Annotated in this window: 51 protein-coding genes, 4 tRNA genes and 1 riboswitch (2 of these 56 only partly in view); of the genes, 22 read left to right on the top strand and 33 right to left on the bottom strand. The window is 62.5% G+C overall.

The window, feature by feature from the left end; translation table 11 throughout:
- The 4 genes in view from ACVDHI_RS13490 to ACVDHI_RS13475 are tightly spaced (at most 29 nt apart) and all read left to right on the top strand, a layout consistent with a single transcriptional unit that may run on beyond the window.
- On the top strand, window positions 1–898 hold the 3' portion of the coding sequence (locus ACVDHI_RS13490) for an ABC transporter ATP-binding protein (RefSeq protein ID WP_109111763.1). The gene continues 116 nt to the left of window position 1, outside the view; 898 of the gene's 1,014 nt are visible here — the last part of the coding sequence; its start codon lies off the left edge, out of view; its stop codon occupies window positions 896–898.
- Window positions 895–1,863, top strand: coding sequence for an ABC transporter permease (locus tag ACVDHI_RS13485; RefSeq protein ID WP_447212169.1), 969 nt, complete (start codon window positions 895–897; stop codon window positions 1,861–1,863). Before ACVDHI_RS13490 ends, ACVDHI_RS13485 begins: the two co-directional genes overlap by 4 nt.
- Window positions 1,864–1,870: 7 nt before the next feature.
- Window positions 1,871–2,686 carry an ABC transporter permease gene (locus ACVDHI_RS13480; RefSeq protein WP_019840685.1) on the top strand — a complete coding sequence of 272 codons (816 nt, stop codon included), beginning with the start codon at window positions 1,871–1,873 and terminating at the stop codon, window positions 2,684–2,686.
- A 29-nt stretch (window positions 2,687–2,715) separates the two neighbouring features.
- On the top strand, window positions 2,716–4,146 hold the full coding sequence (locus ACVDHI_RS13475) for a gamma-aminobutyraldehyde dehydrogenase (protein WP_223377358.1): 1,431 nt from the start codon (window positions 2,716–2,718) through the stop codon (window positions 4,144–4,146).
- Window positions 4,147–4,268: 122 nt separating this feature from the next.
- Here ACVDHI_RS13475 and cyoE read toward each other — a convergent pair whose 3' ends face one another.
- Genes cyoE through ACVDHI_RS13455 form a run of 4 tightly spaced genes read right to left on the bottom strand, consistent with a single transcriptional unit; the run spans window position 4,269 to window position 7,385 of the window.
- Window positions 4,269–5,174: a heme o synthase gene (cyoE, locus tag ACVDHI_RS13470; protein WP_324021780.1), complete on the bottom strand. Its 906-nt coding sequence runs from the start codon at window positions 5,172–5,174 to the stop codon at window positions 4,269–4,271.
- Window positions 5,171–6,181: a COX15/CtaA family protein gene (locus ACVDHI_RS13465; RefSeq protein WP_201894604.1), complete on the bottom strand. Its 1,011-nt coding sequence runs from the start codon at window positions 6,179–6,181 to the stop codon at window positions 5,171–5,173. Before ACVDHI_RS13465 ends, cyoE begins: the two co-directional genes overlap by 4 nt.
- A gap of 59 nt (window positions 6,182–6,240) precedes the next feature.
- Window positions 6,241–6,723: a hypothetical protein gene (locus ACVDHI_RS13460; protein ID WP_182935203.1), complete on the bottom strand. Its 483-nt coding sequence runs from the start codon at window positions 6,721–6,723 to the stop codon at window positions 6,241–6,243.
- The gene (locus ACVDHI_RS13455; protein WP_447212168.1) at window positions 6,720–7,385 is read right to left on the bottom strand and encodes an SURF1 family protein; all 666 of its coding nucleotides are present in this window, start codon (window positions 7,383–7,385) and stop codon (window positions 6,720–6,722) included. The genes ACVDHI_RS13460 and ACVDHI_RS13455 overlap by 4 nt, the downstream gene beginning before the upstream one ends.
- A 78-nt stretch (window positions 7,386–7,463) precedes the next feature.
- Here ACVDHI_RS13455 and ACVDHI_RS13450 point away from each other — a divergent pair, with 78 nt between their 5' ends.
- A complete protein-coding gene (locus ACVDHI_RS13450) occupies window positions 7,464–7,670 on the top strand; it encodes a DUF2909 family protein (RefSeq protein WP_201894603.1) in 207 nt (68 codons plus the stop codon).
- An 8-nt stretch (window positions 7,671–7,678) separates the two neighbouring features.
- Here the strand turns inward: ACVDHI_RS13450 and ACVDHI_RS13445 are convergent, their stop codons facing one another.
- The 6 genes from ACVDHI_RS13445 to ACVDHI_RS13420 all read right to left on the bottom strand — a co-directional run bounded on the left by ACVDHI_RS13445 (window position 7,679) and on the right by ACVDHI_RS13420 (window position 14,616).
- Entirely contained in the window at window positions 7,679–8,560 is an 882-nt protein-coding gene (locus tag ACVDHI_RS13445; protein ID WP_042864889.1) for a cytochrome c oxidase subunit 3, read from the bottom strand.
- 2 nt (window positions 8,561–8,562) lie between these two features.
- Window positions 8,563–9,117 carry a cytochrome c oxidase assembly protein gene (locus tag ACVDHI_RS13440; protein WP_039039711.1) on the bottom strand — a complete coding sequence of 185 codons (555 nt, stop codon included), beginning with the start codon at window positions 9,115–9,117 and terminating at the stop codon, window positions 8,563–8,565.
- Between the two features lie 9 nt (window positions 9,118–9,126).
- Window positions 9,127–10,725 (bottom strand): cytochrome c oxidase subunit I, encoded by a 1,599-nt coding sequence (ctaD, locus tag ACVDHI_RS13435; protein WP_041211746.1) that lies wholly within the window; start codon window positions 10,723–10,725, stop codon window positions 9,127–9,129.
- 9 nt (window positions 10,726–10,734) lie between these two features.
- Window positions 10,735–11,865 (bottom strand): cytochrome c oxidase subunit II, encoded by a 1,131-nt coding sequence (gene coxB, locus ACVDHI_RS13430; RefSeq protein WP_447212167.1) that lies wholly within the window; start codon window positions 11,863–11,865, stop codon window positions 10,735–10,737.
- A gap of 367 nt (window positions 11,866–12,232) precedes the next feature.
- Entirely contained in the window at window positions 12,233–14,305 is a 2,073-nt protein-coding gene (locus ACVDHI_RS13425; RefSeq protein ID WP_447212166.1) for a tRNA(Met) cytidine acetyltransferase TmcA, read from the bottom strand.
- Complete coding sequence (locus tag ACVDHI_RS13420; protein ID WP_041211748.1) at window positions 14,302–14,616, bottom strand: HlyU family transcriptional regulator; 315 nt, start codon at window positions 14,614–14,616, stop codon at window positions 14,302–14,304. Before ACVDHI_RS13420 ends, ACVDHI_RS13425 begins: the two co-directional genes overlap by 4 nt.
- A gap of 138 nt (window positions 14,617–14,754) precedes the next feature.
- On the opposite strand from ACVDHI_RS13420, the gene ACVDHI_RS13415 reads away from it, so the two are divergent.
- The 3 genes from ACVDHI_RS13415 (at window position 14,755) to ACVDHI_RS13405 (ending at window position 16,297) form a co-directional block, all read left to right on the top strand.
- Entirely contained in the window at window positions 14,755–14,961 is a 207-nt protein-coding gene (locus ACVDHI_RS13415) for a bacterioferritin-associated ferredoxin (RefSeq protein ID WP_039039715.1), read from the top strand.
- A gap of 131 nt (window positions 14,962–15,092) precedes the next feature.
- Entirely contained in the window at window positions 15,093–15,572 is a 480-nt protein-coding gene (bfr, locus tag ACVDHI_RS13410) for a bacterioferritin (RefSeq protein ID WP_010675778.1), read from the top strand.
- 266 nt (window positions 15,573–15,838) lie between these two features.
- Window positions 15,839–16,297, top strand: a complete 459-nt coding sequence (locus tag ACVDHI_RS13405; protein ID WP_041211864.1) for a methylglyoxal synthase — start codon at window positions 15,839–15,841, stop codon at window positions 16,295–16,297.
- 64 nt (window positions 16,298–16,361) lie between these two features.
- Here the strand turns inward: ACVDHI_RS13405 and ACVDHI_RS13400 are convergent, their stop codons facing one another.
- Complete coding sequence (locus tag ACVDHI_RS13400; RefSeq protein WP_010675780.1) at window positions 16,362–16,949, bottom strand: superinfection exclusion B family protein; 588 nt, start codon at window positions 16,947–16,949, stop codon at window positions 16,362–16,364.
- 191 nt (window positions 16,950–17,140) lie between these two features.
- Window positions 17,141–17,248, top strand: a riboswitch (yybP-ykoY riboswitch).
- An 88-nt stretch (window positions 17,249–17,336) separates the two neighbouring features.
- Between ACVDHI_RS13400 and ACVDHI_RS13395 the strand changes: the two genes are divergently transcribed.
- On the top strand, window positions 17,337–18,323 hold the full coding sequence (locus ACVDHI_RS13395; protein WP_324051812.1) for a sodium:calcium antiporter: 987 nt from the start codon (window positions 17,337–17,339) through the stop codon (window positions 18,321–18,323).
- 94 nt (window positions 18,324–18,417) lie between these two features.
- Here the strand turns inward: ACVDHI_RS13395 and ansB are convergent, their stop codons facing one another.
- From ansB to ACVDHI_RS13380, 3 genes are all read right to left on the bottom strand, one after another.
- Window positions 18,418–19,476, bottom strand: a complete 1,059-nt coding sequence (gene ansB / locus ACVDHI_RS13390; RefSeq protein WP_048208529.1) for an L-asparaginase 2 — start codon at window positions 19,474–19,476, stop codon at window positions 18,418–18,420.
- 129 nt (window positions 19,477–19,605) lie between these two features.
- Window positions 19,606–19,800, bottom strand: coding sequence for a heavy-metal-associated domain-containing protein (locus ACVDHI_RS13385; RefSeq protein ID WP_042864882.1), 195 nt, complete (start codon window positions 19,798–19,800; stop codon window positions 19,606–19,608).
- 111 nt (window positions 19,801–19,911) lie between these two features.
- Window positions 19,912–20,862 carry an AEC family transporter gene (locus ACVDHI_RS13380; RefSeq protein WP_069651962.1) on the bottom strand — a complete coding sequence of 317 codons (951 nt, stop codon included), beginning with the start codon at window positions 20,860–20,862 and terminating at the stop codon, window positions 19,912–19,914.
- 134 nt (window positions 20,863–20,996) lie between these two features.
- Here ACVDHI_RS13380 and treR point away from each other — a divergent pair, with 134 nt between their 5' ends.
- The 4 genes from treR to ACVDHI_RS13360 all read left to right on the top strand — a co-directional run bounded on the left by treR (window position 20,997) and on the right by ACVDHI_RS13360 (window position 25,934).
- Window positions 20,997–21,944, top strand: coding sequence for a trehalose operon repressor TreR (treR, locus tag ACVDHI_RS13375; protein ID WP_447212165.1), 948 nt, complete (start codon window positions 20,997–20,999; stop codon window positions 21,942–21,944).
- A gap of 186 nt (window positions 21,945–22,130) precedes the next feature.
- Window positions 22,131–23,561, top strand: a complete 1,431-nt coding sequence (gene treB, locus ACVDHI_RS13370) for a PTS trehalose transporter subunit IIBC (protein ID WP_257713649.1) — start codon at window positions 22,131–22,133, stop codon at window positions 23,559–23,561.
- An 88-nt stretch (window positions 23,562–23,649) separates the two neighbouring features.
- Window positions 23,650–25,314 carry an alpha,alpha-phosphotrehalase gene (gene treC, locus ACVDHI_RS13365; RefSeq protein WP_323891817.1) on the top strand — a complete coding sequence of 555 codons (1,665 nt, stop codon included), beginning with the start codon at window positions 23,650–23,652 and terminating at the stop codon, window positions 25,312–25,314.
- Window positions 25,314–25,934 carry a sugar O-acetyltransferase gene (locus tag ACVDHI_RS13360; protein ID WP_029314833.1) on the top strand — a complete coding sequence of 207 codons (621 nt, stop codon included), beginning with the start codon at window positions 25,314–25,316 and terminating at the stop codon, window positions 25,932–25,934. The genes treC and ACVDHI_RS13360 overlap by 1 nt, the downstream gene beginning before the upstream one ends.
- A gap of 87 nt (window positions 25,935–26,021) precedes the next feature.
- Here the strand turns inward: ACVDHI_RS13360 and ACVDHI_RS13355 are convergent, their stop codons facing one another.
- Window positions 26,022–26,480 carry an Lrp/AsnC family transcriptional regulator gene (locus ACVDHI_RS13355; RefSeq protein WP_039039724.1) on the bottom strand — a complete coding sequence of 153 codons (459 nt, stop codon included), beginning with the start codon at window positions 26,478–26,480 and terminating at the stop codon, window positions 26,022–26,024.
- A gap of 96 nt (window positions 26,481–26,576) precedes the next feature.
- On the opposite strand from ACVDHI_RS13355, the gene ACVDHI_RS13350 reads away from it, so the two are divergent.
- Window positions 26,577–27,452 (top strand): EamA family transporter, encoded by an 876-nt coding sequence (locus ACVDHI_RS13350; protein ID WP_124814035.1) that lies wholly within the window; start codon window positions 26,577–26,579, stop codon window positions 27,450–27,452.
- A gap of 50 nt (window positions 27,453–27,502) precedes the next feature.
- On the opposite strand, the gene ACVDHI_RS13345 is transcribed toward ACVDHI_RS13350, so the two are convergent.
- Window positions 27,503–28,996: a histidine-type phosphatase gene (locus tag ACVDHI_RS13345; protein WP_270662556.1), complete on the bottom strand. Its 1,494-nt coding sequence runs from the start codon at window positions 28,994–28,996 to the stop codon at window positions 27,503–27,505.
- A gap of 383 nt (window positions 28,997–29,379) precedes the next feature.
- Here ACVDHI_RS13345 and ACVDHI_RS13340 point away from each other — a divergent pair, with 383 nt between their 5' ends.
- On the top strand, window positions 29,380–29,712 hold the full coding sequence (locus tag ACVDHI_RS13340) for a hypothetical protein (RefSeq protein ID WP_160837519.1): 333 nt from the start codon (window positions 29,380–29,382) through the stop codon (window positions 29,710–29,712).
- 114 nt (window positions 29,713–29,826) lie between these two features.
- Here ACVDHI_RS13340 and ACVDHI_RS13335 read toward each other — a convergent pair whose 3' ends face one another.
- The 7 genes from ACVDHI_RS13335 to plsY form a co-directional block, all read right to left on the bottom strand.
- Entirely contained in the window at window positions 29,827–30,426 is a 600-nt protein-coding gene (locus ACVDHI_RS13335) for a Yip1 family protein (RefSeq protein ID WP_029314835.1), read from the bottom strand.
- 237 nt (window positions 30,427–30,663) lie between these two features.
- Window positions 30,664–32,007: a potassium channel family protein gene (locus tag ACVDHI_RS13330; RefSeq protein ID WP_042015128.1), complete on the bottom strand. Its 1,344-nt coding sequence runs from the start codon at window positions 32,005–32,007 to the stop codon at window positions 30,664–30,666.
- A 266-nt stretch (window positions 32,008–32,273) separates the two neighbouring features.
- A tRNA-Asn gene (locus ACVDHI_RS13325) sits at window positions 32,274–32,349 on the bottom strand.
- Between the two features lie 8 nt (window positions 32,350–32,357).
- Window positions 32,358–32,433: transfer RNA gene (locus tag ACVDHI_RS13320), tRNA-Phe, on the bottom strand.
- A 3-nt stretch (window positions 32,434–32,436) separates the two neighbouring features.
- Window positions 32,437–32,512 (bottom strand) — tRNA-Thr (locus ACVDHI_RS13315).
- Window positions 32,513–32,564: 52 nt separating this feature from the next.
- Window positions 32,565–32,640 (bottom strand) — tRNA-Phe (locus tag ACVDHI_RS13310).
- Window positions 32,641–32,687: 47 nt separating this feature from the next.
- Window positions 32,688–33,350, bottom strand: coding sequence for a glycerol-3-phosphate 1-O-acyltransferase PlsY (plsY, locus tag ACVDHI_RS13305; RefSeq protein ID WP_323944067.1), 663 nt, complete (start codon window positions 33,348–33,350; stop codon window positions 32,688–32,690).
- A 171-nt stretch (window positions 33,351–33,521) separates the two neighbouring features.
- On the opposite strand from plsY, the gene folB reads away from it, so the two are divergent.
- From folB to ACVDHI_RS13290, 3 genes are all read left to right on the top strand, one after another.
- Entirely contained in the window at window positions 33,522–33,893 is a 372-nt protein-coding gene (gene folB, locus ACVDHI_RS13300) for a dihydroneopterin aldolase (RefSeq protein ID WP_113069559.1), read from the top strand.
- The gene (gene folK / locus ACVDHI_RS13295) at window positions 33,893–34,402 is read left to right on the top strand and encodes a 2-amino-4-hydroxy-6-hydroxymethyldihydropteridine diphosphokinase (RefSeq protein WP_128272206.1); all 510 of its coding nucleotides are present in this window, start codon (window positions 33,893–33,895) and stop codon (window positions 34,400–34,402) included. Before folB ends, folK begins: the two co-directional genes overlap by 1 nt.
- A gap of 117 nt (window positions 34,403–34,519) precedes the next feature.
- The gene (locus ACVDHI_RS13290; RefSeq protein ID WP_128272204.1) at window positions 34,520–35,002 is read left to right on the top strand and encodes a YbaK/EbsC family protein; all 483 of its coding nucleotides are present in this window, start codon (window positions 34,520–34,522) and stop codon (window positions 35,000–35,002) included.
- A 9-nt stretch (window positions 35,003–35,011) separates the two neighbouring features.
- Here ACVDHI_RS13290 and mdtD read toward each other — a convergent pair whose 3' ends face one another.
- The 4 genes from mdtD to ACVDHI_RS13270 form a co-directional block, all read right to left on the bottom strand.
- Window positions 35,012–36,400: a multidrug transporter subunit MdtD gene (mdtD, locus tag ACVDHI_RS13285; RefSeq protein WP_010675801.1), complete on the bottom strand. Its 1,389-nt coding sequence runs from the start codon at window positions 36,398–36,400 to the stop codon at window positions 35,012–35,014.
- A 61-nt stretch (window positions 36,401–36,461) separates the two neighbouring features.
- The gene (locus tag ACVDHI_RS13280; RefSeq protein ID WP_164882774.1) at window positions 36,462–37,589 is read right to left on the bottom strand and encodes a CobW family GTP-binding protein; all 1,128 of its coding nucleotides are present in this window, start codon (window positions 37,587–37,589) and stop codon (window positions 36,462–36,464) included.
- A 71-nt stretch (window positions 37,590–37,660) separates the two neighbouring features.
- Complete coding sequence (locus tag ACVDHI_RS13275) at window positions 37,661–39,067, bottom strand: D-arabinono-1,4-lactone oxidase (RefSeq protein ID WP_048208545.1); 1,407 nt, start codon at window positions 39,065–39,067, stop codon at window positions 37,661–37,663.
- A 115-nt stretch (window positions 39,068–39,182) separates the two neighbouring features.
- Window positions 39,183–39,800: a LysE family transporter gene (locus tag ACVDHI_RS13270; RefSeq protein WP_010675804.1), complete on the bottom strand. Its 618-nt coding sequence runs from the start codon at window positions 39,798–39,800 to the stop codon at window positions 39,183–39,185.
- A 76-nt stretch (window positions 39,801–39,876) separates the two neighbouring features.
- Between ACVDHI_RS13270 and ACVDHI_RS13265 the strand changes: the two genes are divergently transcribed.
- Window positions 39,877–40,794: a LysR family transcriptional regulator gene (locus tag ACVDHI_RS13265; protein ID WP_128318053.1), complete on the top strand. Its 918-nt coding sequence runs from the start codon at window positions 39,877–39,879 to the stop codon at window positions 40,792–40,794.
- Here the strand turns inward: ACVDHI_RS13265 and ACVDHI_RS13260 are convergent.
- From ACVDHI_RS13260 to ACVDHI_RS13250, 3 genes are all read right to left on the bottom strand, one after another.
- Window positions 40,791–42,362 (bottom strand): cyclic diguanylate phosphodiesterase, encoded by a 1,572-nt coding sequence (locus tag ACVDHI_RS13260; protein ID WP_323932471.1) that lies wholly within the window; start codon window positions 42,360–42,362, stop codon window positions 40,791–40,793. The two genes, ACVDHI_RS13265 and ACVDHI_RS13260, sit on opposite strands and share 4 nt — an antisense overlap.
- A 231-nt stretch (window positions 42,363–42,593) precedes the next feature.
- Window positions 42,594–45,191 carry a bifunctional aconitate hydratase 2/2-methylisocitrate dehydratase gene (acnB, locus tag ACVDHI_RS13255; RefSeq protein ID WP_324061479.1) on the bottom strand — a complete coding sequence of 866 codons (2,598 nt, stop codon included), beginning with the start codon at window positions 45,189–45,191 and terminating at the stop codon, window positions 42,594–42,596.
- Window positions 45,192–45,420: 229 nt separating this feature from the next.
- Complete coding sequence (locus ACVDHI_RS13250) at window positions 45,421–47,724, bottom strand: patatin-like phospholipase family protein (protein ID WP_202041262.1); 2,304 nt, start codon at window positions 47,722–47,724, stop codon at window positions 45,421–45,423.
- Window positions 47,725–47,997: 273 nt separating this feature from the next.
- Here ACVDHI_RS13250 and ACVDHI_RS13245 point away from each other — a divergent pair, with 273 nt between their 5' ends.
- The 3 genes from ACVDHI_RS13245 to ACVDHI_RS13235 all read left to right on the top strand — a co-directional run bounded on the left by ACVDHI_RS13245 (window position 47,998) and on the right by ACVDHI_RS13235 (window position 52,003).
- A complete protein-coding gene (locus tag ACVDHI_RS13245) occupies window positions 47,998–49,908 on the top strand; it encodes a methyl-accepting chemotaxis protein (protein ID WP_447212164.1) in 1,911 nt (636 codons plus the stop codon).
- Window positions 49,909–50,030: 122 nt separating this feature from the next.
- The gene (locus ACVDHI_RS13240) at window positions 50,031–51,677 is read left to right on the top strand and encodes a methyl-accepting chemotaxis protein (RefSeq protein ID WP_124243695.1); all 1,647 of its coding nucleotides are present in this window, start codon (window positions 50,031–50,033) and stop codon (window positions 51,675–51,677) included.
- 143 nt (window positions 51,678–51,820) lie between these two features.
- Entirely contained in the window at window positions 51,821–52,003 is a 183-nt protein-coding gene (locus ACVDHI_RS13235; protein WP_017779057.1) for a hypothetical protein, read from the top strand.
- Between the two features lie 73 nt (window positions 52,004–52,076).
- Here the strand turns inward: ACVDHI_RS13235 and lpdA are convergent, their stop codons facing one another.
- The 3 genes from lpdA to aceE form a co-directional block, all read right to left on the bottom strand.
- Window positions 52,077–53,504, bottom strand: a complete 1,428-nt coding sequence (gene lpdA, locus ACVDHI_RS13230; RefSeq protein ID WP_010675812.1) for a dihydrolipoyl dehydrogenase — start codon at window positions 53,502–53,504, stop codon at window positions 52,077–52,079.
- A gap of 148 nt (window positions 53,505–53,652) precedes the next feature.
- Entirely contained in the window at window positions 53,653–55,548 is a 1,896-nt protein-coding gene (gene aceF / locus ACVDHI_RS13225) for a pyruvate dehydrogenase complex dihydrolipoyllysine-residue acetyltransferase (RefSeq protein WP_447212163.1), read from the bottom strand.
- Window positions 55,549–55,668: 120 nt separating this feature from the next.
- Window positions 55,669–55,992, bottom strand: the final stretch of a protein-coding gene (gene aceE, locus ACVDHI_RS13220; protein ID WP_039040509.1) for a pyruvate dehydrogenase (acetyl-transferring), homodimeric type. The gene runs 2,337 nt beyond the window's last position; 324 of the gene's 2,661 nt are visible here — the last part of the coding sequence; the start codon falls outside the window, past its right edge; the stop codon is at window positions 55,669–55,671.

Raw genomic sequence — 55,992 nt, 5'->3', positions numbered from 1 at the left:
TTCCGGCAAGACCACCTGCCTGCGGATGATTGCGGGCTTCGAATACCCGAGCGAGGGGGAGATCCGGCTGTTCGGCGAGCCCTGCTCCACCGTGCCCCCCTACGATCGCAACCTCAATACCGTGTTTCAGGACTACGCCCTGTTTCCCAACATGGATGTGCGCGACAACATCGGCTATGGCCTGATGCTCAAGGGCGTCGCCAAGGCGGAGCGTTACCGCAAGGTGGACGAGATGCTGGAGCTGGTGCGCCTGCCCGGCGTCGGCAACCGCAAGCCGGGCCAGCTCTCCGGCGGCCAGCGCCAACGCATCGCCATCGCCCGGGCACTGATCAACCAGCCGCGCATCCTGCTGCTGGACGAACCGCTCGGGGCGCTCGACCTCAAGCTGCGCGAGCAGATGCAGCTCGAACTGAAAGCCTTGCAGCGCCAGCTCGGCATCACCTTCATCTTCGTCACCCACGATCAGCAGGAGGCGCTCTCCATGAGCGACCGGATCTGCATCTTCAATCAGGGCAAGATCGAGCAGATCGCCGCGCCGGATACTGTCTACGACGCCCCCGCCACCCCCTTCGTCGCTCGCTTCGTCGGCACCGTCAACCTGTTCGAGGGGGAGCAGGCCCGCCGTCTGTGCGGCGATGAGCGCCAGATGATGGTGCGCCCGGAGCGGATCCGCCTCGCCGAGGCCGGCACACCGGGCTGGTCCGGGGAAGTGCGCGAGGTGGAGTATCTCGGCCCCTTCGTGCGCTACCGGGTCGATCTCGGCGAGCAGCTCGAGCTTATCGTCAACCACCCCAACGAGGGCCAGGCCCGCCTGCCCCGTGGCGCCCGGGTCAGCCTCAGCTGGCCGGAGCAGGCGATCCATCGCCTGCACACCGCCCCTCAGAGAGCTCAACCATGAGCGCCCCCCACAGTGCGAGCCTTGCCATGAGCCAACCCACTGCCCCCCTCTCCTATCGGCCGCTGCGGCGCCTTTCCACCCTGCTCTACGGGCGGCCGGGTCTGTTGCTGGCCGTCCTGCTCGGGCCGCCGCTGCTCTGGCTTGGCATCATCTATGTCGGCTCCCTGCTGATGCTGCTCTCCAACGCCTTCTTCGGGCTGGACGAGTTCAGCGGCCAGATCCGCCACGAACTGGGGCTGCAGAACTTCGTCGCCCTGCTGCGGGCGGAGAACCTGGACGTGATCCTGCGCACCGTCGGCATGTCGCTGCTAGTGACTCTGGCCTGCGCCCTGCTCGGCTTTCCGGTGGCCTACTACATGGCGCGCTACACCAGCGGCAAGACCCGGGCCCTGTTCTACGTCGGCATCATGCTGCCGCTCTGGTCCAGCTATCTGGTGCGGGTCTACGCCTGGAAGCTGATCCTGGCCAAGGAGGGGGTCATCAGCTGGCTGGCAGATACTCTGGGACTGGACTGGCTGCTGGACGCCATCCTCTCGCTGCCGGTGATCGGGGGACCGTCGCTGTCGTTCTCGCGCATCGGCACCTTCATCGTGTTCGTCTACGTCTGGCTGCCCTTCATGATCCTGCCTATCCAGGCGGCGGTGGAGCGGATCCCGCGCTCCTTGCTGGAGGCGAGCGGCGATCTCGGCGCCACCCCGGCCCAGACCTTTCGCACCCTGATCCTGCCGCTGGCCCTGCCCGGCGTGGTGGCGGGCTCCATCTTCACCTTCTCCCTGACGCTGGGGGACTACATCATCCCCGGCATCATAGGCAACTCCACCATGTACATAGGTCAGGTGGTCTACATGCAACAGGGCACGGCGGGCAACCTGCCCTTCGCTGCCGCCTTCTCGCTGGTGCCGATCCTCATCATCGCCATCTACCTCACCATCGCGAAACGCTTGGGGGCCTTCGATGCGCTCTAATACTTCCATGAAGCGGGACCATGGCAGCCAGCCCTCCGGCCTGCTCAAGTACGCGGCCATCGGCGGTCTCCTGTTCCTGCACTTTCCGATCCTGTTCATCTTCCTCTATGCCTTCACCAGCGAGAGCAAGAGCTACCAGTTCCCGCCCCCCGGGCTCACCCTCAAGTGGTTCGAGGTGACCCTCAACCGCCCCGACGTGTGGCGCGCCATCCAGCTGTCGCTGGAGGTAGCGGGGCTGGCGACGCTGGCCGCCATGGTGCTCGGCACCCTGGCGGCGGGGGCCATCGCCCGCAGCCGCTTCTTCGGTCAGGAGGTGGTGTCGCTGTTGCTGGTGCTGCCCATCGCCCTGCCCGGCATCGTCACCGGTATCGCGCTGCGCTCCGCCTACGGGGTGATGGAGATCCCCTTCAGCTTCTGGACCATCGTCATAGGTCACGCCACCTTCTGCGTGGTGGTGGTCTACAACAATGCCCTGGCGCGCTTTCGCCGCACCAACCAGAGCCTCATCGAGGCGTCGATGGATCTCGGTGCCGACGGCTTCCAGACCCTGCGCTACGTGATCCTGCCCAACCTCGCCACGGCGCTGCTGGCGGGGGGCATGCTGGCGTTTGCCCTCAGCTTTGACGAGGTGATCGTCACCACCTTCACCGCTGGCCAGCAGACCACGCTGCCGATCTGGATGTATCAGGAGCTGATCCGGCCACGGGATAGGCCGGTCACCAACGTGGTGGCGCTCATCATAGTGGCCTTCACCACCATTCCCATTCTGCTTGCCTACTACCTCACCCGCGACGGCCAGGACGTCGCCGGCAGTGGCAAATAACGACTCAACGCGTGCGCAAGGATGCAACCATGAAACTCTCTACCCAACTCTTGATCGACGGTCAGTTCGTCACCGGTGACGGCCAGGCCGAGCCCATCCTCAACCCGGCCACCGGCGAGCTGCTCGCCTCGGTGCCAGAAGCCTCGTTCGAGCAGGTGAACCGGGCGGTGAACGGTGCCCAGCGCGCCTTCGCCCAGTGGAGCCGCACAACCCCGGCGAGCCGCAGTACCCTGCTGCTGCGCCTGGCCGACGCCATCGAGCGCCACGCCGAGGAGTTTGCGGCGCTCGAATCCCTCAACTGCGGCAAGCCCTATCTGGCGGTGCTCAATGACGAGCTGCCGGCGGTGGTGGACTGCTTCCGCTTTTTCGCCGGCGCCGCCCGCTGCCTGCAGGGGCCGCTGGCGGGGGAGTACATCGAGGGGCACACCAGCATGATCCGCCGGGACCCCATCGGGGTGGTGGGCAGTATCGCCCCCTGGAACTATCCGTTGATGATGGCGGCCTGGAAGATGGCCCCGGTGCTTGCCGCCGGCAATACGGTGGTGCTCAAGCCCTCCGAACAGACCCCGCTCACCGCCCTGCGCCTGGCGGAGCTCGCCAGCGAGCTCTTCCCGCGCGGCGTCATCAACATCGTGTGCGGCCGGGGCGAGAGCGTGGGGGCGCCGCTGGTGGAGCATCCGCTGGTGCGCATGGTGTCTCTGACCGGTGACATCGCCACCGGCCAGAAGATCCTGCAGAGCGCCGCCCGCACCATGAAGCGCACCCACCTTGAGCTGGGGGGCAAGGCGCCTGTCATCATCTTCGACGACGCGGACCTGGAGGCCGTGGTGGCGGGCATTCGCACCTTCGGCTTCTACAACGCAGGCCAGGATTGCACCGCCGCCTGCCGCATCTATGCCCAGGGCAAGATCTACGACAAGTTTGTCGCCGCCATGACGGATGCGGTGGCCTCCATCAAGGTGGGTGGTCCGCGCGAGGAGGGGGTGGAGATGGGGCCGCTCATCTCTGACCGGCAGCGCAACCGGGTGGCCAGCTTCGTGGAGCGGGCCCAGAGCAGCGGCCACGTGGAGGTGACGGCGGGGGGCAAGATCCGCCCCGGCAACGGCTTCTTCTTCGAGCCGACCCTGATCGCCCATGCCCGTCAGGAGGATGAAATCGTGCGGCGCGAGGTATTCGGCCCCGTGGTGTCGGTGACCCGCTTCAGCGACGCCGAGCAGGTGGTGCAGTGGGCCAACGACTCGGACTACGGCCTCGCCAGCTCGGTCTGGACCCGGGATCTCGGCCTTGCCAGCAAGGTGGCCAGCCACCTGCAATATGGCTGCACCTGGATCAACACCCACTTCATGCTCACCTCCGAGATGCCCCACGGCGGCATGAAGATGTCCGGCTACGGCAAAGATCTCTCCCTCTACGCGCTGGAGGACTACACGGTGCCGCGGCATATCATGGTCAAGCTCTAGGCTCCCGTCCCCCTGAAAACAAGGTGGCCCCTTGGGGCCATCTTGTTTTGCATCAGGTCTGTGCATCCCTGCTGTGCACCGACGCAGCGTCACCATTCACCCGACCTCGACCCGCATCAACGTCATGACAACCGCCACAGCCAGTGGTGATCCAGAATCAGCAGACCAAACAGCAGCATCAGGTGATAGATGGAGAAACGGAAGGTGCGCATCGCCTGGCCGGGGCGCTCCTCATATTTCAACAACCAGCCATGCCAGCAGAATCCAAGGTTCAGCCCCAGACTGCCGACCAGGTAGACAAGCCCCGACATACCAATCAGATAGGGCAGCAGGCAGACGAGCGTCAGGATCAGCAGATAGAGCAGGATGGCGGTCTTGGTGAAATCGGTGCCGTGGGTGACCGGCAGCATGGGAATGTCGGCACCGGCATAGTCATCGCGCCGGTGGATGGCCAAAGACCAGAAATGGGGCGGCGTCCAGGTAAAGATAATCATCACCAGCAGCCAGGGCTCGGCCGAAAGCTGCCCCGTGATGCTGGTCCAGCCCAAGAGCGGTGGCATGGCTCCCGCCAATCCGCCGATGACGATATTCTGCGGCGTGGCCCGCTTCAGCAGCAGGGTATAGACGACCGCATAGCCGAACAGGCTGGCCAGGGTTAGCCAGGCAGTCAGGGGATTCACGCCCCAATGGAGCAGAACAAACCCCGACAGTGCCAGACAGATCGCGAAACTCATCGCCTGCCCCGGCGTGATCCGTCCCGTGGCGACCGGGCGCCAGCGCGTTCTTGGCATCCGGGCATCGATGCCGCTATCCAGAGAATGGTTCATGGCCGCCGCCCCGGCAGCGAGCAGTCCAATCCCCGCCAGGCCCAGTATCATTTCGTCCAGAGAGGCGCGTGTCGGCTCGGCCAGCAGCATGCCCACCCAGGCGGTCAGGAGCAGCAGGGCGACCACCTTTGGTTTGGTCAACTGACAATAATCGCGCACCCGGCGGAGGGCGAAGCGCTGTGCCCGCACTCTCCCATTCATGTCCGGCTCCTGACCATCCCAGGGGGTCGCAAGGGGTCGTGATGAGGCACAGAGAGCCTCCCGCGCGCCAGCACACAGCAGACCAGCAGGTGGGCTGCCACCAGATTGTGCGCAAGGGCGTTGGCCAGCGGCAGGGCCAGATGGACGTTCGCCAATCCCAAGGCAATCTGCACGGTCAGCAGACCCAGCAACAACCAGCCAAACCCTCTCAGGGGGGGCCGCTGGCAGAGCAGCGCGAGGGCGAAAGCCCCCACCAGCAAGGCCGTGGTCAGCGCTCCCAGGCGATGGGCGATGTGAATGGTCTGGCGCGCCTCCTTACCCAGCACGCCGAACTCATAACTGGCGTGCCCCAGGGGGAGATGAAAGGCTTGCGCCCAATTCAGCTCTGCCTGCCAGTCGCCCTGGCACAAGGGAAACTCCACACACGCCATGGCCGCATAGTTCGCCGACGTCCAGCCCCCCAGCGCGATCTGCAGCAGCAGCACGCCACAGGCCATGCTGCCAAGCCAGGACACACCCTGGTGTACGGGCGGGGGTGAAGGGAAGCCTGCCAATTCGGCCCGATAGAGCCAAAGCAAGGTCAGGATGGCGAAGCCGCCCAGCAGATGAGTGGTCACCACCAGGGGATGCAGGGCCAGGGTCACCGTCCACATACCCAGCGCCGCCTGGCCTGCAACCAGCACCAGCAAGATGAGCGAGAGGTGACGCAGTCGGCCGCCTGTACTCCAGCCCAAGCCGGACAGGAGCACAATCACGCCTCCCAGCACCCCGGCGAAGTAGCGATGCACCATCTCGCTGCGCGCCTTGTGAGGAACAAGCGGGCTGGCCGGATAGCGCTGTGCCGCCAGTTCCGCATGCTCGGCGCGGGGAATGGCCAGGGAACCATAGCAACCAGGCCAATCGGGGCAAGCCAACCCGGCATCCGTCAACCGGGTATAAGCACCGAGCGCGATGACCAGTACTGCCAGCGCAATGGCCACGGAGGCCAGCCTCTTGTGCATCTTCATATGCCGCCTCGTTGACCGTGCAGTAGCCAGAAGATGCGAGTCCCATGCCGGCTGCATCGTCACTGCACCCCACGCTGATACTTGAGCAGTTGCTGCAGATCCGACAGTACCGCCTTGCCAAGCAACGGCCAGGTCGTCGTGCTGCCGGGCACCTCGTAACGCAAGATGGCCAGCCCGCGGGCGTCCACCAGCAGTATATCCCCCTCCCTCATTTCACTGTTTGCCTCGTGAGGTGGCGTCAACTGGACCAGCTCCAGCTTATCCAGATTACGGCCAAGTGCGGCCTGGATACGTGCCATCAGCGCGGGGACCTGCCGGCATTGCCCCTCGCAGCGAGGGGTCACCAGATAGACCAGTCGCCATTGGTGCTGATGGGCAGGAAGCGGTTTCAACAGGTAGATCTCCTGGTGCAGCCAGTACCCCTTGCTGCGCGTGCCGGGTTCATACCAGCCCTGGTGAAGAGTCAGAGCCGCCAGCACCACAGGCAGCAGGATCACCGCAGCAAAGAGCGCTGGCACCCGCCAGCGTCGCCATCCGCTCATGGGGAGCACCTCCTCGTCAGCATGACCCCCCCTGACAGAACCACCAGCGCCAAGCCGAGCCATTGCACCGCATAGGCCCGGTGTTTTTCAGGAGGCATGACATTGTGCTGGTAGTGATAGAGGAATGGGGTTCGTCTTTGATACAACACGGCGTCTGCAAGCGGGGCTCCGATTGCCTGTCGCAGGGTCTCGACCCTGATGGATTGCAGCCGGTTCGGGTAGGGGCCTGGTTCTATGTTCTGTCCCAGCAGGAAGCCGCCGGGAGCCATGCGCAGAACACCTTCAAGGGTCATTACGGCGGGGATGGCGGGATTGGGCAATTGCGACCTGTCGGATGGCGCGGGCACCCATCCCAGGTTGACCAGCAACAGTGAGGATCCCCCCTCTGCGCGTACCGGGATGAGCACGTCATAGCCAACCTCCCCGTTGACGATCTGGTTGTCCAGCAACCAGACATAAGGGCTGACCCACTCGGCTTTCCCTTGCAGAGGCTGGCCATCCAGTGACTCCGGGTGTTGCCAGTCGATCTGGGCCAATGTCCTTGGCCCGGCCTGCTGCATCTTTGCCATCTGCGCCAGCCAGGCCGTTTTTTCCATTCCGCGCTGCCACTGCCAGAACGCCAGCTTGCACAAACCGCCCGTCACCACCAGAGTGAACAACAAGACGAACCAGCGTCTGTGATGCCATGGTCGTCGCTTGTCTCGTGCAGCCGAATCGCGCATATCGAGGAGGATCCCAAGATGTTGATCAAGGTCGTTCTGATACTCATGCTGCTGCTCATCATCGGCCAGCTGTTTCACGCCCTCTGGCTGATGCTCAGTCCAGGCAATACGCAAAAGATGTCGGTACCTCTGGGCCGGCGCGTCTTCTTCTCCCTGCTGGTGGTCATCATACTGCTGCTCTCTCTCGCGATGGGCTGGCTGGAACCCAACCCGCGCCCCTACTGAGCACGGCATCAAAGCAGGTAGACAAAGACGAACAGACAGAGCCAGACCACATCGACGAAGTGCCAATACCAGGCCGCAGCCTGGAAAGCGAAATGACGCTGTGGGGTGAAATGATCCCTCAACATGATGCGCAGCCAGATGATGGTCAGGAAAAGGGTGCCCAGCAGCACGTGCAGTCCATGGAACCCGGTCAGAATGAAGAAGGTATTGCCATAGATGCCGGAATCCAGCCGCAGCCCGAGATCCCGATAGGCATGCAGATACTCATAGCCTTGAAACCACAGGAATGTCAGCCCGAGCACCACGGTGGCCAGCAACATCCCCTTGAGCCGCATCCGTCTGCCGTTTTCCAGACTCATGTGTGCAAACAGCAGGGTCACGGAGGAGCCGAGCAGGATCAAGGTATTGATGAGGGGGATCCCCTGCCAGGGCATGGCCTGGGTCGTGGCCCCGCCGGGCGTCTTGAGCAGGGGCCAGTGAGCGGTGAAATCCGGCCACAGCAGCTGGCCCGTCATCACCCTGTGGCCCGCACCATCCAGCCAGGGCACCGCAAGCTGGCGGGCATAGAACAGCACTCCGAAAAAAGCCAGAAAGAACATCACTTCGGAGAAGATGAACCAGACCATGCCCTGCCTGAAGGATCTGTCCATCTGGGCGCTGTAGAGCCCGGTCATGGACTCCCGGATGATGTGACGGAACCAGCCAAACAACATGAATGCCAGCAGGGCGACACCGGCCATCATCAGATACCGGCCGAAACCGGTTTGCCCACTCGCCACTTCATTGACCAGATGTCCCGCCCCCAACGCCAGGAAAAACAGTGCAATGGCACCAATGATGGGCCAGCGACTCTGGTCCGGGACATAATAGGTCTGGTTCACCTTGGCCATGGTCATTTCCTCTGTGCGAGTGCCGGTGCAGGTACGGACTCCGTGATGTCATAGAGCGAGTAGGAAAGCGTGATGGTATTGATGCTGTCCGGTAGTGCCGGATCGATATAGAACTTGAGCGGCATCAGCTTGCTCTGCCCTGCCCTCAGCTCCTGGCGATTGAAACAGAAACACTCCACTTTCTTCAGATAGGCTGCGGCGGGACCAGGAGAGACCGACGGGACCGCCTGACCCACCATGGTCCGCTCCGTGGGATTGAACACCCGAAAGTTGACCATCTTCACCTCCCCCGGCCGCACCGACAGCCGAGTCGTCTCACCGCTGAACTCCCACGGCATCCGGGTATCCGCATGAGCAAGAAACTCGATCTGGATGCTCCGCTTGCTGTCGATCACCGCCCGCTCCGTACTGGCCGCTTGATCAGACGTCTTGCCATTGAGGCCGGTGATCCGGCAGAAGACGTCATAAAGCGGCACCAGCGCAAAGGCAAAACCAAACATGACGAGCACGACCAGAGCCAGTTTTCTGAGCAAGGGGGCATGACTGACCTGGGTCATATGACCTCCCTAACGCTCTTCCGACCGGATATCCGGCGGAGTCTGGAAACTGTGATAAGGAGGGGGAGAGGAGAGCGTCCATTCCAGCCCCTCGGCCCCCTCCCATACCCGATCGCTCGCCTTGGCTCCGCCTCTGATGCATTTGACCACGCCCCAGACAAACAGCAGTTGGGACAGGCCGAAGGCAAAGCCCCCCAGGCTGATCAGCATGTTGAAGTCGGCAAATTGCAGGGCGTAATCGGGAATGCGGCGAGGCATGCCCGCCAGCCCGACAAAATGCATGGGGAAAAACAGCACATTGACCGAGACGAGCGAACACCAGAAATGCCATTGGCCGAGCCGCTCGTCATACATGTGCCCCGTCCATTTCGGCAACCAGTAGTAGGCAGCGGCCAGGATCGAGAAGACGGCACCGGTCACCAGCACATAGTGGAAATGGGCCACTACGAAATAGGTGTCGTGATACTGAAAATCAGCCGGTGTCATGGCCAGCATCAGCCCGGAGAAACCGCCAATGGTGAACAGAGTGATGAAGGCGATGGCAAACAGCATGGGGGTCTCGAATGTCAGAGAACCACGCCACATGGTGGCAAGCCAGTTGAACACCTTTACCCCTGTCGGCACCGCGATCAGCATGGTGGTGTACATGAAGAACAGCTCCGCCACCACGGGCAATCCGGTGGTGAACATGTGGTGAGCCCAGACCATGAAGGAGAGCAAGGCGATGCTGCTGGTGGCATAGACCATGGAGCGATAACCGAACAGCTTCTTGCGGGAGAAGGTCGGAATGATGCTGGAGACGATGCCGAAAGCCGGCAATATCATGATGTAGACTTCCGGGTGCCCGAAGAACCAGAAAATGTGCTGAAACAGGACAGGATCCCCCCCACCGGCCGCATCGAAGAAACTGGTCCCGAAATACTTGTCCGTCAGCACCATGGTCACCGCAGCCGCCAGCACCGGCATGACAGCGATGAGCAGAAACGCCGTGATGAGCCAGGTCCAGACAAACAGCGGCATCTCCATCCAGCCCATGCCCGGCGCCCGCAGGTTGAAGATGGTCACGATGACGTTGATGGCCCCCATGATGGAGGAGATCCCCATGATGTGAATGGCAAAGACAAACAGGGCCGTGCTGTTGCCGCTGTACTGGGTAGACAGGGGGGCATAGAAGGTCCAGCCAGAACTGGGGCCGCCTCCCTCCATAAACAGGCTCGACAGGAGGATGAGGAAAGCAAACGGCAGGATCCAGAAGCTCCAGTTGTTCATGCGGGGCAGCGCCATGTCAGGGGCCCCAATCATGATGGGGATCAGCCAGTTGGCGAGGCCGGTGAAGGCGGGCATGACGGCACCAAAGACCATGATGAGGCCGTGTACTGTGGTCATCTGGTTGAAAAACAGGGGTTCCACCAGTTGCAGTCCGGGCTGGAACAGTTCTGCCCGGATCACCATGGCCATGGCGCCACCGGTAAAGAACATGGTGAGGGCAAAGCACAGATAGAGGGTACCGATGTCCTTGTGATTGGTGGTGTAGAGCCAGCGCCTCAGACCGGCCGCTGGCTGGTGGACATGTTCGCTGTGCGGGGTATCCGTGATTCCATCACTCATGCCGACGCCTCACTTGTCCTTGTCCGGATTGGCCGGATTGAGAAGGGACTGCACCTCGGCTGGCTGCACAAGGTCACCGGTCTTGTTATCCCAGGCATTGCGTTCATAGGTAATGACGGCGGCCAGTTCCTTCGCCGTCAACTGTTTGCCAAAAGGTTGCATCGCCGTACCACTCCGGCCGTGCAACACAGTATCCAGATGCTGGGCACGATGCTCCGCCTGTGTGGTCACCTTGCTGCCATTGAGCGCCGGGAAGATGCCGGGCAATCCGGTACCCGCGGGCTGATGACAGGCCGCACAGTGGCCCAGATAGACTTTCTCCCCCAGCGCCATGGCTTGTGGCAACGTCATGGTCTCCGCTGCCTGCGCCTGTTGCTGTGCCTTGGCGGTTGCCTGCTCGTCTCCCTTCCTGGCAATCCACGCCTCGAACTCCTCTGCGGATTTGGCCACCACAACCACGGGCATGAAACCGTGATCCTTGCCGCACAGCTCGGCGCACTGCCCACGATAGGTGCCCGGCTTGTCGATCCGGGTCCAGGACTCGTTGATGTAGCCAGGATTGGCATCTTTTTTCACGGCGAAGGCGGGAACCCACCAGGAGTGAATGACATCGTCCGAGGTCATCAGGAAACGGATCTTCTTGCCGACCGGCAACACCAGAGGGTTATCCACCTCCAGCAGATAATTGCCGCCCTTGGGGGCATCACCCGAGATCTGCTGTTTGCTGGTCGCCAGCAGGGAATAAAACGCCACCGGATACTCGAGGTATTTGTAATGCCATTTCCATTGTGAGCCAGTGACGAGGACGGTGAGATCGGCCTTGGAGGTATCCTCCATCTTCAACAGGGTCGAGGTTGCCGGTGCCGCCATCGCGATCAGTATCAACACGGGGATGGCCGTCCACAGCAACTCGATGCGGGTGCTTTCGTGAAACTGGGCGGCTTTGGCACCGCGCGATCTTCGATGGTGCACGATGGACCAGAACATGATGCCGAAGACGAGCAGACCGATGACGCAACAGATATAGAAAATCGTCATGTGCAGGTCATAGACCTGCTGGCTGATGGCGGTGGCCCCGCGCGTCATGTTGAACCGGATCTCATTGGCAAAGGCACTGCTGCTGATGAACCACATCATCATTCCGGCACTTGCCTGAGCTGCATCGTTTCTCACATTGCACTCCCTGTGCACGTTGGAGAAGATGGCCTGCATTCAATACACCCAACGCTAACCATCTGAAAATAATGCATTTATTAAAATTCATTTCACATTCAAGTATTAGTCCATATTCAGAAAAAACCAAAATGCAGACAGCCCTGACCAGGCTCATCAGAGCAGTGGCAATAGGCAAAACGCGAGCAGGGAAGAGGGAGAAACGGGTCCCGGGGTGGCCGCGCCTTGAACGGGGAGAGCTTCAGCCATGGTGAGTCGAATCGATGTGCAGAACCCGGGAGGGGCCATGGGTTCCTCCCGGGCTCCGTGGTTTTCTGCCGTGCCAGAGGCGGGGTCAGCCCGCTGGGGCTTGCTGAGCCAGCAGTCTGGCCAGCAGGGAGCGCAATGCTTTTATCAGGGCGGGTTTGCCCGCGACACCCTGTCGGGCAGCCAGCTCGGACCAGGACGCATATTGCCAGATGGTGGCGATCAGCAACCGTCGTTCATCCTGACTCAACGCATCCAGCATCATCACTTGCCGGAGCAGCCAGCGTTGCAGTGTCCCCTGGCACAATTCGAATGGTTTGTGATGGTGGGCAAAGCAATCGAGTTCCCGATGCTCGAATTCATCCAGATCCGGCACATGAGTGACAGGTCCGCCTCTGAGGGATAGCCAGACCAGTTCGGTATCCAGCCTCTTGAGTTCACCCGCCAGCAGGGCCGGCAACTGGCTCATGAAACGCTGTCGCCATTGCGCCAGCTCGGCGTGATATTCCGATTGCAGCGGCATCAGCAGCAAAGCTGCATGACTGCCGCTGGCCGCATCGCGCTGCAGACCCAAACGCAGCACCTTCAATCCCGCCTTGAGCCAGAATGGCAGCAGATCTGGGCTGGCGGAGAAGGCAGAACCCAGATAATCGACCCCTAATGCCCGGTAATGTGATACCAGACTGTCTAGCAACCAAGACCCCAGCCCGAGACGATGAAGGGCAGGATGGATGGCGATGCGCATCACCCTGGCATAAGAGCGCTCCCCCGCCGTCACGAAACCGGCGTGGGCCAGCAGCGACTGGGGCAGCAGATGTCCACGAGGGCGCCTTCGTCCGGCCCAGATCGCATGCGCCAGATCAGGGGGTATCTTGCCCTCCCGCGCGACCAGCGCCACCCCGAGCAACTCCTGTCCCTGCTCCATCAGATGAATGTCGAGATCCGGCCCCTCCAGCAAATACCGCAGATCACTGGGGCTGGTCTGGTAGTGAGCCAGCACGAGCAGGCCGAACACCCGATTGAGCAGCGCGTCATCACGGGCCAGCTCATCTTGTCCGACCTGGCGCCAGGTCGGTGATGTCGGGGGATGAGGTGCCGATATGTCGGCATTCAGACCAAGGAGCCGGAAGATCAGAGGCTCCAGCGGATCGCTCAGGCTCCAGCGAATGGGCTCCACCAGGCGCAGCTCCTGCCAATCCGGGGTTTGCTCATCGAGTACCCTCTTGAAGCGCAGATGGAAGCCGCGCCCCGTCCCCTCATAACCATGCTCCGTTGTAGCGAAGACAATACGACTGTGACGGGCCAGCATGGCCTCCAGCAGTGGGGTCGGGATGGCGGCGGCCTCATCTACCAGCAGCAGATCCGCCAGTACGTCTCCTTGAGCCACCCGATCAGGGGACACATAGCTCAGACCGGCCAGCCGCTCAGGCATCTCTGCCAGCGCGCGCTCTGCATGGGCAAAAAGTGTCGCTACTGTGGCGTGGGAAGGGGCCGTCACCGCTATCGTCAAGGCCGGATCCCGACTCAGCAAGTCGGCGCTCGCCAGCCCCAGCACGGCGCTCTTGCCACGACCGCGATCGGCGCTCAGCACCAGGGGGCGGCGGCGATGGCCGTGCAACACGTTGTGGATGGCGGGCAGCGCACGGGCCTGATCCGCGCTCAGCGGCCGGTCCCCGTCGAGAGGCTGCCAGGTAATATCACAAGAGGCAGGCGTCAGATCTCGCGCCGGATCTTCTGCCAGCAACCGTACCAGACGGGAGATGAAACCCTGCCCGGCACGATCTGCCTCCTCTGGCTGGGCGACCAGCCTCTGACGATCAGGGTCTGGGTAGGTCGGCCATACCTCCCGCGGCGGGGTCAGCAGAAGCAAGAGCCCCCCAGCCCTCAATGTCCCCGCCAAGGCACCGAATGCATCGGGGTGAAAACCGCTGAAGGCATTGAATACCAGGGTGTCGCACTCCTGACCGAGCCGTTGAAGCGCCTTGGCGGCAGGCTGCGGAGCATGACGCTCAGGACCCTGCCCCAGCCAGAACACCGCCCCCCACAGCAAGGATTCGGCACGAACGATGCAGTCATCCTCCTCCCCTTCCAGCCAGATCAGACGCCGCTCGCCGGCAGAAGCGATAGCGTGGCGCAAGGCGAGCAGCTCAGCTGACATCATGGAGCTGGGCTGGCGTCTGGCTTCACGCGGGGTTCAAACATGCGCTCCCCCATCTGGTCGATGAAGGTATGGGCCTTTTGCACCATGAAGCGCTCGGCATCCGCCGGATTGGCAAAGAGATCGGAGCGGATGAAGCGATGGGTCTGTAATTGCCCGTCGATCTCCCTGGTGATGCGACCTGCCAACCTGTATTGCCCCCCTTCCGCCATGGGCTCGGGATAGATGAGATAGCCCATGTATTCGATGGGCTCAACCTCGGGGCTCTGGGCGATCTCTCCCTTGAACAGGGCATTGAATAGTTTTTTGAACATGTTCGCATCCTCTCTGATACAGGCATTCTCCCCAAGGGTGGAATCACTGGCAAGCACGGGATCTTATTACCATTCGTTCTTTGCACTACGAACCATTCTCATTTAGATTTCATTTCATTCCAGCATGAGGTCCAGATTATGTACGTGTGTTTGTGCCGCGGCATCACAGATAACCAGATCCGCAAGGCGGTACAGGCAGGCAAGACTGAATTCCGACAGTTGAAACAGTCGCTGGAAGTCGGTACCCAATGTGGTAAATGTGTGCGCATGGCGATGGAGATCATCGCTACCGAAATCGACAAGATGGAGTCAGAGCAGGCACCGCTCTATTACGAAGTGGCGTAAAACCGCCGACTTCTCGTCTTCATCTCTCCTTCTGCCCTCCAGGGGACGACTTTCCCCATCACGTTATGGTCATGTTTCTGGACTAAGCTCTAGTGATCGTTGCCTAGGCTCGAACACGAGGAGTAATGTCGATGAAAGGAGATCCCAAAATCATTGCCCACCTCAACAAGGTGCTGGCCAATGAGCTGGTTGCCATCAACCAATACTTCCTGCATGCCCGCATCTATGATGACTGGGGCCTCAAGGGGCTGGGGCACAAGGAGTATCACGAATCCATCGATGAGATGAAACATGCCGACGAGCTGGTCAAGCGGGTGCTGTTTCTGGAAGGGCTGCCCAACTTGCAGGATCTGGGCAAGCTGCGCATCGGTGAGACGGTGGAAGAGATGCTGCGCTGTGACTTGTCTCTGGAGATGGACGCCATCCCCGACCTGAAAGTCGCCATCACCTATGCCGAGTCCGTGCAGGACTACGTCAGCCGTGACCTGTTCCAGGAGATCCTGGAGGATGAAGAGGAGCATGTGGACTGGCTGGAAACCCAGCTCGATCTCATCGCACGTATCGGTCTGGAAAACTACCAGCAATCCCAGCTCCATGCCGAGTCATCCTGAATCTAGATGACATCAAGAGACAATCCCAACCCGCCCAGGCGGGTTTTTTCATGGCGCCAGCGGCAGAGATCTTGCCCAACGATACGGTAGCCAACCTGGCTGCTGACAAGGCAGGCCAGAGGATGGCAGGATGGCAGGATGGCAGGATGGCAGGCGCCAGATTGAACCACCTCCGGGATCACAGTTACGATGCATGGGGCAGCGGCAGGCGCCGCTTTCGATTAGGATACGACCCCATTCCCATCATTTTGCTACGGATGACCTCCATGGAACTGATTGCACGCGAGATGGCGCCCCACAAACGGGTTGCCCTGGTGGCTCACGACAACATGAAAGCCCCTCTGCTGAACTGGGTGCTGCGCCGCAAGGAGGAGCTCAAGCTCCACCATCTCTATGCGACCGGCACCACGGGCACCCTGCTCGGCAAGAAGGCGCAGCTGCCCATTACCTGCCTCTTCTCCGGCCCCATGGGAGGGGATCAGCAGCTCGGCGCCCTCATCGCCGAAGGGAAGATAGACGTGATGATCTTCTTCTGGGATCCCCTCAATCCCGCCGCCCACGATCCTGACGTCAAGGCCCTGCTGCGCCTCGCGGCCGTCTGGAACATCCCGGTCGCCACCAACGAGGCGACGGCGGACTTCATCATGGACAGCCCGCACATGCAGCAGGCATTCAGCGTCCAGGTGCCCGACTACGCCGGCTACCTCAAGGCCAGAACCGAATAAGCAACGCCAGACAGCAAAGAGCCGGAACAGATGTCCGGCTCTTTTCTTTCATGGGTGGAGAAGGTCAGCGCTGGAGGCTTTTCTGCGCGAATTTGGGCCTGGCGTTCATGATCTGCTCCACCTGCTCGTCGCTCATCTTGCCCCGCGACAGCCCCAGAACCTTGTAGGTCAGCAGAGGGCGCGCTGGCAGGGCGATCATCAGGGCGCGGATCTGGTTCTCGTCCTCCTTCTCTCGCGTCGGCTTGCCGTAGGCGTAGGTGAGCACGCCGGCATCCATCAGGTTTTTGACGGCGGGTTCGGTGATCGGCAGGTTTATGACGCTTTTCCGTTGCAGTACGAACTCCCGCAGCACCGCCTTCTCGTTGAAGTCGAGGAAGCCAATCATCTGGGCCAGTTGATCCTGCTGGCGGCGGGACTGCCACTCGTCACAGGCCCACTCCCAGGCGATCAGGAAGCCCTGACTGCAGAAATAGGAGATGGCGATCAACATGCCGACCCCAAGCCAGGCCGCATGAGCCGTGGCCCACTGGCTCACGGCACCTTTCATCAATCCGGCCGGAAACAGCAGGATGATGCTGCAGCAAAGCAGCAGCCAGACCATCAGCCAGTTGAGGCGATTAAGCTGGTAAAAATGTTGGATCCACCGTTTCATCGTTCACCCTTCCCAAGTCAATGTGGACAGTAGCCAACTCGTAGCAATCGCTGTGCCAGCACAAGGATCCCCGTAAAAAGATCAGGATCCCGGACGGGAGAGTCGAGGGGGTTGTCACATCCTTTTACAACTTGTCGCGCGGATCATCTCCTGTTGGCCTTGCGACTCACCGAGCCACTTGGTAAAAAGCCCGCACTGTCACTGGGGAGTAGCAACCCGCCCGAAATCCGGGCAGGGCCCATGTCAACACTCTTGGATCCGCAGATCCATGGCATGGGCGGCGATAGCACCTGTCGTCCTGCAAGACCTTTGGCCTCGATACGCACGCCAGCCGGGCGAGCCGTATCGGGTCCATCGGTTGTTCTGCTCGCCTGGCGGTTACTCATCATGCTGATAACCTTGCTGTTATTTCTGATCTCTGCCGTCACCATCTATCTGTCCTGCGGATACTTCGTCAACGGCATCGAATGGACCGGCCATCATTTCAAACTGTCCCAAAGCGCCACCGGTTCTCTGCTAGCCGCCCTCGGCACGGCCCTGCCCGAATGCATCGTCACCCTGACCGCCCTGCTGATGGGGGATGCCCCCGCCCAGCAGCAGATAGGCATAGGTGCGGCCCTCGGCGGTCCCCTAGTGCTCTCCACCCTTGGCTATGCCGCCGTTGGCGTGACCCTGCTGCTGTGCATGAACCGGGAGCACAGAGCCATCAATAGCGAGGTGCAGCGGGAGATAGGCCGCGATCAGGCCTGGTTTGCCGGCACCTTCCTGTTGGCCGTGCTGCTTGGCATGATGGCCTTCACCGGTAAAACCTGGCTGGCCCCCCTGTTCGTGCTGATCTACCTCCTCTATGTGCGACGTGAGCTGAAACAGACCGACAGCCACGATGCCGAATTGCCCTCCCCCCTCAAGCTGGATCCGCACGCCAGGATCCCGGCGCTCGGCAAGGTGCTGCTGCAAACCCTGGTGGCGCTCGGTGTGGTGGCGCTGGCGGCCCAGCTGTTCGTTCACCAGCTGGAGAGCATGGGCGAGCTGTTCGGTCTCTCGCCGGTGCTGGCGGCCCTGCTGCTGAGCCCGGTGGCCACCGAAATGCCCGAGCTGATGAACGTGCTCATCTGGGTGCGGCAGGGCAAACACCGGCTGGCACTGGCGAATATCTCGGGGGCCATGATGATCCAGGGCACCATTCCCAAGGCGTTCTGCCTGCTGTTCACCCCCTGGCTGCTGGACAGCACCATGATGGCCTCCTCCCTGGTGACGCTGCTGGCGGTCGCGCTGCTGTGGTGGGGGTTCAGTCGGGAGCGGATGACAGCGGGCAGGCTCGCCCTGGTGGGGCTGGTTTACCTGGGTTTCTGCGGCTGGCTGATGATGAGCTGAGGGCCGGCATCTGCCTCTGGCGCAACAAGAAAGGGCAGGATCCCATCCTGCCCTTCATCTCACGGGGTAGTGTCAATCAGGCCGAGCCGAGGTCTTAGAACTGCTGGAACCAGCGCTGGATCTGGGCCGGATCCTTGCTCTGGGTCAGGGCGAGCATCAGCAGCACCCGCGCCTTCTGCGGGTTGAGGGTCTCGGCGGCGACGAAGCCGTACTTGGCATCATCGATCTCCGCATCCAGGGTGGTGGAGCCGGTCGGCACGCGGGCGGAGCGCACCACGCGAATGCCGTCCTTGCTCGCCTTGGCCAGGGTGTCGAACAGGGTGTGGTAGAGGTTGCCGTTGCCCACCCCGGCGCTGACGATGCCGTCAAACTTGGCATCCACCAGGGCCTTGGCCGGCAGGTCCGAGGCGTTGGCGTAGCTGTAGACGATGCCGACCTGGGGCAACTTGTCGAGCTTGCTCACGTCGAACGGGGTCTTGCTGGTGTGCTGGCGGGCCGGGCTGCGCTGGTAGTCGATCTTGCCGTTGTGGATGTAGCCGAGCGGGCCGAAGTTGGGGGAGGCGAAGGTCTGCACCCCAGTGGTGTTGGTCTTGGTGACGTCGCGGGCATCCAGCACGGTGTCGTTCATCGCCACCATGACGCCACGCCCCTTTGAGGCGGGGTCGGAGGCAGTCACCACGGCGTTGTAGAGGTTCATGGGGCCGTCGGCGCTCATGGCGGTGGAGGGGCGCATGGCGCCCACCAGCACCACCGGCTTGTCGCTCTTGACGGTCAGATTGAGGAAGTAGGCGGTCTCCTCCATGGTGTCGGTGCCGTGGGTGATGACGATGCCGTCCACGTCATCCCTGGCCAGCAGCGCGTTGACGCGCTTGGCGAGCGTGAGCCACACCTCGTCGTTCATGTCCTGGGAGCCGATCTTGACCACCTGCTCACCCTGCACGTCGGCCACGTTTTTCATCTCGGGCACGGCGGCGATCAGCGTCTCGATGGCCACCTTGCCGGCCTCGTAGTTGGACTGGGTGGCGGACTGGCCCGCCCCGGCGATGGTGCCCCCGGTGGCCAGAATGTGCACGCTGGGCAGCGCCATGGCCATCGGGGAGAGGGTCAGGCCGAGTACGGCGGCGATCAGGGTCTTGCGAATGGGAAGGGTCATGCTGCAATCCTTTTGGATGAGGGAATTGCAGCATTTTTATTCTTTTTAAACGGGATTTAAGTGATCATTCTCACCAATAAAAAGAAGTAAACAGAATATTAGTCTGATTTATACCAATTAAGTGATAATTCACTCTACCTGAAAGCCTCTCGCCTCGATCAGGGCGATCAACTCGGCTTTGCTCAGCTCGCTCTCGATGACGGCCTGGCGGCTGGCAAAGTCGACCGTGGCGGTGCGGACTGACGGCTGAGCCAGCAAGGCCTTTTGCAGGCTGGCAGCGCAGCCGCCGCAAGACATGCCGGTAACGGTGAGTTCGATGGTCATGGGCTCTCTCCTCTGTCGATGTGACATCAGCCTAAAGCTGCCGCCTCCGGCAAGGTCAAGGGTGAATGCCGATCCCGTCAACCCCGGGTCGTGCATCATGGCGGCGCCCCATCACCCCATCAGTCCCAGGTAGTTCATCAGGGCGGCCCCCAGGCTGGTGGTGACGAGCGAGCCCAGGGTGGTGGTGGCGATGATGTTGGCCGCGAGGGCACTGTCACCGCCCATGGCGCGGGTCATCACATAGCTGGCGGCGGCGGTGGGGGTTGAGCTGATGAGAAACAGGATGCCGAGGGCCTGCGGGCTGAAGCCGAGCGCCCAGGCCCCCAGCACCAGCAGCACGGGGATGCAGCACAACCGGTTGACCGTGGCCCAGCCGGTCAGCATGGCGCCGCCGCGCAGGGCCTTGAGGTTGAGGCTGGCGCCGGTGCAGAGCAGGGCCAGCGGCAGGGTCATGTTGGCGAAATAGTTGCCCGTGGTGATGACCAGCTGGGGCAGTTCGATGCCGAGCAGACCGAAGGGCAGGGCCGCCAGAATGGCGATGATGAGGGGGTTTTTGACGATCCCCTTGAGTATGGGGGCGAGCCCCTTTCCGCCCCCCAGGCTGCGGGTCAGGGTGATCACCGCGAGCACGTTGTAGAGCACTGTGATGGAGCCCACCAACAGGGCGGCGGCCCCTATCCCCTCCGGGCCGTAGGCGTTTTGCACATAGGCCAGCCCCATGATCCCCATGTTGCCGCGAAAGCTGCCCTGCACGAAGATGCCCCGCAATTTCTGCTCGCTGATGAAACGGGCCGCCAGCACCTCCAGCACCAGGAAACCGGCGAGGGTGCCGAGCAGGCCGTAGAGGATGAGCCAGGGGCTCGGCATGGTGGAAAAATCGGTGCGCACCATGCTTAGAAACAAGAGAGCTGGCAGGGTGACCTGGAACACCAGACGGGAGGCGGACTCGACGAAGCTGTCGGGCAAGAGACCCAGCCGCTTGAGCCAGATGCCGAGTACCAGCACCAGACAGATGGGGCCCGTGATGGAGAGAGAGAAGTGCAGACTTGCCAACAGATCCATGATGCGCGTCCTGTGCAACGGCGAAGAAAGTCGCCTGGGAAAGGGCATTCTAACGCCATGGGCTTGTATTCACAGGAGTTAATCACAACAATGTCTGCATCCCGGTTGTCGCCCTCCCCTGTCACGGATCCCCCATGGAAAAGAAACTGACCATCCTCGATATCGCTCGCCTCAGCGGAGTCGGCAAGTCGACCGTCTCCCGGGTGCTCAATCAGGATCCCAAGGTCAATGCCCAGACCAGGGCCAGGGTCGAATCGGTGATCGCCCAGCACGGTTTCGTCCCGAGCAAATCGGCGCGGGCCATGCGCAGCCAGAGCCAGCAGGTGGTCGGCATCGTAGTGTCGCGCCTCGACTCCAGCTCCGAGAACCAGGCGGTGCGCGGCATGCTGGAGACCCTCTACCAGCGTGGCTACGACGCCGTGCTGATGGAGAGCAAGTTCTCCCCCGCCAAGGTGAGCGAGCACCTGGCGGTGCTGGAGCGGCGCAGGGTGGACGGCATCATCCTGTTTGCCTTCAACGATCTGGACTATGCCGCCATGGCGCCGCTCAGGGAGAAACTGGTGCTGATGGCCCGCGAGCGCCCCGGCTTCTCGTCGGTCTGCTTCGACGATGACGGGGCGGTGCGCGCCGTGCTCGCCCACCTCGGGGAGCGTGGCCTGACCGAGGTCGCCTATCTCGGGGTGGAACGCAGCGATCTCACCACTGGGCTGCGTCGGCATCAGGCTTACCTCGACTACTGTCGGGAACAGGGGCGCACGCCCCGCAGCGCCCTCGGGGATCTCGGTCTGCAAAGCGGCTATCGGCTCGCGGCCGAGCTGCTCACCCCCACCACCCAGGCCATGGTCTGTGCCAGCGACACCCTGGCCATCGGCGCCGCCAAATACCTGCAGGAGCAGGGTCGCACCGACATCCTGGTGAGCGGCCTTGGCAGCAATCCCATGCTGACGTTCCTCTTTGCCAACACCCTCAGCCTGGATTTCGGCTACAAGGATGCCGGCATCCTGGCCGCCAGACAGCTGCTCGACCAGATTGAAGAGGGGCAGCCCCCCAGAGCGACCATCGCCCCCTGTCAGCCCCTGTAGTCTATCTTTTCCTCCATTCCCGGCGTTTTGCGCTTTTTGTGACCAGCGCCACGAATTGGGAACGTTCCCATTGCCGATGCCAGCCACTGGCTTCATGCTGATTGGGAACGATACCAATAAACGGGCGGTCCTTGGCCAGCCGGTAAAGACACGACCATTATTCATGGAGTCACAGAGGGAAGGCTCATGTCAAAAGTCAACACACAGCATCTGGCGCAGCTGATCGAGCGGATCGGCGGCAAAGAGAACATCACCACTGTCAGCCACTGCCTGACCCGGCTCAGGTTCGTGCTGGCCGATCCGGCCAAGGCCGATCCCAAGGCCATCGAGACCATCCCTTCGGTGAAGGGGAGCTTCACCCAGGGCGGCCAGTTCCAGGTGGTGATCGGCAACGAGGTGGATCAGTGGTACAAAGCGCTCACCCAGGAGATCGGCGTGAGCGGCGGCAGCAAGGAGGCCGCCAAGCAGGCCGCTCGCCACAACATGAACCCGTTGGAGCGCGGCATCTCCCACCTGGCCGAGATCTTCGTCCCCCTGCTGCCCGCCATCATCACCGGTGGTCTGATCCTGGGCTTTCGCAACGTCATCGGCGATATCAAGATGTTCGACGACGGCACCCACACCCTCACCGAGATCAGCCAGTTCTGGGCCCAGGTGCACGCCTTCCTCTGGCTGCTGGGTGAAGCCATCTTCCACTTCCTGCCGGTGGGTGTCTGCTGGTCTGCGGTGAAGAAGATGGGCGGCTCCGAGATCCTCGGCATCGTGCTGGGTATCACGCTGGTGTCGCCGCAACTGATGAACGCCTATGGCATCGGCCAGCAGACCCCGGAAGTGTGGGACTTCGGCCTCTTCGTCATCCAGAAGGTGGGGTATCAGGCCCAGGTCATTCCGGCCCTGCTGGCGGGTGTCTTCCTCGCCTGGGTGGAGACCAGCCTCAAGCGCATCATCCCGGCCTATCTCTACCTGGTGATTGTGCCCTTCATCTCCCTGCTGCTGGCGGTGATCGTGGCCCACGCCCTGATCGGTCCGTTCGGCCGCTGGATTGGTGACGGCGTCGGCTTTGCCGCCAAGGCGGCCATGACGGGTTCGTTTGCCCCCATCGGCGCCGCCCTGTTCGGCTTCCTCTATGCGCCCCTGGTCATCACCGGCATCCACCACACCACCAACGCGGTGGACCTGCAACTGATGCAGAGCATGGGCGGCACCCCCATCTGGCCGCTGATCGCCCTCTCCAACATCGCCCAGGCGTCTGCGGTCGTCGGCATCATCCTGATCAGCCGCAAGGAGAACGAGCGGGAGATCTCGGTCCCGGCCGCCATCTCCGCCTATCTCGGGGTGACCGAGCCGGCCATGTACGGCATCAACCTCAAGTACAAGTTCCCCATGCTGTGCGCCATGGTGGGCTCAAGCTGTGCGGCTCTCATCTGCGGCTTCGCCGGGGTGATGGCCAACGGCATCGGGGTGGGCGGCCTGCCGGGCATCCTCTCCATCCAGCCGCAATACTGGGGCATCTACGCCATCGCCATGCTGGTGGCCATCGTGGTCCCCGCCCTGCTGACCCTGCTGGTCTACAAGCGCCAGCAGGCTGCCGGCAAGCTGGAGCTGGCCACGGCCTGATCCACACAACCTCGGCGGAGCCCTGGCTCCGCCCTTTATCGTTGCCCTGTTCCAACTAATCCGGTTTCAACCAATGAGCGAACCAACCATGACACAGACACCCTGGTGGCAAAGCGCCGTGATTTACCAGATCTACCCCAAGAGCTTTCAGGATTCCGGCGCCCGTGGCACCGGTGATCTCAAGGGGATCATGGCCCGCCTCGACTACCTCAAGACCCTCGGCGTCGATGCCCTCTGGCTGACCCCGGTCTATGTCTCCCCCCAGGTGGACAACGGCTACGACATCGCCGATTACCTCAACATAGATCCCGCCTACGGCACCATGACCGACTTCGAGGCCCTGCTGGGCGCCGCCCATGCGCGCGGCATCCGCATCGTGATGGACATAGTGGTGAATCACACCTCCACCGAGCACGCCTGGTTCAAGTCGGCGCTGGGAGACAAGAACAGCCCCTATCGCGACTACTACATCTGGAAAGATCCGGTGGACGGCGGCGTGCCCAACAACTGGCAATCCAAGTTTGGCGGCAGCGCCTGGGAGCTGGACCCGGCCACCGGCCAGTACTACCTGCACCTCTTTGCCCGCGAGCAGGCGGATCTCAACTGGGAAAACCCGGCCGTGCGCGCCGAGGTGAAGAAGATCATCCATTTCTGGGCGAAGAAAGGGGTCGACGGTTTCCGCCTCGACGTCATCAACCTCATCTCCAAGGATCAGGCATTCCCTGACGACGAGGTGGGGGATGGCCGCCGCTTCTACACCGACGGGCCGCGCATCCACGAATTTTTGCAGGATGTGAGCCGCGACGTCTTCGCCCCCGTGGGGGCCATGACGGTGGGGGAGATGTCCTCTACTTCTCTGGAGCACTGCCAGCGCTATGGCGCCCTCGATGGCTCCGAGCTCTCCATGGTGTTCAACTTCCATCACCTCAAGGTGGATTACCCGGGCGGCGACAAATGGACCAAGGCCCCGTTCGATTTCCTCGAACTCAAGCGCATCTTCAACCACTGGCAGAGCGGTATGCATGGCAAGGGGTGGTCGGCGCTGTTCTGGTGCAACCACGATCAGCCGCGCATCGTCTCCCGTTTCGGCGATGAGGGCGAGCATAGGGTGGTCGCCGCCAAGATGCTGGCCAGCACGCTGCACGGCCTGCAGGGGACGCCCTACATCTATCAGGGGGAGGAGATCGGCATGACCAACCCCGGCTATCAGTGCATCGATGACTATCAGGATGTGGAGAGCCGCAACATCTTCGCCATCAAGCAGGCGGAAGGGATGAGCGAGGGCGAGATCCTCGCCATTCTCGGCGCCAAGTCCCGGGACAACTCGCGTACTCCGATGCAGTGGAGCGCGGCCTCCAACGCCGGTTTCACCAGCGGGACGCCCTGGCTCAAGCCTGCCGCCAACTATTCCGAGATCAACGCCGAGGCGGCGCTCGCCGACCAGCACTCGGTGTTCTGGCACTACCGGGATTTGATCCGCCTGCGCAAGAGCCATCCCATCTTCACCCAGGGGAATTATCAGGAGCTGCTGACCGGGCACCCGCAGATCTGGGCCTATGTCCGCCGCGCCGACGGTCAGACCCTGCTGGTGGTGAGCAACTTCTACGGCGAGCCGGTGGCCTTCGAGCTGCCTGCCGAACTGGCCAATGGAGAGGGGCGCCTGTTGCTTGGCAACTACCAAGACAGCCCGACCCGGCCGCAATCCTGCAAGCTGCGCCCTTACGAATCCCTGATCTGGCTGATGGAGCAATGATGACTGACGCAACGACAGTGCAGCGGCCCGCTGTGCGTGGCCCCGAGTGGCAGAAGATGGTGGCGGGAGCGCCCTATGATGCAGGGGACCCCGAACTGCGGGCTGCGCGGGAGCAGTGCCGCGCCCTGCTGGGAGAACTGAACCGGGAGCGAACCGATGCCCCTGGTTGGGATGAGCGCCTCACCCGCCTGCTGGGTGGCCGCGCAGAACGCTGTTTCATCACGCCCCCCTTCTTCTGCGACTATGGCGCCAACATCTTTGTCGGCGAGAATTTCTACGCCAATTTCAACTGCACCATCCTGGATGTGTGCGAGGTACACATAGGCGACAACGTGCTGCTGGCCCCCGGAGTGCAGATCTACACCGCTACCCACCCGGTGGCGGTAGCGCCGCGCATCAAGGGGGTGGAGTTCGGCAAGCCGGTGCGCATCGGCAACAACGTCTGGATTGGGGGCAGCGTCGTCATCTGCCCGGGCGTCACCATAGGGGACAACAGCGTCATCGGGGCGGGGTCCGTTGTCACCAGAGACATTCCGGCAGGCGTGGTGGCGGTCGGCAATCCCTGCCGGGTCTTGCGCCCCATGACGGCAGAGGAGCTGGCGCCCGGGGAACCTGGCTGACACAGAAGGGGCAGGCCGTACCTGCCCCTGTTCCTTTCCCTGACGGCGCTCCCGCAATGCCGGCAAGGCTTCGGCGCAGCCCCCTCTTTACCCGGGCAGCAAGGCGCCGCAACGCTTGTGCTGTCCCATGACCACCAGAGTCTTGAAACTGCGCACCTGGTCCCTGGCATGGAGCACCCGACGGGTGAACTGCTCGTAACTTTGCATGTCCCTGGCGGCCACTTGCAGCACGAAGTCCTGCTCCCCCGTCACATACCAGAGATCCATCACCTCGGGTTCCCGCTGCAGGCTGGCGATCATCTCATCGACGATGCGGCCATGATCCCGCTCCAGGGTCACCAGCACCAGCATGGTGATGGGCCAGCCCATGGTGGACGGTGCCACCAGCGCCACTTCCCGCTCGATGAGACCGGACTCCCGCAAGGCGCGGACGCGGCGGTAGCAGGCTGGGGCGGAAAGACCGACCCTGTGGGCCAGCTCCGGCGTGGGCAGACGGGCATCCTGTTGCAGTTCGGCGAGGATGAGCAGATCAAATTTGTCGGTCATGGGGTTCATTAGATAAAAATTATCGCACAAGGCCAGTATTAGACCGGTTTTACCCAAGTCTCCAGATATATTTTACTGCTCATCGTCCTGCCCGGTATGAATACCATGCAACCCAATCCCAATGCCCTCTCCTCTCTTCTGGCCGTCCTGCTCGCCATGCTGTCGATCACCCTCGGCGCCTCCCTGGCCAAATCCCTGTTTCCCCTGCTCGGAGCCGCAGGCACGACCCTGTTCCGGCTGGGGTGCGCCGCCCTCCTTCTCTCCCTGGTGTTTCGCATCTGGCGTGTCCCCCTCGACCGACGCACCCTGCTGGGCGCCATCCCCTACGGCCTGTCGCTTGGGGCCATGAACCTGCTCTTCTATCTCGCCATCGCACGCATTCCCCTCGGCGTTGCCCTGGCCATCGAGTTCATCGGCCCCCTGACAGTGGCCCTGCTCTCCTCACGCCACCGGGCAGACTTCATCTGGCTGATACTGGCCATCGCCGGGCTGTTGCTGCTCTTGCCCCTGCGGGCAACACAGCAGGCCATCGATCCCCTGGGAGCCGCACTGGCTCTCGGGGCTGGCCTCTTCTGGGGGCTCTATATGCTCACCGGAAAGCGGGCAGGAGCCTTGCTGGGCGCACAGGCTCCGGCGCTGGGCATGTGGGTGGGCACCCTGCTGGTATTGCCCTTCGGGCTGGAGGGGGCGATCGAGGCGTCATTCACCGTCCCCGTGATCCTCACCATCATCGGGGTGGGGCTACTCTCGAGCGCCATCCCCTACTCTCTCGAGATGTTTGCCCTGCGCCGCCTTCCCCTCAAGAGCTACGGCATTCTCACCAGCGGTGAACCGGCCATGGGAGCCTTGATGGGACTGGTATGGCTGGGTGAGCAGTTGCCCCCGTCCCAATGGCTAGGGATAGCCGCCATCATCGCCGCCTCCATGGGCACCACCTGGCAGGCGGGTCGTCGACAAGCCGGCTCCGCCTGAACCAAAAAACGGGGCCGGCGATGACCGGCCCCGGGGATGGCACGAGCGCGTCAGGACGAGTAGTCGTAACAGCGTTTGAGCTCGCCGAAGTCATAGAAGAAGCTGCCCACCGCAATGGGGGCGCAACCTGCCTTGAAGGCGAGCTCCTTCTCGTTGTAAAGCATCTTCACCAGCACCCGGCCGGCCTCGTTGCGGTAGACATCCCACTGGATGTTGGCCGCATAGGGAGAGACCCAGCCGCCACGCCATTCGTTGTTTTCCTGGCTCATCAACACGCCGGGCTGGGCGCTCTGGCGGCTCCCTGCCAGCTTCATCAGGGCCGCCAGCGGGATCAGGGTCTCCGCATGGGCAAAGCGCAGCTTGGCGACATGCTCGCCCGCCTCTTCCACCACCTGGGTCTGTACCTCGTTGAAGAGGCCGTCGAGCAGGGGCTGGGCCACGGCGTAGGTGGCGCTCTGGCTGGCAAGACTCGGTCCTTTCTCGTAGAAGTCCTCGGCATCGGAAAGGTAGGAGAACCAGGCAGACTCCTCTGGCGTGATGAACTGCTCGAGATCCCAGGACCCGCCTTGTGCCTGCGCCTCCCGGATCATCCCCGGGCCGATGATGAAGAGGTTGTAGAGCATGAGGGCGGCGTCCACCTCGTCGCGCACATGGGTCTTGCCGCCGTCTTCCGGGTTCACCGCCACATAATCCACCCCGGCGGCCAGCTCGTCGACGAAGGCCTTGCTGTAGAGACGCTCGAGCATCTCGCGGGCCATCACCCGGGTCCTGGGCAGGGCCTTGAGCGCATCGAGGGCCTCGGTCAGCTCGGGAGCGGGAGCCACCCCGTTGTCTTCGTCCCCGACAAAGGCCTGATAGGCCTGGAAGGTGGGCAGATACCGGGTGTACTCCCCCTGCGGCTCGGTCTTGTGGAAGTAGAGCTCGAACTTGTTGCGCAGCCCCTTGTCGATCTCGGAAGGGTTCTCCTGGCTGACGTAACAGTCGGGGCTGTCCGTCACCAGAGAGACCCGTTTGGCCAGGCTCTGCATGAAGAAGTAGGCGCTTTCGTTGGCGCGATCCTTGCCCGATGTCTCGACCTTGAGGCAGAGGGGAGTCGATTCAGTCGTCAGCAGGGTGGGCAGCCGTTCGGCGAGCCGGGTCGCCAGGTTGGCGTGCTCCTCCTTGCCGAGCGCACTCAGCAGGCCATAGCCGAGGGTCTGGTTGGCGGCCGTGACGGCGTCCACCTTGGCGCCGAGCCGTTGGCCCAGCTCGGTCAAGGCCCCCTGTCTCGCGGCCTCCTCCCACACCAGCTTGGTCAGCACATCGTATTTGGGGCTGGACAGCGAGCGGGAGCCATGGCGTGCCACCAGTTCAGTGAAGACGGGACTAAAGCCTTCAGGGGCCACCTCATAGCTGTTCATTGCCTGACGGGCGGCATAGACCGCCTTGGTGCTGTATTGATAGTCGCCGACGGCAGGCGAGGAGGAGTCGTTGCCCGAATGGCAGCCGCTCAGCAGGGTGGCCGCCACGCAGGCGGCAAGGGAAGAGACGCGAAACATAGTCATCCTTGAACCAGTGTGAAAATGAAGCCGCACAGTACGCACCGGATGTGACAATCCCGTGTCAGGTCTGGGAAATGCACCTCTCTCCGGAAGGGTGACTCCCCTCCAACCTGCCTGCTTCCTCCCCACAAAACATCATTCATATTTTTTGAACGTGTAGACCAGTTTATCTCGCTAACAATGACCGGGTGAGGCGCTTAATATTCACACATCGCTTAGGCAGGAGCGCCAAGCCGCAAAACAACTGGTCGTTCATGGCAGTCCCCCATACATATGGGCGACAAACATCCGTGACAAAACAACACACCATTTGAATGACCTCTTGCAAGGATGCATTGATGCAGGCCTGTCAGGCCTTGCCAATGACATAAAAACCAAGAGAGTGAATGAACATGAAAAACGTGATCAAGATGCTGGCCGTTGCAGGCCTGATGAGTGCCGGTGTTGCCCAGGCTTCCGTCCCCGCCGACTTCAATGCCACCCCGGGTGTGCTGTTCGTGAACTGGCATGCTGGCGCCGCCATGGCCGGCAAGGCCAACCCCATGCTGGAGGTGCGCGATGAATCCGGTGATCTGGTGGCCTCCGTCCACGCCAACCTGATGGGTACCCAACAGGTACAGATCCCGAGCCGCGCCCAGGGCAACCTGACCGTCAGCCTCGGCGATCAGAGCAGCGATTACCGCATCCCGTTCGGCATCGGCAGCGGCAATCCCCGCTGATCAACGCAGACGACTTCCCTCCCGGGTCTGGCAAAGACACGCCGACCAGGCGAGAGATCAACGACAAGGGCGCCATCAAGGCGCCCTTGTCGTCGTTGCCGTCGGCATACACGGCTACTGGGTGAAGACGGGACCGAAGCCGGATCCCCACAGGATGGCCGTGGCAGCCAGCACGCAGACCAGCAGCACCAAGCCGACCGTCACCACTGAGCTGGCGTAGATGAATCCCTGCTCCTTGGTGATGTGCATCAGGATGGGCACGCCGATATAGAGCAGGTAGACGGAATAGGTCAGCCCGACCAAACCGATGAGCATCACGAACCAGAGATGCGGGAAGAAAGCGGAGAAGCCCACCATGAAGAGCGGCGTGGAGGTGTAGGCCGCCAGCTCCAGCGAGGTCGTGTAGCTGGGATCCGAGCCGAAGGTATGCCCCATCCAGTGCACCAGATAGGAGAGTGCCAGCACGCCGATGATAAGGGTCACGTACATGGCGACCGACAGCTTGAATGCGCTGTTGGCGGTCAGGGTGATGGGATCGCCGACCCCGATGCTCCAGCCGATGTGAACGGCGGAATAGTAGGCGCAGATGGGAGGGATAAGGGCCACGAGCAGGATGTGAGTCAGACTGTTTCTGAAGCTGTCGTGCCGCTCGTCTATGGTATGCCATTCGGTGTGGGGATGGGCATACAATCCCCATAAGTGATTCAATATCATAGCGTTATTCCTTCTCTACATCGGTGGTTGGCGGATCGATACCGGGCTTTCTCCTCTGATTGCGTCATGTCCGGGCGCTGGTGGCGCCATCGCTTGCCATGGCATGCGATGACTTTAAATAAAGTCGCTCCACCGCCGCTGCGTCAAGCAAGGTCGCCGGGCCAGCCGGGAGGGATGGGAAGACAGCAGGAGGGCACCGGAGGCGGGCACTGATGGCACCCGCCGTCGGCGCTCCCGTCAATACTGCTTGGTTTTCGAGGCAAAACCCGCGAGGAAGAGACCGGTCAGGAACATGCCGCAGAAGGCTTCGATGGCCGACAGCAGTTGCAGCGGCGAGGAGGTCTGGGAGATGTCCCCATAACCCAGGGTCACGAAGGTGACGATGCTGAAATAGAGAGAGCGCCCCAGATGGCCGTGGGTTGCAGACTCCGGCGCCAGGAAATAGGTCAGGGTCGCCAGCAGGATCACCCCCATCGACATCAGCAGGCTTCTGATGGGACGCTCCCCAAACCCCCAGGTGATGAAGCTGATGAACTTGCCCGCGCACTTGAGATAGCACAACAGGGAGAGCCAGCACTTCGTCATCGGACCGCTTCGCAACCAGCGCTCCCGGTACAGCTCCCGCGGGCTCGCCAGGGACTTCATCTCGTGCAGCTTCTCCTTGTAGTAACACTCGCCGGCATCGACGGTGTCACCCACGCTGGAGAAGAGGCGCTTGGCATTGCGATAGAGTTTGCTCGCCTCGTTGTGGTCGATCCGCCCATTGTCGTTGTAGACCACCTCCACCTTGTCCAGGTTGGTGTGCTCCATGGTGGCATCGAAGTTCTTGGCGCTGACGCTGAAGTTTTTCAGCACCGCCCGGGAGGAGTGGAAGCGGATCTCCTCGCACTCTATGGTGAAGTCCTGAAAGACCCCGTCCTCCAGCGCCAGCTCCCGCTTCTTGGCCCAGGCCCTGTGGTCCCACAGCAGGGAGTCGAACAGATCGAGCCCGATCACCCCGCCATTGACCCTGACCCCCTTGGCCGAGCAGTGCCACAGATAAACCTTGGAGTTGTTGACGGCGCCATCGAGAGAGAGCTCGTCGAGACAGGTAAAATCGAGCAACCGGCCGGAGATGATGGGGCTTTTGAGGGTAACACCGCCGATGTTGAGCAGACGATGCTTGCCCAGCACCTGGGCTTCCCCCTTGTTGTTCTCCGAGACCGAGAGCAGGCTTTGCACCCGTTTCACCTCGTCATTGCCATGTTTTCCCGCCAGCCACATGCTGTAAGGCTCGAAACGGGTCTCCGAGCGGATGAGGCCGCTCTTGCGCAGGGATTCCAGTGCACTCGAGGCGCTCTCATACAGGCGGACCTTGTCGTCGCTCATGTAGACACAAAGGCTCAGCACGCAGCGGGAGCTGATGAAGCGGGCGATGCCGATCTGGAAGATCACACTTTTTTCTATCTTCTGCTCCGCCATCCAGTCGTCGAAATGGGGCAGCGACGCCACCAGCAGCGCCCAGATACGGGGATAATCGTTCTCACGCCGCCACTCGTTGAATTGCTCGGGGGAAAGCTGCCAAAGCTCTGTTGCATTCATGCATGACCTCACTCAAGAAACCGATCCCGTTTTGCCGGGCCGGGGTGACGGCAAGCGTCGATCACGACAGGGTGATCCGGCGGGCACAGCATAGGGACTCACCACGCCATCATACTCGGCAGACGGGCCAAGTCACTGGGAGGAAAGATTCAAGAGGGGCGCTGCGACAGCTTTGTCACCGGACAGGACGCTTTTCGAACAGCGGGAAGCGGAACATCGAAAAACGGGAAAAGAAAAAGCCCAGCATTGCTGCTGGGCTTTTAGATTGGCTCCTCCTGCTGGGCTCGAACCAGCGACCTGCGGATTAACAGTCCGTCGCTCTACCGACTGAGCTAAGGAGGAATTATTCGTGGTGCCCAGAGACGGAATCGAACCGCCGACACGGGGATTTTCAATCCCCTGCTCTACCGACTGAGCTATCTGGGCAAATGGTGCCGGCTACCGGAATCGAACTGGTGACCTACTGATTACAAGTCAGTTGCTCTACCTACTGAGCTAAGCCGGCACACTTCAAACCATTGTGCATGAACACGTTTTTATTTCATGGCACCAAAATATGGTGCCCAGAGACGGAATCGAACCGCCGACACGGGGATTTTCAATCCCCTGCTCTACCGACTGAGCTATCTGGGCGTGGGCGCTATTAAACGGATTTTAGGGCAGGTGGTCAACGGGAAATTTCACTTTTCGTCTCGTTCGTCTCTTTTTTGCTCAGCATCATCCATTTTCATCACTTCTGCTGACGGGACCGCTCCCCGGCGCCCCCAGAGGCGGGACTCCTCCCCCTTGAGCAGGCGAGTAATGTTCTCGTGATGACGGATCAGGATGAGACAGGAGAGCAGGGAGACCGGCAACGTGTATTCCGGTTTGAGCAGATAGGTAAAGAGCGGAGTCAGCAACACGGTCACGATGGACGCCAGTGACGAATAGCCGCTCACCAGCAGCACCAGCAGCCAGGTGGTGATGACGGCGCCCCCCATGGCAAAGCCGATGGGCAGCATGGTGCCGAGGGCGGTGGCGACGCCCTTGCCACCACGGAAGTGGAAGAAGAGGGGGTACATGTGGCCCAGACAGGCGGCCACCCCGATAAAGCCGAGGTAGACGGGCTTGATCTGCAGATACCAGGCGAGGTAGACGGGGGCCATCCCCTTTAGCACGTCGAGAAGCAGTACGATCAGCGCCGCCATCCGGCCGCCGAGGCGCAACACATTGGTCGCCCCCGGGTTGTGGGAACCATGGTCACGGGGATCCGGCAGACCCGTGATGCGGGAAACCAGCACGGCACTGGACAGCGAGCCGCCCAGATAGGCCAGAATAATCATCAAAATCGTCAGGGCCGTCATCTTGGTCGTTTTTACCACGATATGAATGGGGTATGATGCGGGCCACATTCCCAGGCCCGGGCTTGCCCGAAAGCGTGTCGCCCAAACCGGCCGCCAGCGGCAATCTGCTTGCCGGGCCTGCATCCCTGCGCTGTTTTCACAGCCCATCAAGAGTAAAGAAGAAGTACTGTCATGGACAAGGTGTTTATTCGCGGACTCGAGGTTTTGACCACCATAGGGGTATATGAGTGGGAGAAGGGCATTCGCCAGAAGCTCTGTTTCGACCTCGAGATGGGGTTTGACAATCGCCCAGCCGCCGCAACCGACGATATCAATCTGGCGCTGGATTACGCCACCCTCTCTCGCAAGATCTGTGATCACGCCCAGGGCAAGATAGTGGAGCTGGTCGAGACCATGGCCGAGCAGGTCGCCGCCCTGGTGCTGGAAGACGAGCGGGTACAGTGGGTCAAGGTAACCCTGACCAAACCGGGTGCCGTGCCCAATGCGGCAGGCGTCGGGGTCGAGATCCTGCGCCATCGCACGCCGGCTGCGAGCGCCAGCTGATGACCCGCATCTATATCAGTCTGGGATCCAACATCGATCGGGAACGCTATATCCGCGCCGGCCTCGATGCCCTGCACGCCGAATTCGGCGAGTTGCAGGTCTCCCGGGTATTCGAGAGCGAGGCAGTGGGCTTCAACGGCCGCCCCTTCTACAACCTGGTGGTGGGCGCCGATACCGAGCTGCCCCTGGCGACCCTGTGCCAGCGGCTGCGCGCCATGGAGTTCGCTCACGGCCGCGAGCCGGATGCCAAGAAGTTCGCCCCGCGCACCCTGGATCTCGATCTGCTGCTCTACGGCGAGCTGGTCTGCGAGACGCCGCTGGTGCTGCCCCGCGGCGAGATCCTCACCAACGCCTTCGTGCTCTGGCCGCTGGCGGAGCTGGCCCCCACATTCCGCCATCCCATCGATGGTCGCACCATCGGTGATCTGTGGGCAGGTTACGACAAAGCCTCCCAGCGCCTTGACCCCATTCCCTTCCACTGGAAAGCGGGCGAATTGCAGCATCACTGAACAACAAGGGTACCCTCGGGTGCCCTTGTTGATGACTCCGCTGATGACGGATAAGAAACCGTGATTGGGCCTGCGCCGGTGCAAGTGGCAGGATGGCCGCCATCACAGGAGAACCCCATGCCACTCGATACCATTCACGACTTCAACTGCCGGCTGCTGGCCGGGCTGCCCCACCAGCGCTTCGAGCACGAACCCATTCTCGACTACGCCACCGATGAAAAGGTGAGAGCACGCCTCGGCTGGCAGGCCGAATTCAGCAAGACCCTGTTTCTCAAGTTCAAGGATGGCCGCTTCGCCCTGCTGCTGACCCACAGGGACGGCCGACTCGACAACAAGGCGGTCAAGGCGGCGCTCGGCGCCAAGCCCTCCATCTGCACCGCCGACGAGATGCAGGCGGAGATTGGTTGCCTGCCGGGCGCGGTCTGCCCCTTCCTGCCTCGCGCCGACATCCCCCTGCTGGTGGATCCCGTGCTCATGAATCACCACGCCTTTACCTGGACGCCGGGCCACCCCGAGCAGACTTTCCTGCTGGAGACCACCCACCTGGCCGGACTGCTGGCCCGATTGCCCTGCGACGTGAGCTACCTGCCCGCCCCCTGAGCCTGGGACTCAGCGCTTTTCCCGCGCCAGCTGGGCGAAGATCAGCGCCGCCAGCATGGACATCAGGCCGATGCACAGATAGGTGAGGTGGAACCCCTCCAGCCAGCGGCCACTCTCCTCGGGCTGGCCGATGGAGAAGAGCCCCAGCAGGCTGGCGGCGATGGCCACCCCCAGGCTCATGGAGAGCTGCATCACCACCGACAGCAGACCGTTGCCGCTGCTGGCGTGCTCGCTGCTGAGATCCTGCAGGGTCAGGGTGTTCATGGCGGAAAATTGCAGGGAGTTGATGGCACCAAAGACCGCCAGCCACACCAGCAGTACGCCGTGGGGCACCTGGTTGTCGATGAAATAGAAGCTCGCGATCATGGCCCCGAGCGCCAGGGTGTTGCCGATCAGGATGCGGCGATAACCGATGCGCGGAATGAGCTTGTTCACCAGCGTCTTGGTCAGCATGGCGCCGATCACCGTGGGGATCATGGTCATCCCCGCCTTGCTCGGGGAGAAGCCGAGCCCCAGTTGCAGGAAGAGCGGGGTGAGAAACGGCATGGCGCCGCTGCCGAGGCGGGCAAACAGATTGCCCCAGATACCGATGGCGAAGGTGGACGTCTTGAACAGCGCCAGACTGAACAGGGGCTGCTCCGCCGTGGCGGCATAGAGCCAGTAGCTCGCCATGGCGGCCAGACCGAACAATACCGCAAACAGGGCCCAGCCGGTTGAGATGCTGTGCTCCCCCAGACCTTGCAGACCGACGGATACCAGCACCATGCCGACACTGAACAGCACAAACCCCTGCCAGTCAAACCTGGCGGTGTGCTGGCGAAGGTCGGGCATGAAGTGCCAGCTCGCCACGAAGCCGAGCAATCCCACCGGCAGGTTGATGAGGAAGACCCAGTGCCAGCTCGCCACCTCCACCAGCCAGCCCCCCAGGGCCGGGCCGATGAGGGGGCCGAGCAGACCGGGGATGGTGACGAACGACATCACCCTCAGCAGCTCATGCTTGCTGTAGACCCGCAGCACCGCCAGACGCCCGATGGGCATCAGCAAGGCCCCCCCGACCCCTTGCAACACCCGGGCGATCACCAGCATGGGCAGGGTGTTGGCGATGGCACAGGCCAGGGAACCCAGGGTAAACAGCAGGATGGCGACCAGATAGACCCGGCGGGTGCCGAATCTGTCCGCCAGCCAGCCGGAGGCGGGAATGAGCAGGGCCACCGTCAGCATGTAGGCGATGATGACGGACTGCATCTGCAGCGGACTCTCGCCCAGGGCCTCGGCCATGCTGGGCAGGGCAGTGTTGAGGATGGTGCCATCCAGGGTCTGCATGAAAAAACCGACCGCTGTCAGCCAGGGCAGCCATTTGCGCTGGGCGGGCGTCACCATCGGGGAGCTGTCAGGCATGGTTCTGTCTCTCCTCATCACATAAGAAAAGACCCGCACGAGCGCGGGTCATATCAGCATATCAGGCATCCGGCTGGCCGAGCATGGCCTTGAGGTGCTCTTCCAGGCTGGGTTCGGGGGCCTTGAGGGTTGAGAGGAACAACTGCTCTATGCCTACCCTGTCCTGGCTCTTCACGATGAACACCAGCCGGGACTGGGCCTTGCCTTCGGGCCACTCCCCCAGCGCCTGCAACGGATAGAGCTGGCCGTGCACGCCGTGGATCACCACGGGCTGGCTCTCCCCTTCCAGTTGCAATATCCCCTTGAGGCGCAGCAGGGCATCGCCGTATTGCGCCTGCACCGCATCGATGGCGGCCAGCAGGCGGGAAGGCTTGAGCGGCTCGCCGATGCGCAGGGAGAAACTTTCGATATTGCCGTGCTCGAAGCGGGTGGGCGCGGCCGTCCCCACCTTGGCGGCAAACGGCGTCATCTTCGGCTGCATGGGCGAAGCCAGCCCCTGCTTCGGGGATTCGGTACGCAGCCAGGCCAGCAACTGGCGCACGTCGCGCCCCGCCTCCTCGTTGTAGGCGCCGAGCTTCTCCAGCACCGCGGGTGAGAGCACCCCATTGCTGACCCGCTGGATGGGGGCTGCCGGATTGAGGGCCGCCAGTTGGGCTTCCACCCGCGCAAGGGTCTCTTCATCCACCAGATCGCCCTTGCTCACCACCAGCAGATCCGCCAGCGCCACCTGTTTGACCGCCTCATATTGAGCGGCCAGCTGCTGCTCGATATGGCCGGCATCCACCACGGTGACGGTGCCATCGAAGCGGTAGCGCTGGGCGATAAAGCCCTCTTCCCTCAACGTGAACAGCACAGGGGCCGGATCGGCCAGACCCGTGGTCTCGATGATCAGCCGTTTGAAGGGTTTGATTTTGCGCTGGATGGCCTTCATGAAGAGCCCCTGCAGCGCCTCCACCAGGGAGCCCTGCACCGAGCAGCAGATGCAGCCGGAATCGAGCAGCACCACCTGCTCGTCCACCTGCTGTACCAGATGGTGATCCAGCCCCACGGAGCCGAACTCGTTGATGAGCACGGCGCACTCCCCGAGCTCGGGCTGCTTGACCCAGTGGTTGAGCAAGGTGGTCTTGCCGCTGCCGAGAAAGCCGGTCAGCAGGGTCACGGGGATGCGGGTGTCTTGCATGTCTGTCATCGGGTTGCCCCCCCTCTGATCGGCAGGAGGATGAGTAAGCGAGTGTCTTGCATATCGGTCATGTCAGATCCTTACCGGTTGGCGAACAGGTCGCCGAGCCAGCGGTTTTCGAAACGGCCATGGGGGTCAAGCTCCCGCTTCAGGGCCAGGAAGTCGTGCCAGCGCGGCAACAGGGCCGGGAAGTCGTAGAGGTCCATCGCCAGGTGCTTGCCGAAATGGGGAATGCCGCCGAGGGGCACCAGCAGTTGCTGCAACTCGCGCATCTGCTCCATGGAGCCCCCGACAAAGGTCCCGTCCGCCGCCAGATAGACCAGAAAACCTATCCAGCACACCGACTTGTCATGGGCGGCACTGAGCCAGGCCACGGAGGGACCGGTGCAGCGCAGAATGAAGGGGTAGTGCAGCACGCCGGGGTTCGCCTCCTGCCATGCCTGCAGGATTTCAAGGGCCTCCCCCATGCGTTCGAGGGGCACGGCCACCTCGCAATTGATCTGGGGAGCAGGGATCCCCTTGCAGAGGATCTGGTAGACGTTGCCCACCAGATCCGAGGCGTCCTTGAAGCGGCGTACCGTCTCGAAGTGCTCGCCTGCCCTGGCCTCGTCCTTGGTGTCTCTGGCCATCTTCTGCAGGGTCGCGTCTATGGTGGCATTGAGCGCCAGGTTCATGCGCTCGTCCATGTCTCCCTCCAGCACCAGCGGCTCGCTGCCCCCGGCACGGTAGCGGGCCACCTCGTCATCGGAGGCGGGATCCACCAGCCAGATGTGACTCTCGCCGGTCCAGGCGAACCACCAGCTCTTCACGAAGGCGTGCTCCCGGTTGAGACGCTCGTTGTGTTCCAGCAGGAAGGGGTAGTCGGTGGTGAACTTGGTGCAGCGCATGATGCGGTTGGGCACGGTGTTGAGGGTCACATCCAGCAGGATGCCGAGCATCCCCATGCCCATCACGAAGGCGCCGAAGCGCGGATCGGTGCGATCCACACGGATGATGTCGCCGCTCGCCAGCATCACGGTCAGGGCAGCCACCGCATCGCACAGGGCGGACTGGTGCAATCCCTGCCCATGGGTGCCGGTGCTGAGGGCGCCACCCAGGGTCTGGATGCCGATGACGCCGGGGGACGCCGGCAGCATGCGATCCATGGCGATGAGGTCGGCATAGACGGTATCAAGCGGCGTCCCTGCCAGGTAGGTCACCGTATCGGCAGTCTTGTCCAGCTGGCCGCGCAGGTGGTGCAGGTCCACCAGCAGCGCCTGGCTGCCTTCGGCGTAGACGCTGTGGATGGGTTCGAAAGAGAGGCCGGAGCCGATGAGCCGCAGCTTGCGCTCGGGGTATTCCCGCAGCAGTTGCTGCAGCTCGTCACGGGTCGTCGGGCGCCACACCTGATCAAGGGCGCCGAGGGGGTTGGTTCTGGACCAGTTGAACAGCACCTCCCGATTGCCAATCGCCTTGATGCTGTGAAATGCCTGGAACCTGACCGTCATACCGCGCCTCATCTGACTTCAAAATGAGCGCCAATTCTACCGAAAAGTGGCTGCCAAGGCATGAAAAACAAGACCCTACAGTCGGGGGTGGATAGGGGGAGCGCCCCTCCCCGCCTCAGCGCGTTTGCTGGGTCAATGCCAGCAACATGCCGAATCCCACCAGCAGCCCCCCGAACACCCGATCGATCCAGTGGCGTACCGCCAGCAGTCGGTCGCGCACCGCAGGGGTGGAGAAGAAGAGCGCCACCGCACCAAACCAGAGGGCGTGCGCCAGCGCGATGAAGGCGCCATAGCCGATCTGGACCGCCAGCGGCGTCTGCGGCTGCACCACCTGCATGAAGAGGCTGACGATGAAGATGGTCGTCTTGGGATTGAGCACATTGGTCAGAAATCCGGTGCGCAGCGCACCCAGACTGGAGAGGGCAGGCTGACAGATGCTCTCTTCATCGGCAGCCGGTTTGGCCCGCAGCATCTTGATGCCGAGGAAGATGAGATAGGCGGCCCCTGCCAGCTTGATGAGGTTGAACAGCCAGAGGGATTGCTGGATCAGCAGGCCCACCCCCAGCAGGGTGTAGGCCACGTGCACGCAGACCCCGGCCGCGATGCCGATCGCCGTCAGCACGCCGGTGCGGCGCGAGAGCAGCAGGCTGTTGCGCGACACCATGGCAAAGTCGGGCCCGGGGCTGATGACGGCAAAGAGGGTAATGGCGACAACGGCTAACAGTTCGGTCATGAAAAGAGTCCTGATTAGAGGGGATATCGGCTATTTTATTTGCCAATAACACCAATAACGAACGATGATTTCTGACATGAATGGTGAAAAAAACTCACAAAAAGCCCTCTCGCTTCCCTCCCTTACCGCCCTGCGCTGTTTCGAGGTGGCTGCCCGCACCGAGCATTTCGGCCGCGCCGCCGATGAACTGCATCTCACCCATGGCGCCATCAGCCGGGCGGTACGACTGCTCGAGGAGGATCTGGGGGTCATGCTGTTCGAGCGGCGCCAGCGCCGGGTCTTTCTGACCGACGCGGGTGAACGGTTCTATCAGGCGGTCAGAGAGGGGTTGGGCAGCATCCGCCAGACGGCGCAGGCCCTGCGCCAGCAGAGCCGTCCCCAGTCGCTGGTGCTCTCCTGCGAACCCACCCTCCTGATGCGCTGGCTGATCCCGCGCTGGCCCGCCTTCCAGGCTCTGCACCCGGAGCTGGACGTACACCTGATGGCGGGCGGCGGCGCCCTCAGCTTTGGCAGCGGCATCGATCTCGCCATCCGGCGCAACGACTTTCACTGGCCTGCCGAGCTCTACAACCAGTTGCTGTTCGAAGAGCGGACCGGCCCTGTCTGCCCGCCGGGCAAGGTGGCGCACTTCTTTGAATCCAGGGGGGATATGCAGGCCCTCAGGCCAGCGGCCCCCCGTCTGCACACCAAGACCCGTCCGGGCGCCTGGTTGGAGTGGCAGCAGCACGCAGGTATGTCCGCCGACGAGGAGGTGCCGGGTCAGACCTTCGAGCACTTCTATTTCAGCCTGCAGGCGGCAGTCGCCGGGCTGGGAGTCGCCATCGGCCCCTACCGCCAGGTGTGCGACGATATCGAGGCCGGTCTGCTGGTGGCACCGCTCGGCTTCGTCCCCGACGGCACCGGCTATCACCTGCTCGCCCCCGCCCCTCCCGAACCCGGCAGCCCCCACGACATCCTGGTGAACTGGCTGCACAGCCTGGTGGGCGCGGCCTAGCCCTGGGCGGTGCGCCCGGCAGCGACCTGTATCTCTCCCGCCGTCAGCTCCCGGCAGAACTGGCGTATCGGCATGGGGCGGGCAAACAGGTATCCCTGCAGATACTGGACCCCCTTGCCTCTCAGATAGGCGGCCTGCTGCTCCGTCTCCACCCCTTCGGCCACCAGGGACAACCCCAGCCGTCCCCCGAGGTCGATGACGTTGTCCACGATGTGCTCGGAGAGGGACTCCGTCCCGATACGGCCGATGAAGGAGCGGTCGATCTTGAGATAGTCCACGTGGAATTGCTGCAGATAGATGAGGCTGGAGTGGCCGGTGCCAAAGTCATCGATGGCGAGCTGCACCCCCATCTCGTCGAGCTGGCGAAACAGGGAGAGGGTCTGCGGGCTGGTCACCAGCAGCTCCCGCTCCGTGAGCTCCAGCACCAGCACCACCCGTCCCGGCACGAAGTGGCCGAGGAAGTCGCGGCACTCCGCCACCAGGGAGAGGTCCCGGCAGTGGATGGCACTGATGTTGAAGCTGATGTGAAATGCCTCGGGCAGCTGCTCCTGTACCGGGTGGAGTGTCTTGGCCACCGTCTTCATCAGGTTGACCGTCATGGGCACGATCAGGCCAGACTCTTCCGCCTGGGGGATGAAGAGATCGGGGCGGATCAGCCCCTCGGTGGCATGTTGCCAGCGCATCAGTACCTCGGCTCCCACCATCTTGCCGCCCTTGCTGGCGATCAGCGGTTGCAGATAGGGGACAAATTCCCTGGCTCGCAGCCCGCGCCTCAGCTCGTCCGTCAGGGCCCCCGGCCGCCCAAGCAGCCACCACACCAGCAGTGAGAGCACCAGCGAACTGACTCCCAGCCAGATCAGTTGCAGATGGCGAGCCTCCCACAGGGCACGCCAGTAGATCGGCATGGCATAACCGGCGTGGATGGTGAAGGGGTAACGCTGGGAGGCGAGTATCAGGGCAAACTTGCTGTGCAGTTTCGGCGGATCGCTTTGGAAGTGGCCGGACTCATCGAGCCAGGCGGACCCCACCTGCAAGAAGAGCTCGCTGGGATCGCTGCTCAGGGTAAGCATGAAACTGAGCTGACTGCTGTCAATGGCGCTCAGTGCCGCATCACGCCCCCGCTCCTGACGCACCACCAGCAAGGGGTGATTCTTGCGCACCAGGTTGCCGCTCATCAGCAGCAACTTGCGATCCGTGTAGCGGGAGCCGTCATCCACTTCCCTGGCAGGCCCGAACAGCGAGGTGCAGTTGATGATCCCCTGTCGCACCAGATTGATGGAGCGCAGGAACGGCTCCAGCGCCACTCGCTTGCGCAGCAGCAGCAGGTTGTCGCTGCAAGGTCGACCGGCCAGCGGCAATACCTCGAGGTTGGCCCGTTCGGCCTGATCCAGCATGCGCTCCAGCAAGGTTCTGGCCTTGCTGGCTGACGCACTGGCATCGTTTTTCAGCTCCTGCTCGTAGCTGTCGTGCACCATCCACCCTCCCACCACCAGGGGCAGGGCCAACACCAGCAGGGCACAACCAAGGCGCCACTTCATGCGGGCCAGATCAATCCGGAACAGAAACATAGCAACCACGCCGCAATGCGCGGGCCCGCTTCGCAGGTACCGCGGTATAAAAGTGCCCACCAGGAAACGGTGGGGCCATCATGGCCAGACAACGAAAGCGCAACGCGCGTACCAGGCAGATCGACGACGCCGTTGCTGGGCATGGCGGGTCATTATCGCGCAGCCCCCTGAAATGGAAAATGCCGCGTCGAGACGCGGCATTGTTATTTTCAGTGGTCAGACCGGCGAGTCTCAGACCGCTTGCTGCAGGATCACCGCATCGGCCTTCTTGGTGTAGGAGGCGATCTCGTTGAAGTTCAGGTAGCGGTAGGTGTCGGCCGCAGTGGCGTCCAGCGCCTTGGCATACTGCAGATACTCTTCCACGGTCGGGATCTTGCCGATGATGGCGGCAACCGCGGCCAGCTCGGCAGAAGCCAGATAGACGTTGGCCCCCTTGCCCAGACGGTTCGGGAAGTTGCGGGTGGAGGTGGAGACCACGGAGGCCCCTTCCGCTACCCGCGCCTGGTTACCCATGCAGAGGGAGCAGCCCGGGATTTCGATGCGAGCACCGACGCGACCAAAGATGCCGTAGTAGCCCTCTTCGGTCAGCTGATCCTTGTCCATCTTGGTGGGGGGGGCGATCCACATGCGGGTCGGCAGCTCGCCCTGATACTTCTCGAGCAGCTTGCCGGCAGCGCGGAAGTGGCCGATGTTGGTCATGCAGGAACCGATGAACACCTCGTCAATCTTGTCACCCGCCACGTCGCTCAGCAGACGGGCGTCGTCCGGATCGTTCGGCGCACACAGGATGGGTTCCTTGATGGTGGCCAGATCGATCTCGATGATTTCGGCGTACTCGGCATCCTTGTCCGCTTCCATCAGTACCGGGTTGGCCAACCACTCTTCCATCCCCTTGATGCGGCGGGTGATGGTGCGCACGTCGCCGTAGCCTTCGGAGAGCATCCACTTCAGCATCACGATGTTGGACTTCAGATACTCGATGATCGGCTCTTTATCCAGCTTGATGGTGCAACCGGCGGCGGAGCGCTCGGCGCTGGCGTCCGCCAGCTCGAATGCCTGCTCCACTTTGAGGGTCGGCAGACCTTCGATCTCGAGGATGCGGCCGGAGAAGATGTTCTTCTTGCCCGCTTTCTCGACGGTCAGCAGCCCTTTCTGGATGGCGGCATACGGGATGGCATGGACCAGGTCACGCAGGGTGATACCCGGTTGCAGCTCGCCCTTGAAGCGCACCAGCACGGATTCCGGCATGTCCAGCGGCATCACGCCGGTGGCGGCGGCGAAGGCCACCAGACCGGAGCCCGCCGGGAAGGAGATACCAATGGGGAAACGGGTGTGGGAGTCACCACCGGTACCCACGGTATCCGGCAGCAGCATGCGGTTCAGCCAGGAGTGGATGACGCCGTCGCCTGGACGCAAGCTCACACCGCCGCGGTTCATGATGAAGTCCGGCAGGGTGTGGTGAGTCTGTACGTCGATGGGCTTGGGGTAGGCCGCGGTGTGGCAGAAGGACTGCATGGTCAGATCGGCGGAGAAACCGAGGCAGGCCAGATCTTTCAGCTCGTCGCGGGTCATCGGGCCCGTGGTGTCCTGGGAACCGACCGTGGTCATCTTGGGTTCGCAGTAGGTGCCCGGGCGGATGCCCTTCACGCCGCACGCCTTGCCCACCATCTTCTGGGCCAGGGTGAAGCCCTTGCCGGTGTCGGCGACAGGCTGCGGACGGCGGAACACGGTGGAGAAGGGCAGACCCAGCGCTTCGCGGGCCTTGTCGGTCAGACCGCGGCCGATGATCAGCGGAATGCGGCCACCGGCGCGCACTTCGTCGATCAGCACGTCGGTCTTCAGTTCGAACCGGGCCAGCACCTCGTCGGTGCCGTGGCGGGTGATCTTGCCCTCATAGGGGAAGATGTCGATGACATCGCCCATCTCCAGTTTGGAGACGTCCACTTCGATGGGCAGGGCGCCGGCATCTTCCATGGTGTTGAAGAAGATCGGGGCAATCTTGCCGCCGAGGCAAACGCCGCCGGCACGCTTGTTCGGCACGAACGGAATGTCGTCGCCCATGAACCAGAGCACGGAGTTGGTGGCGGATTTACGGGAAGAGCCGGTACCGACCACGTCACCCACGTAAGCCAGCGGGAAGCCCTGCTCTTTCAGGGCATCGATGGTCTTGATGGGGCCGATGACGCCATCCTTGTCCGGGGTGATGCCGGGACGGGCGTTCTTCAGCATCGCCAGGGCGTGCAGCGGAATGTCCGGGCGGGACCAGGCGTCCGGCGCCGGCGACAGATCGTCGGTGTTGGTTTCGCCGGTCACCTTGAACACGGTGACGGTGATCTTCTCGGCCAGGGCCGGGCGGTTCAGGAACCACTCGGCGTCAGCCCAGGATTGCAGTACCTGTTTGGCGTGGGCATTGCCCGCCTTGGCCTTCTCTTCCACGTCGTGGAAGGAGTCGAACATCAGCAGGGTGTGGGAGAGGCCCTTGGCGGCAAGAGGAGCCAGGGTCGCATCGTCCAGCAGGTCGATCAGCGGCTGGATGTTGTAACCACCCTGCATGGTACCGAGCAGCTCGACGGCTTCGGCGGCAGTCAGGATGGGGGAATGGGCCTCGCCCTTGGCGACGGCGGTGAGGAAGCCGGCTTTCACATAGGCCGCTTCATCAACACCCGGGGGAATGCGGGAGGACAACAGTTCTTTCAGAAAGTCCTGTTCGCCAGCGGGCGGATTCTTGATCAGCTCAACCAGGGCGGCAACCTGCTCTGCGTCCAGAGGTTTGGCGACCACGCCTTCGGCGGCACGTTCTGCGACGTGTTTACGGTATGTTTCAAGCACGACTAATTCCTCTTTGGTCTTTTTTTTGGGGTTCGCCCAAGCTCGCGGCGATCGTCCTTGCGGGACACCCGTAGGGTGCCCCCCACTATATAAGTTTTAACGACTAATTAAAATCCAAACCCTGTGCAGTTATTCATCAAACCAGCATAACCATATAAACCCATTAGGTTTTTTTAGAGTGACAAGCCGCCCACCCAAGGTGAGTTAACAAAAAGGCAGCATTTCGCCCTTATTGGAACGTAGTGCCCAATTGCAGATAGAACATGTCGTGTCCCCCCTCCGCCACGCCATAGCCGAGGAAGATGGGACCGAGGAAACTCTCCACCCCCATATAGAGGGAACCCGAGGTATAGGAGGATTCGATACTGATGTCCTCTCCCTTGTCCCAGACCCCCCCCTGCTCGAGGGAGCCCCCGAGGAACAGGGGGGCCTTGAAGGCACCGAAGTCGTTGTCCGCCACCCGGTAGATGTAGCGCAAGCCGCCGAACAGGCTGTAGCGACCGCTCAACTGGTAATGCTGGAAACCGGACATGCGGAACAGCCCCCCCAGATCCTGCACGAACAGCGGAACCGTCTCCTGGGAGCTTGAGCCGCCCCCTTCCAGCATCAGGTTGAGGCTGTGCCTGTCCCAGGACCAGGGCTTGATCATCACCAGCCGGTAATTCACCCCCTCGGCCTGCTCGGAGGGGCCGTCCGAGGGGTCGAGATCGACGTAGGAGTAGCCCCCCTTGATGTCCCAGTAGACCCCCTGATAGGGGAAGTAGCGGCTGTCGAGGGTGTCGTGCTCGAAGCGGATGTAGGGTCCCCAGGCGGAGGCATCGGCATCCGCGTTGGTGAGGTTCTGGATCTCCACGCTGCCGATCTTGCCCTCCAGTCCAAGGGAGAAGCGACTCCAGGGCTGGCGATTCCAGCCGACGGCGAGATCCACGCTGGTGAAGCTGTACTCGGAGTCCAGATAGCTGACCCCGGACGAGGACCTGCTCTCTTCCGGGAAGAAGACGCGTCGCTGGGTCTTGTCGTAGGCCAGGCTCGTCTCACCGAAGTAGGTCTGGGAAGGCTCCAGTGGGGTGTAGAAGTCGGTCTTGAGGTGCTTGGCGGTCCCGAGGGACGCCTCGGTCAGCCACTCGCCTCCCCAGTCGTTGACGTTGGTCAGGGTGTAGGACATGCCGACGTTGTAGTTGGAGCTGCTCTCGAAGTCATCGGAGAAACCGAGCTGGAAGTTGAGATAACCCGGCCCCCAGTTCTTCTCGCTGGCGTCCACCACCAGCACGTTCTCCCCGTCCCGCTCCTCCACCTCGTAGGTGATGCGATCGAACGACTCCAGGGCGTAGAGGCGACGGATCCCCGCCTCCAGGCTCTCGTAGGTCTGCACCTTGTCCGGACGCACGTTCAGCATGGCCCGCACCGTGTCGTCGGAGAGGCGCGACTTGTTGATGATCTCCACCTTGTCGATGTAGTAGGCGGGCTGGCCGCTGCGCTCGGCGCGCCGGCTCAGCTTGCCGTTGCGATAGTCGGCGTAGGCGGCGGGCGAGAGAGAGAGTGCATCGAGCCGGGCCGCTGCACTGTTGGCGACCGCCTCCCCGATCTTGATCCCCTCCGGCATCAGGGCGAAGTCGGCGATCCCCATGTTGCCGAACTCGGGGGTCAGCAGGATGTCCCTGGGGCCCAGCAGCGCCTTCTGCTTTTCGGTCCCCACCTGGGTCATGTAGGTGGTGAGCTGATCGATCATGGCCAATCCCGACTTGAGGGACTCTCGGGTACGCAGCTTGGCGCTGATGTCCACCGCGATCACCACGTCGGCCCCCATGGCCTTGGCCACGTCCACCGGCATGTTGTTGACCGTGCCACCGTCGGCCAGGATGCGGCCGTCCCAGTCCACCGGCTTGAGGGCACCGGGAATGGACATGGAGGCCTGCATCGCCTTGGCGAGGCTGCCGTGATCCAGCACGAAGGGGGTCACCGTCTCCATGTCGGTCGCCACCGCGCGATAGGGGATAGGCAGGTTGTCGAAGCTCTTTTGCGCCGGCAGGTTGGAGGTGGCGTGGCGCAGCAGGCTTGCCATGGACTGTCCCTGGAAGAAGCCGTCCGGCAGCTGGGTCTGGTCACCGTTGACCCCGATGTCGGTGCGCAGCTGGTACTTCTCGGTCTGCTGCTTCTTGCGCAGGGAGAGCTCGTCGCGCCCCACCTTGTCCTGATAGCCCTTGTTCCAGTCGATGGCAAGCGTCGTGCGCTCCACCTCCTCGGCGCTGAGCCCCATGGCATACATGCCCGCCACATAGGAGCCCATGCTGGTCCCGACGATGATGTCCACCGGGATGTGCTTTGCCTCCAGCACCTTGAGCACCCCGATATGGGCCGACCCCTTGGCCCCGCCGCCGCTCAGTACCAGGGCGATCCTCGGACGCTCCATCTTGGTTGCCCCCGGGTTTCTGGCCGAAGGCGCGGGATCATTGGCTCCGGCCGCCGCCATGAACGGCAGGGTCGCCAGCAGGAGCACGAGCAGGTGGGTCCATCCCCGATGAAAGATGCGCATATGAGAGTCCATAAATCCGGTGCGAGTCGAGCGGGCAGGCCGCCAGTCAGGTGCAGCCTACTATAAGTGCAAGCACTTTAACCGCAAGCCGGGGTGCTGGCGAGGGGTCGCCCCGCTTGCAACGATGTCTCGGCAAAATCGGGCGCCAATCCAGTCCAATCCGGGTGTGAGCGCAAACGTTAATCGACAATAAACGCCCCCGCCGCCTCAAGAGCGCGCCAAATCAGCCGCTATTATGAGTTCAACCCTGGTTCACACTTCCGAGTCACCCTTATGTTCGCAAGCCTGACACTGAAACAGAAAATTCTGGCCACCGTCATCCTCGCCGTGGCCCTCTCCTGCCTGCTGGTGGGCTATTTCAGCCAGCGTTCTGCCCAGCAGCTGATCGAGAACCGCATGTTCGAGCAGGAGCTGCCCAACCTGACCCAGCGCATCGGCAAGGAGATCGAGAAGGATCTCACTTCGGTCGCCAATGCCGCCAGACAGCTTGCCAACGACCGCTTCGTGCTGGACTGGGTCGAGCGCGGCATGCCAAAAGAGCAGGAGTCCATCCTCATCAACCAGCTCAAGGACATGACGAGCCAGTATGGCCTGGTCACCGCCTCCTTCGCCGATCGCCAGAGTGCCGCCTACTACAACCAGGACGGTTTTCTGCGCATTCTTAATCACGAGCAGGACAACTGGTTCTATGACTACACCAAGAGCCGCCAGGATCTGATGCTCAGCATCTTTCGGGAGAGCAACGGCGAGGTGAAACTGTTCGTCAACTTCCAGCAACTCGACGGACGCGGCCTCGCCGGCCTCGCCAAATCCCTCGACAGCATGGTCAGCATGCTCGCCAACTTCCGCATCGGCGACAGCGGCTTCGTCTTCATGACAGACGGCAGCGGCAAGGTGAAGCTGCACCCCGACGCCGCCCGCATCGATCGGGACAACCTTACCCAGCTGGCCAGCGGCAGCAGCACCAACCTGCTCAACAAGCAGCCCTTTGCAGCCACCCGTGCCGAGGTCGACGGCCAGCCCGTGATCCTGGCCAGCAGCTACATCCCCCTGCTCGACTGGTATCTGGTGGCCCAAGTGCCGGAGGCCGAGATTTATGCCGAACTGGACAGAGCGCGCCTGCACATGGTGCTGGTCAGCCTGGCCATCGCCGTCGGCATGGGGCTGCTCGGCGTTCTCCTGGCGGGCTCCGTGAGCCGCCCCCTCAACGAACTGGCCCGCCTGTTCCGCGAACTCGGCAGCGGTGATGGCGACCTCACCCATCGCCTCAAGGTCGATGGCCGTGACGAACTGGCCCAGGTGGCGACCGGCTTCAACAACTTTGTCGCCAAGATCCACGGCTCCATCGAACAGGTGGCGAGCAACTCCCGCCAGCTCGCCGCCACCGCCAACGAGGTGGCCGCCAAGGCCCAGCTCACCCAGCACAACTGCACCGCCCAGCGGGATCGCACCGTCCAGGTCGCTACCGCCATCCACGAGATGGGAGCCACCGTCAGCGAGATCGCCGGCAATGCGTCTCTCGCCGCCGACGTTGCCAAGCAGGCCAACGAGCAGGCCGATGCGGGGGCCCAGGTGGTCGCCCAGGCCCGTCACGGCATCGTCGGCCTCTCCGGTGAAATCGAACAGGTCGCCGGGGTCATCGAGTCCCTGGCGAGCCAGACCGACTCCATCGGCAGCATCCTCGACACCATCCGCAGCATCTCGGAGCAGACCAACCTGCTGGCCCTCAACGCCGCCATCGAGGCTGCCCGCGCTGGCGAGCAGGGCCGTGGCTTCGCCGTGGTGGCCGACGAGGTGCGCAACCTCGCCAGCCGCTCCGCCGCCTCCACCGCCGAGATCCAGGGCATGATCAACAGCCTCCAGGAGCAGAGCGCCCTCGCCGTCAGCGCCATGGCCCAGGGGCGCAACCAGAGCCTGCGGGTGGTGACCCAGGCCGACGAGGCCAACGGCGCCCTCGACCAGATCACCGGGCACATCACCCAGATCAGCGACATGAACATCCAGGTCGCCACCGCCACCGAAGAGCAGTCCAGCGTGGTCGGGGAGATCAACCGCAACGTGGAGGACATCAACCAGCTCACCATGGAGACCGCCGACATCGCCCACCAGTTGACCGAGTCCAGCCGCAGCCTGCAACAGCTCTCCGGCGAGCTCGACAAGCTGGTCGGCAACTTCCGGTTATAAGATGAAAGGGCGCTGCGGCGCCCTTTTTTCACCGGGTCGACAGGGAATACCGACCCCCATGACGGCGAACCGTCATGACAAGCCGCTACAGTAGCGACACAGCAACACACCAAGGAGTCAACATGCTGGCAGGCAACCTCACCATCAAAACCCAACTGATCCTGGCCGTCACCGTGCCCTGTCTCGCCCTGCTGCTGGTTGGCGCCGCCAGTCTGCGCAGCATGGACAACATCAGGCAGCAGGCCGAAGAGCTGTTCCAGAATACCGCCACCCCCATGCGGGCCATGGCGGAAGTGGCCTCCCGCATCCCGCGCATGCGCGTCGGCATCGACATGATGCTGCTGCAGGACACCTCCCTGCGCGACGAAAAGGGGGTGCTGACCCGGGTCAAGGAGACCCGCGAGGAAGACATTCCCGAGATGCGCCAGGCCATGGAGCAGGCCGTCAAGGCCCAGGTCGATCCGGACGCCCGGGCCAGGGCCCAGACCCTGCTCGATCAATTCACCCGGGTGGAGCGGGAGGAGCTGACCCCCATGTTGCAGGCGCTCTCTGACAACAAGATGGACGAGGCACGCGCCATCTACCGGGATCGCTACAGCCAGAGCTACGGGGTCATGCGCAAAGGCGCCAATGAGCTGCTCGACGGGTTGATAGGTCAGGCCCAGCATCGCAACGACCTGAGCGAAAACAGCTATGACAGCGGTCGTACCCAGATGATCGCCATCATCGTCATCGCCATCGCCATCTCGCTGCTCGTCTCGACCCTCATCCTCATCGGGCTGCGCCGCCGGGTCTCCTTCCTGCAATCCCATATTGGCGAGGTGGCCCGCCACCTCGCCCTCGACAGCCGCGCCAGTCTCACCGGCAAGGACGAGCTGGCCGAGATTGCCCACAGCTTCAACCAGTTCGTGACCCGGATCCACGGGGCCATCGTGCAGGTGGCGAGCAACTCCCGCCAGGTGGCCGCCACCGCCAGCGAGGTGGCCGCCAAGGCCCAGCTCACCCAGCACAACTGCACCGCCCAGCGGGATCGCACCGTCCAGGTCGCCACCGCCATCCACGAGATGGGGGCCACCGTCACCGAGATCGCCGGCAATGCGTCTCTCGCCGCCGACGTCGCCAAGCAGGCCAACGAGCAGGCCGATGCGGGGGCCCAGGTCGTCGCCCAGGCCCGTCACGGCATCGTCGGCCTCTCCGGTGAAATCGAACAGGTCGCCGGGGTCATCGAGTCCCTGGCGAGCCAGACCGACTCCATCGGCAGCATCCTCGACACCATCCGCAGCATCTCGGAGCAGACCAACCTGCTGGCCCTCAACGCCGCCATCGAGGCCGCCCGCGCCGGCGAGCAGGGCCGTGGCTTCGCCGTGGTGGCTGACGAGGTGCGCAACCTCGCCAGCCGCTCCGCCGCCTCCACCGCCGAGATCCAGGGCATGATCAACAGCCTCCAGGAGCAGAGCGCCCGCGCCGTCAGCGCCATGGCCCAGGGCCGCAACCAGAGCCTGCGGGTGGTGACCCAGGCCGACGAGGCCAACGGCGCCCTCGACCAGATCACCGGACACATCACCCAGATCAGCGACATGAACATCCAGGTCGCCACCGCCACCGAAGAGCAGTCGAGCGTGGTGGGCGAACTCAACCGCAACGTGGAGGACATCAACCAGCTCACCATGGAGACCGCCGATATCGCCCATCACCTGACCGAATCGAGCCGCAACCTGCAGCACCTCTCCGGCGAGCTCGACAAACTGGTCGGCAACTTCCGCCTCTGAGCGTCCGGCACCTCTTCCTGACCCGCACCAGGGCGCTTCGGCGCCCTTCTTCATGACCACGGCAAGCCGTGACGCACGGGGGATACGTCGTCTCCCACCGCCCTGCCACATACCTCATAATCAGGAAAACGCGAGGAGGTATGATGGGCAAGCTGGTCGTGATGATAGTGCTGGGGGGGCTGCTCAGTGCCTGCAGCAGCGGGCCCGTGCGGGTGCACGGGGCCGATGTGAGCGTGGACGATACCCGGATCCGGGTCAGTGATGGGGATCGCGGAGGCTACGGTACCTTCTGCCCACCGGGACAGGCCAAGAAGGGGCGCTGCTGACCGCAGGGTGCCGAAAGACAGACAACAAAAAGCCGCTCCATGGAGCGGCTTTTCTTATGAAACGGGCAGAAGATTATTTTTTCTTCTTGGCCTTGGCGTTCGGCAGGTCGGTGATGGAGCCTTCGAACACTTCGGCAGCCAGACCCACGGACTCGTGCAGAGTCGGGTGAGCATGGATGGTCAGCGCGATGTCTTCAGCGTCGGCACCCATCTCGATGGCCAGACCGATTTCACCCAGCAGTTCACCGCCGTTGGTACCCACGATGGCACCACCGATGACGCGGCCGCTCTCCTTGTCGAAGATCAGCTTGGTCATGCCGTCGGAGCAGTCGGACGCGATGGCACGACCGGAAGCAGCCCACGGGAAGGTGGCGACTTCGAAGTTCAGACCCTGTTGCTTGGCTTCCTTCTCGGTCAGACCCACCCAGGCCATCTCCGGCTCGGTATAGGCGATGGACGGAATCACTTTCGGGTCGAAGTAGTGCTTCTTGCCGGCGATGACTTCGGCCGCCACGTGGCCTTCATGTACACCCTTGTGGGCCAGCATGGGCTGACCGACGATGTCGCCGATGGCGTGGATGTGGGCCACGTTGGTACGCAGCTGCTTGTCGACTTCGATGAAACCGCGCTCGTTGACGGCAACACCGGCCTTCTCGGCATCCAGCATCTTGCCGTTCGGCACACGACCCACGGCAACCAGCACGTTGTCGTAGCGAACCGGCTCGGCCGGGGCGTGCTTGCCTTCATAGGAGACGTACAGGCCGTCTTCACGGGCTTCAACGGCGGTGACCTTGGTCTCCAGCATGATGTTGAATTTCTTGGCAACGCGCTTGGTGTAGATCTTGACGATGTCTTTGTCGGCAGCCGGTACCAGCTGGTCGGCAAATTCCACCACGTCGATCTCGGAACCCAGGGAGGAGTACACGGTACCCATCTCCAGGCCGATGATGCCGCCACCGATGACCAGCAGCTTGCCAGGAACGGTCGTCAGCTCCAGCGCATCGGTAGAGTCCCATACGCGGGGGTCGTCATGGGGGATGAACGGCAGCTTCACCGGACGGGAACCGGCAGCGATGATGGCGTTGTCGAAGGTGACGGTGGTCTTGCCGTCGGCGCCTTCCACTTCCAGGGTGTTCGGGCCGGTGAACTTGCCAAAGCCGTTAACAACCTGGACTTTACGCATCTTGGCCATGCCAGCCAGACCGCCGGTCAGCTGGTTGATGACCTTCTCTTTCCACAGACGCACCTTGTCGATGTCGGTCTGCGGGGCACCGAAGACGATGCCGTGCTCGGCCAGCGCCTTGGCTTCTTCAATGACTTTGGCGACGTGCAGCAGTGCCTTGGACGGGATGCAACCCACGTTCAGGCAGACGCCACCCAGGGTGGAGTAACGCTCGACGATAATGGTATCCAGACCCAAGTCAGCCGCACGGAAGGCAGCGGAATAACCGGCAGGGCCAGCACCCAGTACTACGACCTGGGTTTTGATTTCTTTACTCATCATGACCTCTTTGTCGTTCTTATATCCCCGGACAGCACAGTCTTATGCCAAACAAGGCCGCTGCAGCCGTGAAAAAAACGGGGCAAGTTTACAATCCTGTTAACGAAATGAGAAGCAAAAAGGGCGGGCTCTGGGCCCGCCCTCTCACTTACAGGACCAGTCGACGAATGTCGGACAACACACCACTCAGGGTGGTGATGAAGCGGGCACCGTCGGCGCCATCGATGACGCGGTGGTCGTAGCTCAGAGCCAGCGGCAGCATCAGGCGCGGCACGAACTCTTTACCGTTCCACTTCGGCTTCATCTCGGACTTGGAGACGCCCAGGATGGCCACTTCCGGCGCGTTGACGATCGGGGTAAAGCTGGTACCGCCGATGCCACCCAGGCTGGAGATGGTGAAGCAACCGCCCTGCATGTCGGCAGCGGTCAGCTTGCCGGCACGGGCCTTCTTGGAGATCTCGGCCAGATCGCGGGACAGCTCGTGGATGCCCTTCTTGTTGACGTCGCGAACCACCGGAACCACCAGACCGTTGGGGGTATCCACCGCCACACCGATGTGGATGTACTTCTTCATGATCAGCTTGCTGCCGTCTTCGGACAGGGCGCTGCAGAAGCGCGGATGGGCTTCCAGGGCCTTGGCGGCCGCCTTCAGGATGAACACCAGCGGGGTGATCTTCACGTCCAGCTTCTGCTTCTCGGCCAGGATGTTCTGCTCTTTGCGGAACGCTTCCAGATCCGTGGTATCGGCTTCGTCGAACTGGGTGACGTGGGGGATCATGGCCCAGTTGCGGTGCAGGGCAGGACCGGAGATCTTCTGGATACGGGTCAGTTCCAGCTCTTCGACCGGGCCGAACTTGCTGAAATCAACCTTCGGCCAGGCCACGACGCTCATGCCGTTGCCAGTGCCGGTGCCGGCAGCCGGAGCGGACTCGGCGCGCTTGACCGCATCCTTCACGTAAGCCTGCACGTCTTCTTTGACGATGCGACCCTTGCGACCGGAGGCTTTCACCTTGGCCAGGTTGACACCGAACTCGCGCGCCAGACGGCGTACTGCCGGGGAGGCGTGGACGTAGGCGTCGTTGGCGACGAAATCGGAAGCGGCAGCAGCCTGGGCAACCGGTGCAGGAGCGGCGGCAACCGGCGCGGCAGCAACAGGCGCTGCGGCAGGAGCCGGAGCAGCCACGGCAGCCGGAGCGGCACCCGCCACTTCGAATACCATGATCAGGGAACCGGTGGAGACCTTGTCACCCGCCTTCACCTTGATCTCCTTGACCACACCGGCGAACGGCGCAGGCACTTCCATGGAGGCCTTGTCGCCTTCCACGGTGATCAGGGACTGGTCGGCTTCAACCTTGTCACCCACGGCGACCATGATTTCGGTCACTTCCACTTCGTCACCGCCGATGTCCGGCACGTTGACGTCTTTGGCACCGGCGGCAACCGGAGCAGCGGCAGCCACGGGGGCTGCAGCAGGAGCCGGCGCGGCAACAGCGGCCGGGGCAGCGCCCGCCACTTCGAAGACCATCACCAGGGAGCCGGTGGAAACCTTGGCGCCGGCGGCGACCTTGATCTCGACCACGCGGCCGGCGAACGGTGCCGGTACTTCCATGGAGGCCTTGTCACCTTCCACGGCGATGATGGACTGGTCGGCTTCAACCATGTCGCCCACGGCAACCATGATCTCAGTCACTTCGACTTCGTCACCACCGATGTCCGGCACGTTGACGTCCTGACGAGCGGCAGCGGCAGGAGCAGCGGCCGGCGCGGCAGCAACCGGGGCAGCAACCTGGACCGGAGCCGGTGCGGCAGCACCCTCGGCTTCGAAGACCATGATCTGGGAACCGGTGGCAACCTTGTCGCCCACCTTGATCAGGATCTCTTTGACGATACCGGCGGCGGGGGCCGGGACTTCCATGGAGGCCTTGTCACCTTCCACGGCGATCAGGGACTGGTCCAGCTCGACCTTGTCACCCACAGCCACCATGATCTCGGTGACTTCAACTTCATCGGCACCGATATCCGGCACCATAATCTGTTTGGACATTGCGCTTTATCCTCTTGCGTGCATCCGCGTGGCTGCCTGAGCATCACCACGCGCATCCCGCGTTATCCGTTTAAACCCAGGCAAGGTCGCGCCGGATACCCGGCGCGACACTCAATCCTCTTACGCGTACAGCGGGTTGACCTTGTCGGCATCGATGCCGTACTTGGCGATGGCTTCGGCCACAACCTGCTTGTCTACCTCGCCGCGCTTGGCCAGTTCGGTCAGGGCAGCAACCACTACGTAGAACTCGTTCACTTCGAAGTGACGACGCAGGTTGGCACGGCTGTCGGAGCGGCCGTAACCGTCGGTACCCAGTACACGGTAGTTCTCGGTCGGAACGAAGGCACGCACCTGATCGGCGAAGGACTTCATGTAGTCGGTCGCGGCGATGGTGGCTTCGGAACCCAGCACCTGAGCGATGTAGGGCACACGCGCTTCGGCGGT

Source organism: Aeromonas sp. 25-248, from assembly GCF_053005425.1.
The sequence above is the reverse complement of the archived record's forward strand: the minus strand, read 5'-3'. Positions and strand labels throughout refer to the sequence as shown.

Bases quoted from the DNA above. Each gene is read 5' to 3' on its own strand.
- ACVDHI_RS13485 (WP_447212169.1), top strand. From the start codon at position 895: ATGAGCGCCCCCCACAGTGCGAGCCTTGCCATGAGCCAACCCACTGCC.
- ACVDHI_RS13480 (WP_019840685.1), top strand. From the start codon at position 1,871: ATGAAGCGGGACCATGGCAGCCAGCCCTCCGGCCTGCTCAAGTACGCG.
- ACVDHI_RS13475 (WP_223377358.1), top strand. From the start codon at position 2,716: ATGAAACTCTCTACCCAACTCTTGATCGACGGTCAGTTCGTCACCGGT.
- cyoE (WP_324021780.1), bottom strand. From the start codon at position 5,174: ATGAATGGGAGAGTGCGGGCACAGCGCTTCGCCCTCCGCCGGGTGCGC.
- ACVDHI_RS13465 (WP_201894604.1), bottom strand. From the start codon at position 6,181: ATGAAGATGCACAAGAGGCTGGCCTCCGTGGCCATTGCGCTGGCAGTA.
- ACVDHI_RS13460 (WP_182935203.1), bottom strand. From the start codon at position 6,723: ATGAGCGGATGGCGACGCTGGCGGGTGCCAGCGCTCTTTGCTGCGGTG.
- ACVDHI_RS13450 (WP_201894603.1), top strand. From the start codon at position 7,464: ATGTTGATCAAGGTCGTTCTGATACTCATGCTGCTGCTCATCATCGGC.
- ACVDHI_RS13445 (WP_042864889.1), bottom strand. From the start codon at position 8,560: ATGGCCAAGGTGAACCAGACCTATTATGTCCCGGACCAGAGTCGCTGG.
- ACVDHI_RS13440 (WP_039039711.1), bottom strand. From the start codon at position 9,117: ATGACCCAGGTCAGTCATGCCCCCTTGCTCAGAAAACTGGCTCTGGTC.
- ctaD (WP_041211746.1), bottom strand. From the start codon at position 10,725: ATGAGTGATGGAATCACGGATACCCCGCACAGCGAACATGTCCACCAG.
- coxB (WP_447212167.1), bottom strand. From the start codon at position 11,865: ATGATGATGTGGTTCATCAGCAGCAGTGCCTTTGCCAATGAGATCCGG.
- ACVDHI_RS13425 (WP_447212166.1), bottom strand. From the start codon at position 14,305: ATGATGTCAGCTGAGCTGCTCGCCTTGCGCCACGCTATCGCTTCTGCC.
- ACVDHI_RS13420 (WP_041211748.1), bottom strand. From the start codon at position 14,616: ATGTTCAAAAAACTATTCAATGCCCTGTTCAAGGGAGAGATCGCCCAG.
- ACVDHI_RS13415 (WP_039039715.1), top strand. From the start codon at position 14,755: ATGTACGTGTGTTTGTGCCGCGGCATCACAGATAACCAGATCCGCAAG.
- bfr (WP_010675778.1), top strand. From the start codon at position 15,093: ATGAAAGGAGATCCCAAAATCATTGCCCACCTCAACAAGGTGCTGGCC.
- ACVDHI_RS13405 (WP_041211864.1), top strand. From the start codon at position 15,839: ATGGAACTGATTGCACGCGAGATGGCGCCCCACAAACGGGTTGCCCTG.
- ACVDHI_RS13400 (WP_010675780.1), bottom strand. From the start codon at position 16,949: ATGAAACGGTGGATCCAACATTTTTACCAGCTTAATCGCCTCAACTGG.
- ACVDHI_RS13395 (WP_324051812.1), top strand. From the start codon at position 17,337: ATGCTGATAACCTTGCTGTTATTTCTGATCTCTGCCGTCACCATCTAT.
- ansB (WP_048208529.1), bottom strand. From the start codon at position 19,476: ATGACCCTTCCCATTCGCAAGACCCTGATCGCCGCCGTACTCGGCCTG.
- ACVDHI_RS13385 (WP_042864882.1), bottom strand. From the start codon at position 19,800: ATGACCATCGAACTCACCGTTACCGGCATGTCTTGCGGCGGCTGCGCT.
- ACVDHI_RS13380 (WP_069651962.1), bottom strand. From the start codon at position 20,862: ATGGATCTGTTGGCAAGTCTGCACTTCTCTCTCTCCATCACGGGCCCC.
- treR (WP_447212165.1), top strand. From the start codon at position 20,997: ATGGAAAAGAAACTGACCATCCTCGATATCGCTCGCCTCAGCGGAGTC.
- treB (WP_257713649.1), top strand. From the start codon at position 22,131: ATGTCAAAAGTCAACACACAGCATCTGGCGCAGCTGATCGAGCGGATC.
- treC (WP_323891817.1), top strand. From the start codon at position 23,650: ATGACACAGACACCCTGGTGGCAAAGCGCCGTGATTTACCAGATCTAC.
- ACVDHI_RS13360 (WP_029314833.1), top strand. From the start codon at position 25,314: ATGACTGACGCAACGACAGTGCAGCGGCCCGCTGTGCGTGGCCCCGAG.
- ACVDHI_RS13355 (WP_039039724.1), bottom strand. From the start codon at position 26,480: ATGACCGACAAATTTGATCTGCTCATCCTCGCCGAACTGCAACAGGAT.
- ACVDHI_RS13350 (WP_124814035.1), top strand. From the start codon at position 26,577: ATGAATACCATGCAACCCAATCCCAATGCCCTCTCCTCTCTTCTGGCC.
- ACVDHI_RS13345 (WP_270662556.1), bottom strand. From the start codon at position 28,996: ATGACTATGTTTCGCGTCTCTTCCCTTGCCGCCTGCGTGGCGGCCACC.
- ACVDHI_RS13340 (WP_160837519.1), top strand. From the start codon at position 29,380: ATGAACATGAAAAACGTGATCAAGATGCTGGCCGTTGCAGGCCTGATG.
- ACVDHI_RS13335 (WP_029314835.1), bottom strand. From the start codon at position 30,426: ATGATATTGAATCACTTATGGGGATTGTATGCCCATCCCCACACCGAA.
- ACVDHI_RS13330 (WP_042015128.1), bottom strand. From the start codon at position 32,007: ATGAATGCAACAGAGCTTTGGCAGCTTTCCCCCGAGCAATTCAACGAG.
- plsY (WP_323944067.1), bottom strand. From the start codon at position 33,350: ATGACGGCCCTGACGATTTTGATGATTATTCTGGCCTATCTGGGCGGC.
- folB (WP_113069559.1), top strand. From the start codon at position 33,522: ATGGACAAGGTGTTTATTCGCGGACTCGAGGTTTTGACCACCATAGGG.
- folK (WP_128272206.1), top strand. From the start codon at position 33,893: ATGACCCGCATCTATATCAGTCTGGGATCCAACATCGATCGGGAACGC.
- ACVDHI_RS13290 (WP_128272204.1), top strand. From the start codon at position 34,520: ATGCCACTCGATACCATTCACGACTTCAACTGCCGGCTGCTGGCCGGG.
- mdtD (WP_010675801.1), bottom strand. From the start codon at position 36,400: ATGCCTGACAGCTCCCCGATGGTGACGCCCGCCCAGCGCAAATGGCTG.
- ACVDHI_RS13280 (WP_164882774.1), bottom strand. From the start codon at position 37,589: ATGACAGACATGCAAGACACCCGCATCCCCGTGACCCTGCTGACCGGC.
- ACVDHI_RS13275 (WP_048208545.1), bottom strand. From the start codon at position 39,067: ATGACGGTCAGGTTCCAGGCATTTCACAGCATCAAGGCGATTGGCAAT.
- ACVDHI_RS13270 (WP_010675804.1), bottom strand. From the start codon at position 39,800: ATGACCGAACTGTTAGCCGTTGTCGCCATTACCCTCTTTGCCGTCATC.
- ACVDHI_RS13265 (WP_128318053.1), top strand. From the start codon at position 39,877: ATGAATGGTGAAAAAAACTCACAAAAAGCCCTCTCGCTTCCCTCCCTT.
- ACVDHI_RS13260 (WP_323932471.1), bottom strand. From the start codon at position 42,362: ATGTTTCTGTTCCGGATTGATCTGGCCCGCATGAAGTGGCGCCTTGGT.
- ACVDHI_RS13250 (WP_202041262.1), bottom strand. From the start codon at position 47,724: ATGCGCATCTTTCATCGGGGATGGACCCACCTGCTCGTGCTCCTGCTG.
- ACVDHI_RS13245 (WP_447212164.1), top strand. From the start codon at position 47,998: ATGTTCGCAAGCCTGACACTGAAACAGAAAATTCTGGCCACCGTCATC.
- ACVDHI_RS13240 (WP_124243695.1), top strand. From the start codon at position 50,031: ATGCTGGCAGGCAACCTCACCATCAAAACCCAACTGATCCTGGCCGTC.
- ACVDHI_RS13235 (WP_017779057.1), top strand. From the start codon at position 51,821: ATGGGCAAGCTGGTCGTGATGATAGTGCTGGGGGGGCTGCTCAGTGCC.
- lpdA (WP_010675812.1), bottom strand. From the start codon at position 53,504: ATGAGTAAAGAAATCAAAACCCAGGTCGTAGTACTGGGTGCTGGCCCT.
- aceF (WP_447212163.1), bottom strand. From the start codon at position 55,548: ATGTCCAAACAGATTATGGTGCCGGATATCGGTGCCGATGAAGTTGAA.